This is a genomic window from Clavibacter sp. VKM Ac-2873 (assembly GCF_015351075.1).
GTDB lineage: Bacteria > Actinomycetota > Actinomycetes > Actinomycetales > Microbacteriaceae > Clavibacter.
The window spans coordinates 1-56146 of sequence record NZ_JADKRS010000006.1; the positions used below are offsets into that span (position 1 = coordinate 1).

The following is a 56146-nucleotide window of genomic DNA, read 5'->3' on the forward strand; positions in this document are numbered from 1 at the left end:
CACCGCCGGACTTAACTTGAGAATGATCGGGGAGGCCCGTCGCACATCGTGCGGCGGGCCTTCCTGCGTTAACGGCCGAGTCGTCCCGGGCGATCCTCCACGGCGGGGTGTTCGGGCTCGGTCGGCGTCTCCGCCATCGTGGCGGGGACGGGCGGGCCGCACCTCGCGCGGCGTCGCGTGCGGCTATGCGTCCATGCCCTGACATGGCGGTGGCCGCCCGGCCCGCCGATGAGCGGTGCGCGACCAGGACCATCCCGGAAGCCGGTCGGCTGCGCACGGAGGACGGCACCGGTTAGCCTGGGACCTGACTTCGGCGACACCCACAACACCACAGACATCATCTGGCCTTCGCGGCCGACAGGAGCACAGTGAGCGACTCATCCGACCGAGACAGCCGGCCCGAGGGCCAGGACCGCGGATCGTCGCACTCGCCGGGTGGACGTGAGGTCGGCAAGCCGCCGTACGAGCGCGGTTCCGCGGGTGCGCCTCGGGGGCCCCGTGAAGGCGGGCGCTCCTCCGGTGCGCGTGCCGCCGGGGGCGACCGCCCGGCTCGTGATGGTGAGCGCAAGCCCTGGTCCAAGGACGCGGGTGCTTCCGCCGGTCGGCCGCAGCGGGATGGAGAGCGCAAGCCCTGGTCGCGTGATGGTTCCGGACAGGCTCGTCCCGCTCGGGATGGGGAGCGCAAGCCCTGGTCGCGTGATGGTTCCGGACAGGCTCGTCCCGCTCGGGATGGGGAGCGCAAGCCCTGGTCCAAGGACGGTGGCGGTGCCGGCCCGGCTCGTCCGGCTCGAGATGGAGAGCGCAAGCCCTGGTCGAAGGACGGCGGTGCGACTTCCCGGCCGCAGCGTGACGGGGAACGCAAGCCCTGGTCGCGAGATGGCGGGTCGGGCGCGCCGCGGCCGGCCAGGGACGGGGAGCGGAAGCCGTGGTCCAAGGACGGTGGCCGGGATTCCGGTGGCCGGGATTCCGGTGGCCGTGATGCCGGACGTGGAGGCGCTCGACCGCCGCGTGACGGGGACAAGCTCTGGACCCGGGACGGCCGACCGGCACGGAACGATCGAGATGCCCCGCGCTACGAGGAGGCCCTGACGGAGGAGCAGCTGCGTGCGCGCGAGCTGCGCTCGGTCCGTCCCCGTCACGAGGATCCCGAGATCCCCGAGGACGTGACACCGGGTGACCTCGACCGCGTCGCCCGCAACGAGCTGAAGACGCTGAGCAAGGACAACGCCGAGGGCGTCGCGCAGCACCTCGTGATGGCCGCCCGACTGATCGAGGAGGATCCCGAGCTCGCGCACCGGCACGCCACCTCGGCGGCGCGTCGGGCAGGGCGCATCGCCGTGGTCCGGGAGTCCCTCGCCATCACCGCGTATGCCGTGGGCGACTACGCGCTCGCGCTGCGCGAGCTGCGGACCTACCGGCGCATCTCCGGAAAGGACGACCAGCTGGCCCTCATGGTCGACAGCGAGCGCGGTCAGGGGCGCCCGGACAAGGCGCTGGAGCTGGGCCGCTCCGTGCCGAAGGAGACCCTCCCGGCCGCGGAGCAGGTCGCGCTCGCGATCGCCATGTCCGGCGCCCGGCTCGACCTGGGCCAGACCGAGGCGGCCCTCGACGAGCTGTCGATCGCCCAGCTGAACCGGGACATCGCCTACTCCTACAGCGCTGACCTCTTCCACGCCTACGCGGAGGTGCTCGAGGAGCTCGGCCGCGCGGGGGAGGCGGAGGCCTGGCGTCAGCGCGCCGACGCGGCCGAGGCGGCCTTCGCGGATCCCGATGAGGGCTGGGACGACATGGTCGAGGTCGTCGAAGAGGAGCTCGAGGTGGAGGACGGGGAGGCGGACGGCCCGTCCCCCGCATCCGACGCTCCTGAGGCAGTCGGCGAGCCGAGCCCGCCGAGCGAGGACGGGGACAGCGCGGACATCGCCATCGACGTCGACGAAGAGCTCGACGTCGACGAGGAGCTCGACGTCGACGAGGAGCTCCCCGCCGACCGGAGCGGCGCCGCGGCCGAGGCATTCGCCGAGACGCCCGCCGCAGCGGACGCGATCGACGCCGGGGATGCGGACCGCGATGTTCGCTAGGGCTTCGAAGGGGAGCGCCCCGCTGGACGGCGTCGACGTGATCCTCGCGGACCTCGACGGCGTCGTGTACGCCGGGCCCGACAGCATCCCCCACGCCGTCGACGCGCTGAACCGCGCGGCCGGCGCGGGGATCCGGCTGGGCTACATCACCAACAACGCCTCGCGCACGGACGCGTCGGTGGCCGAGCACCTCAGCTCCCTCGGGTTGACGGTCGCGCCGGATGACGTCGTCACGTCGCCGCAGGCCGCCCTGCGCCTGCTCGCGGACCGCGTGCCCGCCGGATCCACCGTGCTCGTGGTCGGCGGCGACGGCCTCGTCCACGAGCTCGAGAAGGCCGGCTACGTCGTCACGCGCTCGACGGAGGACAGCCCGGCGGCGGTCGTGCAGGGCTTCGCGCCGGAGGTGGGCTGGACCCAGCTCGCCGAGGCGGCGTTCGCGCTGGCCGATCCGGACGTCGTGTGGGTCGCGACCAACACCGACTGGACCATCCCCGTCGCGCGCGGCATCGCGCCCGGCAACGGCACGCTCGTCTCGGCCGTGCACACGGCCGTCGGGCGCCTGCCCGTGGTCGCGGGCAAGCCGGAGACGCCGATCTTCGACGTGGCCCGCGAGCGCTTCGGCGCGCAGCGCCCCGTGTTCCTCGGCGACCGGCTGGACACCGACATCCTCGGGGCGACGCGCGCCGGCATGGCGTCCGTCCACGTGCTGACCGGGATCGACCGGGCGAAGCAGCTCCTCGCCGCCGAGGAGGACCAGCGGCCGACGTTCATCCTCGAGCACCTCGGGCAGCTGCACGAGCCGTATCCGGAGACGCGGTTCTCGCAGGAGGGTCGCGTGGCGACGGTCGGGAAGTCGTCCGTGCGCATCGCGGGCGACCGCGTGGAGGTCGTCAAGGACGGCGGATCCACCATCGACACGCTCCGCGCCGCGTGCGCCGTCATCTGGAACTCGGGCCGGCCGATCTACGGCCTGGACGTGCAGGAGTCGCTCTACGTCGCGGCCGGCGCCGGCGACGCCGGGCGGGCGTAGCGTGACGGCGTGAGCGACGACCCGGACGACACCGCTCGAGCGGCACCCGCTTCGGGGATGGCGCCCGATGCGGACCGCGACGTCGCCGAGGAGCTGGTCTCCCGGCTGCAGCTCATCGAGGAGCAGCCGCTCGGCGACCGCGCGGCCGCGTTCGCGCTGCTGCACGACGAGCTGCGCACGCGGCTCGAAGGCGGCGACGGGGCCGCGGCGCGTGGCTGACCGCGTGGACGGATCCGCGTCTGCGTCCGCGTCCACGTCAGCGCCCGCCGACGCGCCCGAGCCGGCGCCCGAGGCGGTGCTCGGCGGGGACCTGCGCCTCGACGCCGCCCTCCCCGCCCTCGGCCTCGCGCGCTCGCGCACGCACGCGGCCCGGCTCATCGCCGACGGTCTCGTCACGGTCGACGGGCGCGGGGTCGTCAAGGCGTCCTTCCGCGTGATGCCCGGATCCGTCGTCGAGGTCGCCGGCACCGACTCCTACGTGAGCCGCGGCGCCCACAAGCTCATCGGCGCGCTCGACGCGTTCTGCGAGGTCGAGGTGGCCGGGCGGCTGGCGCTCGACGTCGGCGCGTCCACCGGCGGCTTCACGCAGGTGCTGCTGGAGCGGGGTGCGCGCCGCGTCGTCGCCCTCGACGTGGGCCACGGGCAGCTGGATCCGCTCATCCGGGAGGACCCGCGCGTGGACGTCGTCGAGGGGTTCAACGTGCGCGACCTGACGCCGGAGTCGCTCGCCGGCGTGACGCCCGACGGGCTCGCGGGGGAGCGGCCGGCGCTCGTGGTCGGCGACCTCTCGTTCATCTCGCTGGGGCTCGTGCTGCCGGCGATCGCGCGCACCGCCGCGGACGGGGCGGACGTCGTGCTGCTGATCAAGCCGCAGTTCGAGGTGGGGCGCACGGGGATCCGCGAGGGCATCGTGCACGACCCCGGCCTCCGGGACGACGCCGTCATGCGCGTGCTCTGGGCCGCGTGGGACGCAGGGCTCGGCACGGCCGGCCTCGTCTCCTCCCCGATCGTCGGCGGCGCCGGGAACCACGAGTACCTCGCCTGGTTCAGCGGTCGCGCGGGGAGCAATCCGACACAATGGAGATCGACGTCGAACGAGATCACAGGAGCGTGAGCGAAGTGGCTGGACCCGCGAGGCACATCCTGGTCGTGTCCCACACGGGACGGCGCGACTCCATCGACGCGGCGCTCAGCGTGTGCGCGCAGCTGGCCGAGGCCGACGTGCACCTGGTGCTCACGGCCGACGAGAAGGCCGACATCCTGCCCTTCGCGCCCGACATGCACGGTGTCGCCGTGCTCGGCGAGGACGTGCAGACGGCGGACCTCGAGATCGTCATCGTCTTGGGCGGCGACGGCACGATCCTGCGCTCGGCCGAGATCGTGCGGGGCACCTCCGTCCCGCTCCTCGGCGTGAACCTCGGGCACGTGGGCTTCCTGGCCGAGAGCGAGCGGGAGGACCTCACGGCCACCGTGCGCCGCGTGCTCGACCGCGACTACACGGTCGAGGAGCGCATGACGCTCGACGTCACGCTCAAGGTCGGCGCCGACATCGTCTACCGCACCTGGGCCCTCAACGAGGCGACCGTCGAGAAGGCCAGCCGCGAGCGCATGCTCGAGGTCGTCGTCGAGATCGACGGGCGCCCGCTCGCCTCCTACGGGTGCGACGGCATGGTCGTCTCGACGCCCACGGGATCCACCGCGTACGCGTTCTCGGCGGGCGGCCCCATCGTGTGGCCGAGCCTCGAGGCCATGCTCGTGGTGCCGCTCAGCCCGCACACGCTCTTCGCCCGCTCGCTCGTCGTCGGCCCGGAGTCCACGGTCGCCGTCGAGGTGCTCAGCCGCACCTCCGGTTCCGGCGTGCTCTGGTGCGACGGACGCCGCACGCGCGACATGCCGCCGGGCGCCCGCGTCGAGGCGCGACGCTCCGCCATCCCGGTGCGCCTCGCGCGCCTCAAGCAGTCGCCGTTCACCGACCGCCTGGTGAACAAGTTCGAGCTGCCGGTCACCGGCTGGAGGGGGCCCGTCGACCGTGATTGAGGAGATCACCATCCGCGACCTCGGGGTGATCGGCCACGCCACGCTGCCGCTCGGGCCGGGCTTCACGGCCGTCACCGGCGAGACCGGCGCGGGCAAGACCATGGTCGTCACCGCCCTCGGGCTCCTGCTCGGCGCGCGCGCCGACTCGGGCGCCGTGCGGCAGGGGAGCGAGCGCGCGGTCGTCGAGGGCCGCTGGATCATCGCGGCCGACGGCCCCGTGCCCGAGCGGGTGCGCGACGCCGGGGGAGACGTCGACCCGTTCGGCGACGGCACGCGGGGCGAGCTCATCGTCACCCGGCAGCTCTCGTCGGAGGGCCGCAGCCGCGCGTCGGTCGGAGGCCGCGGCGCGCCGGCTGCGCTGCTCACGGAGATCGGCGAGCAGCTCGTCGTCGTGCACGGGCAGTCCGATCAGATGCGGCTGCGGTCCTCCACGGCGCAGCGGCAGGCGCTCGACCGGTTCGCCGGATCCGCGCTCGCGCCCGTGCTCGGCGAGTACCAGGAGGTGTTCCGCCGCTGGCAGGCCGCGCGCGCGGAGCTCGACCGCCTGGTCGCCGAGCAGGACGCCCGCACGCGCGAGGCCGAGGAGCTGCGCGCAGCCATCGACGCGATCGAGGCCGTGGCCCCGCAGCCCGGCGAGGACGAGGAGCTGCGCGAGCGCATCAACCGCCTCACCAACCTGGAGGACCTGCGCGCCGCCGCGTCCGCCGCCCACGAGCTCATGTCGTCCGAGGACGCGTCCGGCGAGATGGCCGACGCCGCGTCCGTGCTTGACACCGCGCACCGCCGCCTCGACCGGGTCGCCGCGCACGATCCCGGCCTCGCCGAGATCATCGAGTCGCTGGACAGCGCGCGGATCCTCGTGTCGGAGATCGCCGTCCAGCTGTCCGGCTACCTCGCGGGCCTCGACGCCGACGGCGCCCGCGAGCTCGAGACGCTCCAGGACCGCCGCGCCGAGCTCGCGGCCCTCACGCGCGCCCACGGGCCCACGGTGGAGGACGCGCTCGCGTTCCTCGACACGGGCAGCGCGCGCCTGCTGGAGCTCGACGGCGACACCGACCGCATCGACCTGCTGCGCGTCGAGGTGGAGCGGGACGAGCAGCTCGTCGGGGAGCTGGGCGCCCGCGTCACCGCGGTGCGCGAGGAGGCCGGTGCGCGGCTGGCCGCGGCGGTCACGACCGAGCTCGGCGCCCTGGCCATGGCCGACGCGTCCCTCGATGTGCGGGTGTCGCCACGCGAGGAGCCCGCGCTGTCCGGCGCCGACCGGGTCGAGATCCTGCTGCGTCCGCACGCGGGCGCCGAGGCGCGCCCGCTCGGCCGCGGGGCGTCCGGCGGCGAGCTGTCGCGCGTCATGCTCGCCATCGAGGTCGTGGTGGCGGGCGACGACCCCGTTCCCACGTTCGTGTTCGACGAGGTCGACGCGGGCGTCGGCGGCGCGGCGGCGATCGAGATCGGGCGGCGGCTGGCGCGGCTGGCCGAGCGCGCGCAGGTCATCGTCGTCACGCACCTCGCGCAGGTCGCGGCCTTCTCGACCAACCACCTGCGCGTGGTGAAGGGCGGCGACGGGCAGGTCACCGCGTCGAGCGTTACGCAGCTCGAGGGCGACGCCCGGATCCAGGAGATGGCGCGCCTGCTCTCCGGCCTGCCGGACAGCGAGAGCGGCCTGGCGCACGCGCGCGAGCTCGTGGAGACCGCGGCCTCCCTGCGCTGAGCGCAGCGACCGCGGCCGACGCGGCGCGCCGTGGCTGTCGCGGCGTCCCGTTTCCCGCGTAGGATGGAAGCCCGTGGCGGACATCAATTCAGCGGACACGGACCCGAGCTCGACGGACAGCATCACCAGCACGACAGGCGCGGCGAAGACGACCAGGCACATCTTCGTGACCGGCGGCGTCGTCTCCTCGCTCGGCAAGGGCCTCACGGCAGCCAGCCTCGGCAACCTCCTCACGGCGCGCGGCGTGCGCGTCGTCATGCAGAAGCTCGATCCCTACCTCAACGTGGATCCGGGCACCATGAACCCCTTCCAGCACGGCGAGGTCTTCGTGACCGACGACGGCGCGGAGACCGACCTCGACATCGGGCACTACGAGCGCTTCCTCGACATCGAGCTGGACCAGGCGGCCAACGTGACCACCGGGCAGATCTACTCCGAGGTCATCGCCAAGGAGCGTCGCGGCGAGTACCTCGGCGACACGGTGCAGGTCATCCCGCACATCACGGACGAGATCAAGCGCCGCATGCGCCTCCAGTCCTCCGATGAGCCGCAGCCCGACGTGATCATCACCGAGATCGGCGGCACGGTCGGCGACATCGAGAGCCAGCCCTTCATCGAGGCGGCGCGCCAGGTGCGCCACGAGCTCGGCCGGAACAACGTCTTCTTCGTGCACGTCTCGCTCGTGCCGTACATGGGCGCGTCCGGCGAGCAGAAGACCAAGCCCACGCAGCACTCCGTGGCGGCGCTGCGCTCCATCGGGATCCAGCCGGACGCCCTCGTGCTCCGCAGCGACCGGCCCGTCTCCGACTCGAACAAGAAGAAGATCGCGCTCATGTGCGACGTGGACGAGCGGGCCGTCGTGAACGCGGTCGACGTGCCGAGCATCTACGACATCCCCGAGATGCTGCACGGGCAGGGCCTCGACAGCTACATCATCGACCACCTCGGCCTCCCGGCCGCGGATGCGGTCGACTGGTCCGGCTGGAGCGACCTCCTCGACGCCGTGCACGACCCGAAGCACGAGGTCACGGTGGGTCTCGTCGGCAAGTACATCGACCTCCCCGACGCGTACCTCTCGGTGACCGAGGCCCTGCGGGCCGGCGGGTTCGCCCACTCCGCGCGCGTGAAGCTGCGCTGGGTCGCGTCCGACGAGTGCGAGACGCCCGAGGGCGCCGCGAAGAAGCTCGGCGACCTCGACGCGCTGTGCGTGCCGGGCGGGTTCGGGATCCGCGGCATCGAGGGCAAGCTCGGCGCGCTCAAGTTCGCGCGCGACAACATGATCCCCGTGCTGGGCCTCTGCCTCGGCCTGCAGTGCATGGTCATCGAGTACGCGCGCAACGAGGCGGGCCTCGCCGGCGCGTCCTCCAGCGAGTTCGACCCCGAGAGCGAGTTCCCGGTCGTCGCGACGATGGCGGAGCAGGTCGACATCATCGCGGGCGGCGACCTCGGCGGCACCATGCGCCTCGGCCTCTACGAGGCGGCGCTCGCGCCCGGATCCCTCGCCGCCGAGCTGTACGGCGCGCCCGTGTCGCACGAGCGCCACCGCCACCGCTACGAGGTCAACAACCAGTACCGCGACAGGATCCAGGACGCGGGCCTCGTGTTCTCCGGCACCTCGCCCGACGGCACGCTCGTCGAGTACGTGGAGCTGCCGCGCGAGGTGCACCCGTTCTACATCGGCACGCAGGCCCACCCGGAGCTCCGGTCGCGGCCGAACCGCGCGCACCCGCTGTTCGCGGGCCTGATCCGCGCCGCGCTCGACCGCCAGGCCGCCAGCACGCTGTTCGTCGAGGACGACGCCGAGGCGGTCGCGTGACGCACGCCGTCCCGGGCTCGCCGGCCGACGGCCTGCACGACGACGCGGTCTCGTACGACGTCACGTCGAGCGAGCGGGTGTTCCAGGGCAAGATCTGGGACATCCGCCGCGAGACGTTCCGCTACGGCGGCGGCGAGATCACGCGGGAGTTCGTCGACCACACGGGCGCCGTCGCGGTGCTCGCCATCGACGAGCGCGATCGCGTGCTCCTCATCAAGCAGTACCGGCACCCCGTGCGCATGCGGGAGTGGGAGATCCCGGCGGGGCTCCTCGACATCACGGGCGAGCCGCCGCTCCAGGCCGTGCAGCGCGAGCTCGCGGAGGAGGCCGACCTCGTGGCCGCCGAGTGGAGCGTGCTGGCCGAGTTCTACACGACGCCCGGCGGCAGCGACGAGGCGATCCGCGTGTACCTCGCGCGCGGCCTGACCCCCACGGCGGAGGCGTTCGCGCGCACCGACGAGGAGGCCGACATCGAGGTGCGCTGGGTGGACCTCGACGAGGTCGTCACCGCGGTGCTCGAGCGGCGGATCCAGAACCCGTCGACCGTGATCGCGGTGCTGCAGGCGCACGTCGCGCGCTCGCGCGGCTGGACGACGCTCGGTGCCGCCGACGCGCCGTGGCCGCGCCACCCGAAGCTGCGCGACGGCGACGGCGACCGCGACCGCGGAGCCGCGTCCGGCTCGTGACCGACGCGGCCGACGGACCCGGGGGAGCGGCGCCCGACGCCGCCCCCGAGATCCCGGTCGCCCTGCGGCGCGCCGTGGACCGCTGGCTCCGGCACGTCGAGGTGGAGCGCGGCCTGTCCCGCAACACCATCCAGGCCTACCGCCGCGACCTCGCGCGCTACGCGGCGCACCTCCAGGCGGAGGGCGTCACGGATCCGGCCGGCGCCACCCCCGCGCACATCGCCGGCTTCGCGCAGGGCCTCCGCGACCCGGCGCGCGGCGGCCTCACGGCGTCGTCGCTCGCGCGCATGCTGTCGAGCGTGCGGAGCTTCCACCGCTTCCTGGTCGAGGAGGGCATCGTCGACGTCGACGTGTCCGCCGACCAGAAGCCGCCCAAGCTGCCGAGCCGCCTGCCGAAGGCCGTCTCGATCGAGACGATGGGCCGGATCCTCGACGCCACCGACGGCGACGAGCCGCTGCGGGTGCGCGACAAGGCCCTGCTCGAGCTGCTCTACGCGACGGGGGCGCGCGTGAGCGAGATCACGGCGCTCACCGTCGACGACGTGCTGGGGCCCGACGGCGCCGCGGCCGAGCTCGTGCGGGTGCTCGGCAAGGGCGGCAAGCAGCGCATCGTGCCCGTGGGATCCTTCGCCCGACGGGCCGTCGACGCGTACCTCGTGCGCGTCCGCCCGATCCTCGCCGCCCGCGGCACCGCGACCCCGGCGCTCTTCCTCGGGCTCCGCGGCCACGCGCTCTCCCGGCAGAACGCGTGGCTCGTGATCAAGGCGGCCGCCGAGCGCGCCGGCGTGACGGAGGAGATCTCGCCCCACACGTTCCGGCACTCGTTCGCGACCCACCTCATCGCGGGCGGCGCGGACGTGCGCGTGGTGCAGGAGCTGCTCGGCCACTCGTCGGTGGCGACCACGCAGATCTACACGCGCGTGACCGTCGACACCCTGCGCGACGTCTACACGACCGCGCACCCGCGTGCCCGCCGGGCGTGAGCGACCCTCCCCGGTAGACTCGCAGGATCCGGCGGGATCCCGCGTCGGACGAGCGGCAGAGAGAGATCCACGTGACGCGCAAGCCAGATGTGACCGAGCTCCCGGGAATGGACGTCCCCGTGCTCGGACCCACCGGTCGCGAGCTGCGCGAGTTCGCCGAGCCGGAGCCGCTCCAGGGGCACGGTCCCGCGAAGATCATCTCCCTCTGCAACCAGAAGGGCGGCGTCGGCAAGACGACCACCGCCATCAACCTGGGCGCCTCGCTCGCGAGCTACGGCCGGCGCGTGCTGGCCGTCGACTTCGACCCGCAGGGCGCGCTGTCCGCCGGGCTCGGCGTGCAGACGCACGACGCGATCACCATCTACGACCTCCTGCTCGGCACCGTGAAGGACCCGCGCGAGGCCATCCAGACCACGGGCTTCGACGGCCTCGACGTGATCCCCGCCAACATCGACCTGTCGGCCGCGGAGGTGCACCTCGTCAACGAGGTCGCGCGCGAGCAGATCCTCGCGAGCGTGCTGCGCAAGGTCAGCGCCGACTACGACGTGATCCTCATCGACTGCCAGCCGTCGCTCGGGCTCCTCACCGTCAACGCGCTCACGGCGAGCCACGGCGTGCTGATCCCGCTCGAGTGCGAGTTCTTCGCCCTCCGCGGCGTCGCGCTCCTCGTGGAGACGATCGAGAAGGTGAAGGACCGGCTGAACCCGGGGCTCGCGCTCGACGGGATCCTCGCGACCATGTACGACTCGCGCACGCTGCACTCCCGCGAGGTCCTGCAGCGCGTGGTCGAGGCGTTCGACGACAGCGTGCTCGAGACCGTCATCGGCCGCACGGTGAAGTTCCCGGACGCGTCGGTGGCGGGCAAGCCCATCATCCAGTTCGCGCCCGAGCACCCGGCCGCGCTCGCGTACCGCAAGGTGGCGCGGGAGCTCATCGCGCGTGGCGCCGTCGCGTAGGGGCGCACCCCTGGCCGAGCGCGAGCTCGCCGCCGACGCGGACGCCGCAGGAGTCGTCCGGGCGGATCCGGAGCGCGCCTTCCGCGTCAGCATCGGCAACTTCGAGGGCCCGTTCGACCTGCTGCTGTCGCTCATCGGCAGCCACGAGATGGACATCACCGAGGTGAGCCTCAGCCTCGTCACGAACGAGTTCATCGCGCACATCCGCGGCCTCGACGGGCCGGAGGACCTCGACGAGGCGAGCTCGTTCCTCGTGGTCGCGGCGACGCTGCTCGACCTCAAGCTCGTGGGGCTCCTGCCGCAGGGCGAGCTCGTGGACGCGGAGGACGTCGCGCTCCTCGAGGCGCGCGACCTGCTGTTCGCGCGGCTGCTGCAGTACCGCGCGTTCAAGCAGGCGGCGAGCTGGTTCCAGGAGCGGCTGGCCGCGGAGTCCGGCCGCGCGTTCCGCGACGTGCCGCTCGAGGAGCGGTTCCGCGCGCAGGTGCCGGAGCTGGTGTGGACCACGTCGCCCGCGGACCTCGCGGCCATCGCGCTCCTCGCGCTCGCGCCGCGCGAGATCCCGACCGTGGGGCTCGACCACCTGCACGCGCCGCTCGTGAGCATCCGCGAGCAGGCGGCCGTCGTCGTCGCGCGGCTGCGGGGCGGGGCGCCCGTGACGTTCCGGGAGCTCGTCGCGGACGCCGGGGTCACGGGCGTCGTCATCGCGCGCTTCCTCGCGGTGCTGGAGCTCTACCGCGTGGCCGCGATCGAGTTCGACCAGCCGGAGGCGCTCGGCGAGCTCACGCTCACGTGGACCGCGGAGAGCTGGACCGACGACGCGCTCGCGAGCCTGGGGGCCGGATATGACAGCTGAGCCGACGGATCCGGCGCCCGACGCCGACGCCCCGCTCGACCTCGATCGCGCGCTCGAGGCGCTGCTCATGGTCGCCGACGAGCCGCAGAGCGTCACGACGCTCGCGACCGCCACCTCCACGCCCGTGAAGGAGGTGCGCCGCGCCATCCAGCGACTCGTCGACGACTTCGACGGGAGGACAGGGGGAGTGCGGCGCGGCTTCGAGCTGCGCGAGGTCGGCGGCGGCTGGCGCGTGTACGTGCGGCCCGAGTACGACACCGTGATCCGCGACCACGTGCTCACGCAGAACCCCACGCGCCTCTCGCAGGCGGCCCTGGAGACGCTCGCGGTGATCGCGTACAAGCAGCCGATCAGCCGCAGCCAGGTCGCCGCGATCCGCGCCGTGAACGTCGACTCGGTGGTGCGGACGCTGCTCGCGCGGGGCCTCGTGACGGAGGCCTTCACCGACGGCGAGACCGGCGCGATCCATTACGGTACGACAGACCACCTGCTCACGCAGCTCGGCATCAACTCGCTCGACGAGCTCCCCCCGATCTCCCCGTTGCTCCCCGACGGGGCGGAAGGCTTCCATGACCCCCTCCTCTGAGCCCGACGACCGCGCGCCTGCGCACTCCTGGAACCCGGATGAGCCCGTCGCCGGCATCCGCCTGCAGAAGGTGATGGCCGCCGCCGGCGTCGCCAGCCGCCGCGTCTGCGAGGACATGATCGCCGCGGGCCGCGTGACCGTGAACGGCGAGGTCGTCACCGAGCCCGGCCGCCGCATCGACCCCGACGTGGACGAGGTCGCGGTCGACGACCAGGCCGTGCAGCTCGACACCTCCAAGCGCTACCTCATGCTCAACAAGCCGGTCGGCATCTACTCCTCGCTGCGCGACGAGCGCGGCCGCCCCGACCTCCGCGAGTTCACGGAGGAGTTCGAGGAGCGCCTCTTCAACGTCGGCCGCCTCGACGCGGAGACGAGCGGCCTGCTGATCCTCACCAACGACGGCGACCTCGCGCACGTGCTCGCGCACCCGTCGTTCGGCGTGCTGAAGACGTACATCGCGAAGGTCACCGGCCGCGTCACGCCGCAGACGATCCAGCGCCTCACGCAGGGGGTCGACCTCGAGGACGGGCCGATCCAGGCGGATCGCGCGCGCATCCTCTCGGGCGGCGGCGACCAGACGCTCGTGGAGATCACGCTGCACTCGGGCCGCAACCGCATCGTGCGCCGCATGCTTGACGAGGTCGGCCACCCGGTCGAGGAGCTCGTGCGCCGCCAGTTCGGGCCGCTGCACCTCGGATCCCTCGGCGTCGGCCGCGTGCGCGACCTCACCTCCGACGAGCTGGGCCAGCTGCTCACCATCTCGCGCGAGGCCCGCGCGCAGGCCGGCCCCGCGACCCCGCAGGGCGCCGGCGCGGACGCCGAGTCGCAGGGGGACGTGGACCGCGAGGACGGCGAGTGAGCGAGGCCGCGGGCGCGGCCGCCGCGACCGACACGCGCGTGCAGGGCACCGTCCGCATCGTCGGCACGGGCCTGCTCGGCACGAGCATCGGCCTCGGGCTCTCCGCGCGCGGGGTCGACGTGGTGCTGGCCGACGCGTCGCCCACCACGCTCCGCCTCGCCGCGGACATGGGCGCCGGCCGCGTCGCCGACGTCGCCGTCGTGCCCGACCGGCCGTCCCTCGTCGTGGTCTGCGTGCCGCCGGACGTGACCGCGCGCGTGGTCGCGGCCGAGCTCGCCGCGCATCCCGACGCCCTCGTCACCGACGTGGCGAGCGTGAAGGCCGCGCCTCTCCACGAGCTGCGCGCGCTCGGCGCCGACCTCTCCCGCTACCTGGGCTCCCACCCGCTCGCCGGGCGCGAGCGCGGCGGACCCGTCTCCGCGACGGGCGACCTCTTCCTCGGCCGGCCGTGGGTCATCGCGGGCCACGACGGCATCACGTACGCCGCGGGCGCGCTCGTCGAGCAGATGGTGCTCGACCTCGGTGCCGTGCCGATCGAGATGACCGCGGAGGAGCACGACGCCTCGGTGGCGCTCGTCTCGCACGTGCCGCAGGTCGTCGCGAGCCTGCTGGCGTCCCGGCTGGCGGACGGCGACGCGAGCGCGCTCGGCCTCTCCGGGCAGGGGCTCCGCGACACCACGCGCATCGCCTCGAGCGACGCCGCGCTGTGGGTGCAGATCCTCGGCGCCAACGCCGCCCGCGTCGTGCCGATCCTCAAGGCGCTCCGCACCGACCTCGACGACGTCATCGACGCGCTCGACGACGTCGACGCGCAGGGGGCGAGGCTCCGGGTCGCCGAGCGGATCCATGCGGGCAACGCGGGCGTCGCGCGGATCCCCGGCAAGCACGGCCAGGACCGCCGCTTCGCCGCCATCACAGTGATGATCGACGACCGGCCTGGCCAGCTGGCCGCGCTGATCAGCGACGTCGGCGCCGCCGACGTCAGCATCGAGGACCTGCGCCTCGAGCACTCGCAGGGCGCGCAGGTGGGTCTCGTCGAGATCGCCGTGCTGCCCGAGGCCCGCGACCGCCTGGTCGCGCGGCTCGAAGAACGTGACTGGAGGATCGCCGGATGACCGGAGACGCTGTGAACGCCCCCGACCCGACCGCACCCGACCCGCTGGAGGACGTGCTCCTCGTGGACGCCACGCTCAACCGCACGGTCGTCGCCGTCGACGGCCCCGCCGGCAGCGGCAAGTCGAGCGTGAGCCGCGCCGCCGCGCGCGCCCTCGGCTTCGACTACCAGGACACGGGCGCCGCGTACCGCGCGCTCAGCTGGTTCGCCCTGGAGAGCGGCGTCGACACCGAGGATCCCGCCACCGTCACGAGCCTCATCGAGGGGTTCGACTACGACATCGGCATCGACCCCGAGGACACGCGCGTGAGCGTCCGCGGCACCGACGTCACCGAGGCGATCCGCGAGCCCCGCGTCTCCGCCGTCGTGAGCCACGTGGCGCGCGTGCCCGAGGTGCGGCACTACATGGTGGAGCTGTTCCGCTCGCTCATGGCGTCGAGCGACAAGCCGGGCATCGTGGTCGAGGGCCGCGACATCACGACCGTCGTCGCGCCCGACGCCCAGGTGCGCATTCTGCTGACGGCCTCCCCGGAAGCTAGGATGAGCAGGCGTTCCGCGGAGACGTCGACCCAGTCGGCAGCCGCGGTCGGCGAATCACTCGCCTCCCGGGATCGGGCCGACTCGCAGGTCGTCGATTTCATGAACGCCGCAGATGGTGTGACCACCATCGACTCCACGGACATCGACTTCGACCAGACCGTCCAGGCGGTGGTCGATCTCGTTCACGCACGAACAGATTGAGGCGCGGCCCGGCGACGGGCCGACACGCCAGAGGAACAACATGGCTGATCACGACGACGACTTCCCCGAGCTCGACAGCGGGCTCCACGAGCGCCTGTCGAGCATCGACGAGGAGCTCGCCGCCCAGCGCGCGCAGACGCTCCGCGCCGGGCTCGAGGACTACGAGCTGGACGACGAGGACCTCGAGGTCCTCGAGTCCGCCACGGACGACCCCGACCAGGTCACGTACCTGCCGGCGCTGCCCGTGCTCGCGGTCGTCGGCCGCCCCAACGTCGGCAAGTCGGCGCTCATCAACCGCATCCTCGGCCGCCGCGAGGCCGTCGTCGAGGACACCCCCGGCGTCACGCGCGACCGGGTCTCCTACAAGGCCGAGTACGGCGGACGCTGGTTCACGCTGGTCGACACCGGCGGCTGGGAGCCCGACGCGAAGGGCATCAACGCGTCCGTGGCCATGCAGGCCGAGATCGCGATGGACCTCGCCGACGCCGTGCTCTTCGTCGTCGACGCCAACGTGGGCGCCACGAGCACGGACGAGCACGTCGTCCGCCTGCTCCGCAAGACCAAGAAGACGGTGATCCTCGCGGCCAACAAGGTCGACGACGCGCGCCAAGAGCCGAACGCCGCCTCGCTGTGGTCGCTCGGCCTCGGCGAGCCGCACCCCGTCTCCGCGCTGCACGGCCGCGGCGTGGCCGACCTGCTCGACCTCGTGCTGACGACCCTGCCGCTCGTCTCCAAGGTCGCCAAGGAGGAGGTCGGCGGACCCCGTCGCGTCGCCATCCTCGGCCGCCCGAACGTCGGCAAGTCGAGCCTGCTCAACAAGGCCGCGGGCGAGGAGCGCGTGGTCGTCAACGAGCTCGCGGGCACCACGCGCGATCCGGTCGACGAGCAGGTCGAGATCGCCGGCAAGGTGTGGCGCTTCGTCGACACCGCCGGCATCCGCCGCCGCATGCACCTCGCCCAGGGCGCCGACTTCTACGCGTCGCTCCGCACGAGCGCGGCGCTGGAGAAGGCGGAGGTCGCGGTCGTCATGATCGACGTCTCCGAGGTCATCAGCGAGCAGGACATCCGCATCATCGAGCTGGTGCTCGAGTCGGGCCGCGCGCTCGTGCTGGCGTTCAACAAGTGGGACCTCCTCGACGACGAGCGCCGCCGCTACCTCGAGCGCGAGATCGAGACCGACCTCGCGCACGTGTCGTGGGCGCCGCGCGTCAACATCTCGGCGCGGACCGGTCGCCACATGGAGAAGCTGGTGCCGGCGCTCGAGACGGCGCTGGAGTCGTGGGACACCCGCATCGCGACGGGCAAGTTCAACGCGTTCCTCGCCGAGCTCACCGCCGCCCACCCGCACCCCGTGCGCGGCGGCAAGCAGCCGCGCATCCTGTTCGGCACGCAGGCCTCGAGCAGGCCGCCGACATTCGTGCTCTTCACGACCGGGTACCTCGACCCGCAGTACCGCCGCTACATCCAGCGTCGCCTGCGGGAGATCTACGGCTTCGAGGGCAGCCCGATCATCGTCAACATGCGCGTGCGGGAGAAGCGGAAGCGCTAGCTGGCACAGCGCGGAAGCGCTAGCTGGCACAGCGCGGAAGCGTTAGCGCTCCCTTCCCGCTCGCGGCACGACGGACGGCGTCGATCCCTTCTCGGGGTCGGCGCCGTCCGTCGTCGGGGCTGGATGCGGATCACGTGTACCAGGTCGGCTCCGGGATCTCGCCGAGCAGCACGTGCCGGCCCACCTCGCGGCGCTTGTAGGGGATCGGGTCGTGCAGCGTGTGCGTGCGCAGGTTCCGCCAGAAGATGTCGAGCCCGGCCTTCGACGAGGAGGCGCGGGCGCCCGTGAGCTCCAGGATCCGCGTGCCGACCTCCAGCCCGTCCTCCGCGATGCGCGCCTTGGCCGCCGCGACGCGTACCGCGATCTCGCCGCGCTTCCGCTCCGTGAGCTTCTCGCGCGGCGCGTGCAGCACGGCGCTGATCTCGGCGCCCACCCGATCCAGCAGCGCCTCCGACGCCCAGAGCTTCGACTGCAGCTGCCCGTAGCCCTCGAGCACGTACCACTCGTCGGTCGCGCGCTCCTTGTCGTCGCCGCCGTACGGCCAGGCGCGCGTGGTGCTGCGCGTGTAGGCGGCGGCCGTCTCGAGCGCGCCCTCGGCGATCCCCTGGTAGAAGTTCGCGAACACCAACTGGATCGCCGGCACGTTGAGCGTGCCGTAGACGAGCGGCTGGAACACCTTGTCGACGAACCCGGCGGCGTCCGTCCACGGAACCCGCACGTCGCGGATCTCGACCGACCCCGACTCCGTGAGCCGCTGCCCGAGGCTGTCCCAGTCGTGGCCGAACACGATGCCCGGCTGCTCCGTCGGCACGATCGCGAACACATGCGTGTCCGTGCCCTCGATCACGCCCTCGAGCACCGTGAGGTCGGAGACGACGCCGCCCGTGGAGAAGGACTTCCGTCCGGAGAAGACCAGGTCGTCGCCGTCCTCGCGGATGACGAGGTCGGAGTCGCGCGGGTTCACGGCGCCGCCGAAGAGCAGGTTCCCGGTGGTCGCGAGCTTCTCCACGGCCTCGATCTGCGCGTCGGTCGCCACGAGCCGGGCCGCCCACGCCCAGAGGTAGTGGTAGCCGAGGAGCTGGCCGATGGATCCGTCGCCGCGGGCGACCGCGCGGATCACCTGGTACGCGGTCTCCCAGGTCTGGCCGCCGCCGCCGTGCTCTGCCGGCCCGAGCAGCGTCACGAGGCCGGCGTGCTTGAGGAGCGCCATCTCCTGGTGCGGGCTCGCGCCGGCGCGGTCGCGCTCGACCTGGTCGACGGCGAGGATGTCGGCGACCTCGCGGGCGCGGGCGATCCACGCGGCCGGCGTCGTGGGGCGGGGTGCGCCCTTCCAGCGGTCGACGGGCGCGTCGCCCAGGGGAGCGGGGCGCGGGCGGTCTGTCTTCGCGTCGGCGGTGCCGGGGGCGGTCGTGGCGGAGCCGGATGCGGGTCGGGGCTCGCGGTCGATCAGGGTCATGTCCTGTCCTCTCGTGAAGGGGCGCGACCGGTGCCGCGCCTCGCGGTGGGGCCACGGTAGGGGCGGCCCCGCGGGCTGGCGAGGGGTGTGACGCGGGGTTGCGGGGTGTGACGACGCGGGGCGTCACGGGGTGTCATGCGGAGAGCCTGAAGAGGCGAGCATCGAGGACTTGGCCCGAGCCGGTCATCGAGAACTGTGCGTAGGTTCGAGACATGGAAACCAAGAAGGTCGCCCGCGAGCAACACATAGCGGTATTCGGAGAATCGGGCAGCGGTAAGACGGTGCTGGTGTCCTCGTTCTACGGTTCAGCGCTCGAGCCGGCCTTCGCGGATTCGAGCCTCTTTAACATCGTTGCCGACGACGTGGGGGACGGTCGCCGTCTGCACCAGAACTACCTCGGGATGAAGAACTCGTCGACCCTGCCCCAATCGACGCGGCAGACCACCTCATACGCGTTCTCCATCAAGCGACGGCCGGGTGCGGAAGCCGCCGCCAAGAAGCCCGCGGAGGATCTGCGACTGGTGTGGCACGACTACCCGGGGGAGTGGTTCGAGTCCGAGCCGCAGGGCGCGACCGAGCGTCAGCGTCGACTAGAGGCGTTCCGAGCGCTGCTCGGCTCGGATGTCGCTCTCGTCCTGGTCGATGCGCAGCGGTTGATCGACAACGCGGGCGAGGAGGAGCGCTACCTGAAGGCCTTGCTCTCCGGCTTCAGCACGCACCTGATCCGGCTCCGTGACGAGCTCCTGCCGGATGGGAAGCCGCTGGTGCAGTTCCCGCGGATCTGGTTGATCGCGCTGTCGAAGTCCGACCTCCTCCCCGCGATGGACATCGACGGCTTCCGCGACCTGATGACCGAGAAGGCCGCTGCGGAGATGACCGCGCTCGGCAAGGAGATAGCCACCTTCGTCCAGGGATCGGACGCGCTGTCGGTCGGCGAGGACTTCGTCCTGCTGTCATCGGCGAAGTTCGAGCCCGGGAGGATCGAAGTGGGCAAGCGGACCGGGCTCGATCTCATCCTCCCCATGGCGGCGATGCTGCCCTTCGCGCGCTTCGTGGTCTGGGCGCAGCGGCAGAAGGCAGGTGGACGGGTGGCGAAACAGCTGCTCGACGGCGCGGGGCCGCTGCTGGTCCTGCTGAGCGCGAAGATCAAGCTCCCGGGTCGCATCGGTGCTGTCGCAGCGCTCGTGCTCCCTAAGCCTGTCGAGGCGGTGGCCAAGTTGGCAGGCACTCAGCTCCAGGCGTTTCACGACCGGGCGGTGGCCAAGCACGACTTCCTGACCGCTGTCCTCACGCAGTTCCAGCTCGACCTGCACCGCGGCGTGAAGAAGAAGGTCCTCATCCGGAGCAACCGGTGAGCTTCATCTGGGTCACCCGCGGCAGGACCTGGGGGTTCCGAGTGCTGCGCACGGCCGGGCTGTCGGACGCCTTCGAGTCGTATGAGACAGCCTTCGCGGGTGTGGCAGAGGGGCCGGAGGCGTTGATGCGAGTCGGCGATCGCCTCGCCGTCAGGTTCCCCGACCCCGAGGGACGGCGTGACAGGGCGGGTCGCGTCATCTCCCATGAGTTCGTGTTGCTGCCGCCGTGCGAGGGCACTGTCGTTTCCGTCGAGGCAGCTCGGGACCTCGTCTGGCCGCAGGTCGAGGCCGTCTTCCGGGGTGCCTGGGACGCGTCTCAAGCACCCGCGGCCGCTCCCTGAGCGAACGACTGCCAGCACAGCGAGCCGGTCCGCAGCCCCACGAGGTACCGTGTTCCGGGCGCACCCGACGCCCGCTCACGAGACACGGAGGATCGCCCCGGTGGACCAGCTGCTCAGCCGTCTCGATCGGATCGCCGCCGGGCGCCAGGCGGGCCACGTCATCGCCGAGGACATGCGCGACCACCCGTGGACGGCGCGGGCGTTCCGCTGGATCCGGTGGATCCTCATCGCCGAGACCCTCGTGGGCGCCACCGCCGTGGCCATCGCCCTGACCCTCGCGGAGGACGGCGTCGCGATCGCCCCGGCCGTCTGGTTCCGCTCCTTCGTGGTGCTCGCGATGACCATCACGCTCTACTACTTCGCCTGGCGCGCGTCGGCCGGCTACTGGTGGGCGTACTCGCGCCTGCGCCTCTTCAGCCAGATCTTCCCCATCGTGACCCTGGTGATCGCCGCGATCCCGGGCCTCTACCCGCTCTGGATGGTCATCGAGCAGATCGTCTTCTCGCTGCTGCTCATCGGGGTCGCCGACATCCTCCGCAGCGACCACATGCGGGACGCGTTCCCGAAGCCGGGGCGGGTGGCTGCTGCGGGTGAGCCGGACCCCTCCGCCCCTGGCCAACCGGGCGGTGCGCCGGCCTGATCCGGGTCCGGTTCGCCTCGCCACGCGTGCCGGAGCAGTGCCGCCGATGCGGTAGGCTCTACGAGTTGCCCAGCGATGGGTCAGCGGGCTGTGGCGCAGCTTGGTAGCGCACTTGACTGGGGGTCAAGGGGTCGCAGGTTCAAATCCTGTCAGCCCGACGGACATGCCTCGGAAGGACCTTCGGGTCCGGCCGGGGCATTCGTCGTATCAGGAAGATCTCCTGGATCTCCGCCCCTCTTCCACCGGCCGGACGCCCTCAGATGCCAGCCCGTCTCCGCGTCGCCGCTCGTCGAAGGACGTCATCCGCGAAAGCCTGGTTGTGGTGTCGCTGATAGGGCGATGAGCGGCGCCGCATCTGAATGGTGTTGAGCTTGTAGGCGGCTTCCGCGAAATACGAGCGAGAGAGCAGCCGCTCGAGGGCGGACCACCTGCGCACGACGCTCCGGTGGACGGCCTCATCCCCGTACGAGAGCGGCTCGAGGCGCGTCATCAACAGGCGGATCAACCGAGGAGACGATGCCGACAGCACTTCGCGCGCGCGACCACCGTCGACGTTCACGCAGATGTCCAGACGCGTGCTCCTTCCGTCCGCGTGTTCCAATGCGAAGAGCGTCTCGCGACCACCGCAGGAGAGCGTGAAGAGCCTGCGGTGGTCCCGTGTCCGCGAGGTCCTCGGCAGCGCCACCAGTGTCCAGAGGACACGCTGCGTGCCGAAGGGGTCGGGAATGCATTCGTCGACATACCTGGCCAGGGCATCGGCCATCTCCTCGTAGTCGGGCCGTGCAGCCAGGTCCCAGAACCTCCGCTGCATGGTCGTGTCGCTCCCGTCGTCCGTGTCTCCCACGCGCACTCGGCGCTCGCGTTCCCACGGCAGGAAGATGCTCGTCCCGTCCTCGAACGTGACGTCGAGATCGCCTCGGCCAGCCGGCGATCCCGTCAGGTTCAGGTTGCGAAGGCTGTGCGCGGCTTCCTGTCTACGGATCTCGCGTCGTTCGCATTCATCGAGATCCGCGATCGGGCACGGCGCGAAGCTCAGAGCGACGATGTCCCCATGGCGGCGTCGATGGGTGGCATATCGCGCGACGATCTGACGTGTCTGGCCCACGTATCGCATCCCGTCCTCGAATTCGAGCACGTAGATCCCACAGACCTCCGTCGACTCCGCGAAGAGGCCCGCGGCTGATCCGGCCTCGGTCATTTCGTAGCGGGTGAACGCGAGCGGGCTGGGCGAGGAGGACATGCGTCCAAGTTAGGGAAGAAGCACGAGAGCGCCGTACGCGGATGTCGGACGCTCGTGGTGTCCTCCCGGCATGTCCTGGGCCTCGTCCGATTCCGCGCGCAGCATCATGCGCGCGAACAAGCGTCGGGATACGCGGCCCGAGCTCCTCGTGCGGCGGATCCTGCATGCCAGGGGTCTGAGATATCGCGTCGACCACCGCGTGGTGCCTGAGTCGCGCAGCCGCGCCGACATCGCGTTCACCCGGCAGCGCATCGCCGTGTTCATAGACGGGTGCTTCTGGCACAGCTGCTCGCATCACCTGCACCTGCCGAAGGCCAACGCCGACTACTGGGTGGTGAAGCTCGCCCGCAACGTCGAGCGCGATGGCGAGGTGACCGCGCGGCTCCGGGACCTGGGATGGACCGTGCTGCGGTTCTGGGAGCACGTGCCCGCGGCGACGGCCGCGGGGGAGATCGTCGACGCGGTGGAACGTCGTCGGGGAGCTTGATGATCGGGGGCAGTCGTCGGCATCCTGGAAGTGGGCCGCGTGCCCGACCTGTGACATGAACTTCGACGGGTTGAGGAGACATGGTGACGCGCGCGAACACCGACAGCGACCCGAGCAGCAGGAGTCCGAGTTCGGCGCTGGCCGGCGAGCTCATCGGGATCACCTCCATCAAGGAGGAGTGCTTCTCATGACCGGCTCGAACGTGCTCCGCACCATCGCGATCGTCGCCGCTGCCGTCGGGGGCATCGCGTTCTGGCTGGCCGGACAGGCGGGCCTCGGCACGCTGCTCCTCCTCGCGGCGCTCGCCGCGACCTTCCTCGTGGGGCCCGCGATCCTCGGCGACCCCGCGGGCATCGGTCGGCTTCCCGAAGGTGTCACCGCCGCGGACGTGAAGGAGCACCGGAAGCGGCACGGCGGATCCATCTCGGACGCCGTGCGCGCTGTCGGCGAGCGCGAGGGCTGAGCGTCGGCGACGCCCGCGGTCCGTGCCGCGGGCGTCGCCTCTCCTCCAGGCGCAGGATCCCAGTGGTGCCGGGCGCTTTTCACCCCCACACGAGGGCTTACGCCCGCGAGAGCGCGCTCATAGCCTCAGGCGTCGTCACTCGACGGCGCCACCTGCCGCCTACCCCTTCGTCGCGGCACGCACCCGAGGAGCACCATGCCCGACGTCCCCTCCGCCGCTCCCGCCGGCTGGTTCCCCGACGGATCCGGGCAGCTCCGGTACTGGGACGGATCCGCGTGGACGCAGCACGTCGCGCCGATGGTGCAGCCCGCCGCAGCGCAGGCTCCCGCTCCGAGCACAGCCGCGACGCCGGCGGTCGCCGCGTCGCAACAGGCCGACGTCGTGCGGAACGCGCAGGCCGCCGAGGCCGCGCACGTCAAGGCGACGCGGGCAGCCGAGGCCGCGCAGGCGAAGGCCGTGCGCGCCGCGGCGGCCCAGCAGCAGCGCGCGGCGAAGGCCGCCCAGCGCGAGACAGCGATGCAGGCGAAGGCCGCGGAGCGCGAGGCGGCAGCTCGGGACACGAGCGCGCGGGCGGCAGCGGCGACCGTCGCCGTACCGGTGGCGCCGCGGAAGCGCGCGAGCGCGGCCCCGGTCGCTCCCGCGGCTCCGACATCCGTGATCACCGACACCCGGCCGAGCCGCCACCCGGCGACCACGTGGGTCATCGCATCCGTCGTGGCGCTGGCCGTGCTGATCATCACGGCCCTCGGGGGCTTCGGCGGCATGTTCGTCTCCCTCGGCCTCGTCGCCCTCGCGACGGGCCTGTACCCGCTGCTCACCGGCCGACGCAGCTGGATCCCCGCCCTCGCCACCCGGCCGCGCAGCAGCGCGACGGCCGCAGGCGCGATCCTCCTGCTGGTCATGGGCGCGGTCGTCCCGGTCGCCGCAGCCGGTTCCGGTCCGCGCCAGGCGGAGGCGATCTCCGCCACCGCGAGCCCGACGCCGAGCGCCACCCCGACCCCCACAGGGTCGCCGACCCCCGTGGTCCACGTCGTCGAGGACGTCAACACCAAGTCCGCGACCGACGCCCGCACGCTCCTCCGCGAGGCCGGCTACGTCGTCCAGTACGTGCTCGAGTCCGGTGAGGTGCCGAGCGTCACCGACGGCATGACGGTGAAGTCGCAGAGCCCGGCCGCGGGATCTCGCATCGACGCCGGATCCACCGTGACGCTCACGCTGCTGGCGCCCGCGCCTACTCCGACGCCCGAGCCGACGGTGGCGCCGACCGTGGCGCCCGCGCCGCAGCCGGCGGCTCCCGCAGCACCGGCACCGCAGCCCGCCGCGCCCGCTCCGGTGGCCCCCGCTCCTGCTGCTCCGGCGCCTGCTCCCGCATCAGGCCGCGTCATCACGCCCGGCGCCTTCTGCAAGAAGACCGAGGTCGGCAGCGTAGAGAAGTCCGACACGGGCAAGAGCTACCGATGCGCCCCGGACGGCGACGGTAAGCGCAACCGTTGGTACCCGATGTGATCCACCCCCGGGCGGCCCCACGAACGCCGCCCGGCCACGCTCACCGCACCATCCGCACCGTGACCATCTCCGCCCCCTGGTACATCTGCCGCTCCACGCCGCCGTCCCGCGTGAAGCCGTTGCGGCGGTAGAACGCCGCCGCGCGGGGGTTGTCGTCGGCGGCCCAGAGGTAGGCGGGGGAGTCGCCGACGGCCGCGTCGAAGAGGGCCTGGCCGGCGCCGGTGCCATGGGCGGAGGCGACCATGTTGATCGCGTAGAGCTGGAACGGGCGGGGCGGGTCCTCGTCGCGCGCCGGACCCGAGAGGGCGAACCCGACGATGCGGTCGCCGTCGAGCGCGACCCAGGTCGGCGTTGTGGACGAGCCGGTCAGCGTCACGCGCCACTGCTCGGCGCGCGCCGCGACGTCGAGCCCGTCGAGGTACGCGGCCGGCAGCAGGTGCGCGTACGTCTCCTGCCAGGTGCGGATGTGGACCTCGGCGATCCCGTCGGCGTCGTCGGGCACGGCGGGGCGGACGGTGGGCGCGGCGGTCATCCCGCCACGGTAGCGCCCGGCCCGGCCCGCCCTGGGGCGCCGGACCGTGCCCGCGAGCCCGACATGCGGCGAGGCGGCGGCCGGGCTCACCCGGTCGCCGCCTCGTGGAGCGCGGAGGGTTCAGCCCTGCGCAGGCACCGCGGGGGCGGACGCCGCCTGGTCGTAGGCCGCGTGCTCCGTGGTCTTCCAGAGCGTGCCCACGACGTGGGAGGAGTCCTGGAAGCGGGCGGCGGCGTTGCCGAACTCGGCGCCGTCGGATCCGTCGCCCGCGAAGATCGGACCGCCGGAGACGCCCTCGTTCATGTCGCACGCCACGTCGATCCGCTCCGGGTCGAAGGTCTCGAAGACGCCACGGCAGCGCTGGAGCGTGCGCGCGTCGAAGCGGCCGGATCCCGGGTAGCCGTAGACCGTGCCGAGCTCGGCGGGATCCTGGTCGAACAGCACGGGGGACGCGCCGACGACGCTCGCGATGTCGGCCCCGTCCTCGTTCGGCGCGGCCACGGCGAACGCCGTGTCGTCGCCCTGGTCGCTCTCGTCCTGCGCGTAGCCCGCGGCGGCGACCGCGCCGCTCAGAGCCCACGTCCCGTAGGGGTCCTGGCCGTTCGCGTAGGCGGGGGCGAAGATCAGGCGCGAGGCGTACTGCCCGCCGCGGAGGACGCAGTGCGCGGCCGTGGCGACCACCGAGTGGTTGCCGGAGACGACGACGTTCGCGCTGCAGGTCTCGATGGAGCTGCCGAAGATGCCGAAGAGCTTGCCGATGTGGGGGACGGAGGGGACCTGCTCGGCGGTGGAGATCGGCGCGGGAGCGGTGGCGTCGGACGCGGCGATCGAGGCGTCGTCGTCTGCTGCCGGCGCGGCGGCGTCGAGGGCGTCGACGGTGGTGGCCGCGTCGTCGCTCCGGGTGGCGGCGGCCATCCGGGCGGGCGTCCAGAAGGCGACCGCGTCGGCGGTCTCCGCGGCCGAGGCGTGCAGCTCGAGCGGGCGGGCGGACGTCGCGGGATCCGCGACGGTCCGGTCGCCCGCGAACGCGGCGGGCGCCCCGCCGAGCAGGGCGGCGACGGCCACGGCGGACGCGGCGGCGAGCCCCGCCGTCCGCGTCCGTCGGCGGGGGGAGTGCGGGGACAGGGGCATGGCGGGTCCTCTCGGAGCGGAGCGGGACGGAGCGTGATCGCGGCGAGCGCCGCGCGCGCTCAACCTAGTGAGCGGCCGCGCCGTCGGGTGCGCGCACCGCACACGCGTCGACCGCCCCTGCCGCCTGCCGCCGGCCGCCGGCCGCCGTGCGGCGATACGCCGCGCGGCGACCCGGCGACCCGGCGAGCGTCAGCCGAACATCCCCGGATCCGCCGCCTCGGCGCTGTCGTACGCGGCGTGCACCCGGCTCTGCCACATCGGGCCGATGACGCGCGAGCCGGTCGTCGGTCGGGCGTCCTCCACGGCGAACTGGGCCCCGTCCGGACCGTCGCCCTCGAAGACCGGTCCGCCGGAGACGCCGCCGTTCATGTCGCAGTCCATCTGGAACTGCGTCGAGAAGTAGAAGGCGACCCGACCCACGCAGCGCTGCAGCGTCTGGCCGTCGAAGCGGCCGGCCGCGGGGTAGCCGTAGACGGAACCCGTCTCGTCGTACGGCCGATCGAAGGCGACCGGGCTCCCGCCGACGACGCTCTGGAGGGTGCGGCCCGACGCGTCCGGCTTGGTGATGACGAAGGCGGCGTCCGCGGCCTGGTCGGCGTTGTTCCCCTCCCAGCCGGCCGTGATCGACTCCGCGACGATGGGCCACACGCCGTACGGGCCGGTGCCGTCCTCGTAGGCGGGGGTGAAGGCCAGGTCGTGCGTGGAGACGCCGTCGAGGCTCAGGCAGTGCGCGGCCGTGGAGATGGTGGATCCGTTCGTGGCCTGCACGACGTTGGCGCTGCACCAGAACGACACCCCGCCGTTCGTGAAGTACAGCCGGCCGATGTGCGGGACGGGCGCGACCTGCTGGGCGACGGAGATCGTCGTCGCAGCGGAGGCCGCGACGGGATCGGCGGATCCGGATCCGGATGCGCTGCCGAACGGCCGCGCGGCGGCCATGCGCTCCGGCGTCCAGAACGCGGCGGCCTGGTCGGGGGAGTCGACGGCCTGGACCTTGGCGGCGGGGGCGGAGGCCGCCGACGCCGGCGCGTCCGTGCGGTCGGCGGCCCAGGCGGCGGGAGCTGCGCAGACGGCGACGGCGGCGATGCCGGCGGCGGCGACCGCGCCGAACCGGATCGTGCGGGTGGTGCGGGCATGCAGCGGCATGGCTGTTCCTCTCGGAGCGGGATGGGGGCACGGCCGGAGCCGTGGGCGTTCACGATAGGGACCCGGCCGGTTCCCCCATGCGGGAACCGCACAGCGGACCGACTGCGTCGCCGCCCCCTCCCGGTACCCGCTGCCCGCCGCAGGGGAAGCGGGTGCCGAGGCGGGGATCAGCCCTCGCGTCGCCGCGCCGCGATCGCCTCCCGCGCCGGGTCCTCCGCGGCGAGCGCCGCCGCGATCGTCAGCACCGCGTACAGGCCGATGTACGCGCAGAGGATCCACGGGGATCCGCCGCCCCACTGCAGGAACAGCACCGCGAGCAGCGGCGTGAGCCCGACGGAGAAGATGCTGCCGACTTGGTAGCCCAGCGAGACGCCGCTGTAGCGGACGCCCGTCGGGAACTGCTCGGCGAACCACGCGGCCTGCGGTCCGTAGATCGAGTCGTGGAACACGTTCATGCCGAGCCCGAAGACGAGCGGCAGGAGCAGCAGCGGGCCGGAGTCGAGGAACGCGAAGAAGGGCCAGATGAGGATCCCGATGCCGGCGGCGCTCGCGATGGTGAGGCGGCGGCGGCCGACGCGGTCGGAGATCCAGCCCCACAGGGGAGTCGTCAGCACGCTCAGCGCCGAGACGAGGAGGACCGCCGTGAGCGCGCTGCCCGAGTCGCCGCGCTTCTGGGCGAGGTAGGAGAGCGTGTAGACGGTGAGGATCGAGTAGAGCGCGGGCTGCACGAGGCGGAGCCCGGCGGTGATCAGCACGGCGCGCGGGTGCCTCCGCAGCACGACGCCGAGCGGGAAGCGCTCCACCTGTCCCGCGGCCGTGATGTCGCGGAACTCGGCGGCGTCCTCCACGCGGAGGCGGATCACGAGGCCGACGCCCACGAGCACGGCGCTGAGCAGGAACGGCAGGCGCCAGCCCCAGGCGAGGAACGCGTCCTCGCCGAGGCCGAACCGGGTCGCGGCGAAGACGCCGGTGGCGAGGAGCATGCCGCCCGCGGATCCCATCTGCGTGAACGCGCCGAAGAGGCCGCGGCGGTGCGCGGGGGCGTGCTCGACCGACAGCAGCGCGGATCCGCCCCACTCGGCGCCCGCCGCGATGCCCTGCACGAGCCGCAGGAACACCAGGCCCACGACGCTCGCGAGGCCGATGGTCGCGTAGGTCGGGAGGACGCCGATGAGGGTCGAGGCGATGCCCATGAGCACGAGCGAGTACACGAGCATGCGCTTCCGGCCGACGCGGTCGCCGAGGTGCCCGGCGACGATCCCGCCGATGGGCCGCGCGAGGAAGCCGACCCCGTACGCGGCGAACGACGACAGCAGGCCGACGGCGGGCGTCTGGTTCGGGAAGAACTGGCTGCCGAACACGAGCGCGGACGCCGTGGCGTAGAGGTAGAAGTCGTAGTACTCGACGGTGGTGCCGATGAAGGACGCCGTGAGGACGCGGCGACGGCGGCGGGCGACCTCGGACGGGGCCTCGGCGGCGGGGGCCTCGGCGGCGGGGGCCTCGGCGGCCGGATCCGACGCGGGTCCGTCGGGCAGCGGGGCGGGCGGGGCGGCGGATGCGGCGGGCGGGGCGGTGGTCATGGGGTCTCCAGCGGTGCGGCTGCGGTGCAGGGGAGCGGTCGCGAGCGGGGATCCGCTCGGGTGCCGCCTACCGTGCCCCGTGTTCCCCCGACCGGGGAAGGGCCGCGGTCACGGCGCGTAACGCACCGTGACCGCGGCCCGGGGATGGATCAGCCGACGATGGACGCTGTCGTGTCGTACGCGGACCGCTGCGTGTCACCCCACAGGGGGCCGGCGTTGTGCGTGTGGTCGTAGTCCAGCGTGGCGATGTTCGCGAACTGCGACCCGTTCGCGGATCCGCCCGTGAAGATGGGACCGCCCGAGGCTCCGCCGGTCATGGCGCAGGGGAAGACGACCTGGTTGGGTGCGGTCGCCGCCGCCGTCGCGATGCACCGCTGGAGGTGGTGACCATCGAACCGGCCCTCGACGGGGTAGCCGAACGCGGCGACGAGCTGTGCCGCCGACTGGCCGAAGAGCACCGGAGAGGAGCCGACGACGCTCGCGACCCCCGCACCGGATGCGTCCTTCCTCAGGGCGAAGAACGAGGTGTCGTCGGCGGCGTCGGTGTCCCCGCTCTCGAACCACCCGCTCGCGATGCTGCCCTGTTGGATCGGCCACGCCCCGTAGGGGGTCTGATCGCCCTCGACGCCGGGGTAGAACACGAGCTTCGTCGAGAACACCTTCTTCGACGAGGCGCAGTGGCCGGCGGTCGCGATGGTCGAGGCGTTCGGCGCGTCGACGACGTTGGCCGTGCAGTAGTACGAGAAGCCGTTGCGCTCGAAGTACATGCGTCCGATGTGCGGCACGGCGGGCACCTGCTCGACGGGATCCGCGGCATCGGCCGTGGGACCGCTCGACGCGCCGTCCGCGGGGCGGGCGGCGTCCGCCGGGCTGCCGTCGGCGTCCCGGGCAGCGGCACGGCGCTCCGGCGTCCAGAAGGCGACGGCCGCGTCCGCGTCGGCGTCCGTCACGGTGAGGGTGACCACGGACGGCGTCCCGGGTGTCCCGGTCCGAGGCGCGGCGTCGGCCGATTGCGTTCCGGCCAGCGCAGCGCCCATGGCGACGAGCGTGCTGAGGGTCAGGAGCCTCCGGCGGAGGGAAGGTGCAGGTGGACGGATCATGGGATCTCTTTCCTCTGATGCTCTGATGCCACCGGGTGGCGTTCGCCACCTGATGGCGGTGTCCCCCCGGCCGGTGCCGGGGGTGGGGATGGCGTCGGATGTCCGACGCCGGATGTTCGTCGGCCTGCTCGCGCGAGGTCAGGTCGCGATGGCCGCGGTGAGGTCGTAGGCCGAGTGCGCCGATGCCTGCCAGAGCGGACCGATGTTGTGGGTGCCCGAGTCGTCGCGTTCGGCCACGTTCGCGAACTGGGCGCCGTCGCTGCCGTCGCCGAGGAGGATCGGACCGCCGGAGACGCCGCCTGTCATGTCGCACGCCAGGACGATCTGCGCGGTGCCCTGCGCCGTCCCCGGATCCGTGCACCGGTCGAGGTGCTCGCCGTCGAAGCGCCCGACGGCGGGGTAGCCGAAGGCCGAGACGAGCTGCGCGGCGGGCTGGTCGAAGAGCACGGGCGATGCGCCGACCACGCTGGCGACGGTCTCGCCGTCGCTGTCGCGCGCGACCGCCATGAAGGCCGTGTCCTCCGCCTGGTCGGCGTCGTTCCCCTGGTACCAGCCGGTCGTGACGTTCCCGCCGACGATGGGCCAGGCTCCATAGACCGAGCCCCCCGACTCGTACTGCGGGTAGAACACCATGTCGGTCGAGAAGACCTGGTGCATGGTCGTGCAGTGCCCGGCCGTCGAGATGGTCGACCCGTTCGCGGAGGCGACCACGTTCGCCGAGCAGTAGTGGCCGAAGCCCTCCTGCACGTAGTAGATGCGGCCCATGTGCGGCACGGTGGCGACCTGCACGGCGTGGCCGCCGGTGCCCGTCGCGTCGGGGGTCACGGCGGCGGGGGCCGCGGCGTCTGACGCGGCGACGTCGGGACCGGCCGGCGAGGCGTCGGAGCCGTCGCCCGCGGTCGCGGCGGCGCGACGCTCGGGCGTCCAGTAGGCCACCGCAGCGGAGGCCTGGCCGGCCGGCACGGTGACGGAGACGAGCGACGAATCGGCGGAGGCCGACGGTGCGCCGCGGTCGAGGGCCGATGCGGGAGCGGCCACGCCGATGAGGGCGGCTCCGAGGCAGACGGCGGAGACGACGGCGGTCCGCCGTCGGGGGGAGCGGGCAGGGCGATGGGTCATGGTGCGCCTTCCAGGAGTGCCACGTCGTGGCGTCGGAGCGCCGGCGCTCGCCGGCGAGGAGGTGGGGCCATGTGCGTCGCGGCGGGAGCGGGTGATCACCAGCGGCCCCCGACGCGGTGGGCCGACGGTATCGGGGCCGCGCACCCGCCTGTGCGTCGCCTGCACAGACGACCGTCTGCTCGGCATGTGACGGTCGGCTACGTCCCCCCGACCCGCATTTCCCCACCCGTGCGACGCTGGGATCCCGACGAGAGGATCCCCATGCCCGACGCCCGGCCCCCGCTCCGCTTCGCCGCCTTCGTGATGAACACCGCCAGCCACATCCAGCACGGGCTGTGGCGGCACCCGTCCGCGCGGCAGCACGAGTTCGACGACGTCCAGCTGTGGGTCGACCTCGCGAAGACCCTGGAGCGCGGCCGCTTCGACGCCATGTTCTTCGCCGACGTCGTCGGGCTCTACGGTCCCGGCGACGGCGCCTACGAAGTCAACGCGCGCGAGGGCCTGCAGTTCCCGAGCAACGACCCCTCGGTGCTGATCTCCGCGCTCGCCGTGAGCACCGAGCACCTCGGCTTCGCGTTCACGAGCTCCGTCCTCCAGGCGCACCCGTTCGACTTCGCGCGCAAGGTGTCGACGCTCGACCACATCACGAAGGGGCGCATCGCCTGGAACGTCGTGACGAGCGCCCTCGACGGCGCCGCCCGCAACTTCGGGCACGACGGCCTCGAGGACCACGACGCCCGCTACGCCTGGGCCGACGAGTACCTCGACGTGGTCTACAAGCTGTGGGAGGGGTCGTGGGACGACGACGCGCTGCAGCGCGACAAGGAGCGCGGGGTGTTCTCGGACGCGTCGCGCATCCACCGCATCGACCACGAGGGGCCGCGCTACAGGGTCGCCGGCCCCCACCTGTCGTCGCCGTCGCCGCAGCGCACGCCCGTGCTGTTCCAGGCCGGGTCCTCGCCCGTCGGCCGGCGCTTCGCCGCCCGGAACGCGGAGGCGCAGTTCATCCTGTCGTCGACGCCGGAGAAGACGCGCGCCCTCATCGCGGACACCCGGGCGCTCGCCGTGGACGCCGGCCGGCGCGCGGACGACCTGTCCTTCTGGCTCGGGCTCTCCTTCATCACGGGCAGCACGGAGGAGGAGGCGAAGCGCAACGAGGCCGAGATCGACGAGTACCTCTCCGCCGACGGGTTCCTGCTGCACTCCAACCTCGGCTTCGACCCGAAGACGGGCCAGCAGCTGGACCCGGCGACCCCGCTCTCCGAGGTCGAGACGCAGGCCGGGCAGAGCCACCTGAACTGGCTGCGCGAGGCGTCGCCCGACCGCGAGCCGACGATCGCCGACCTCGCGCGCCTCTCCGCGAAGCTGCGCGGCCGCGTCGTCGGCACGCCGGAGCAGATCGCCGACGTGCTCGCGGGCTGGCAGGAGGCGGGCGTCGACGGGATCAACGTCATCAACTGGACCCTGCCCGGCAGCTACGAGGACTTCGTCGACCACGTCACGCCCGTGCTCCAGGAGCGCGGACTCCAGCAGCGCGAGTACGCCCCGGGCACGCTCCGGCACAAGCTCACCGGGCGTGACCGGCTGCCCGCGTCGCACCCGGCGGCGGCGTACCGGGGCGCGTTCTCGTGATGGCCGCGCCGGTGGCGACGGGCGCCTCCACCGCCGAGCTGCGGGCCGAGTTCCTGCCGCTGTTCGACCGGATCCGGGAGGGCGCCGTCGCCCGCGAGCGCGACCGGGAGCTCGCGTTCGATGCGGTGGCGCTGCTCCGCGAGGCACGGTTCGGCGCCCTGCGGCTGCCCGTCGCCGACGGCGGGCGCGGCGCGTCCCTGGCGCAGCTCGTCGAGCTGGTGATCGAGCTGTCGGCCGCCGACGCCAACGTCGGGCACCTGCTGCGCGGCCACTTCGGCTACGTCGAGCTCGTGCTGCGCCGGCCGCCCGGGCCCGCGCGCGAGGAGTGGATCCGCCGGATCGCCGACGGCGAGATCGTCGGCAACGCCACGAGCGAGCAGACCGGCACCACGCTGGCCGACATCTCCACGACGCTCACCGAGCGCGACGGCCGCTGGATCCTCGACGGCACCAAGTACTACTCCACGGGCACGCTCTACTCCGACTGGATCTACCTCGCCGCGGGTCGCGCGGCCGCCGACGGCGTCGAGCGCGTGACGTTCGCGATCCCCGCCGACGCGCCGGGCGTCACCGCGGTCGACGACTGGGACGCGTTCGGCCAGACCCTCACCGCGAGCGGCACGACCACCTTCGAGGGCGTGGAGGTGGATCCGGCGACCGTCACCGCCTACCGGGAGGCGCCGCTGAGCCACATCCAGGCCTTCTACCAGCTCTACCTCGTGGCGGTGCTGGCGGGGATCGCCGCGGAGGTGGAGCGCGACGCCGTCGCGTACGTGCGCAGCCGCACGCGCACCTACATCCACGCGAACGCCGCCCTGCCGCAGGACGACCCGCAGGTGCTGGAGGTCGTCGGCCGGATCTCCACGGCCGCCTTCGCCGTGCGCGCCACGACCCTCGCGGCCGCCGCGCGCCTCGACGAGGCCGTCGCGACCGCCCCTCCCGGCGAGGCCCTCGACCGCCCGACGCTCGACGCCGCCGAGAACGCCGTCTACCAGGCGCAGGTGCACGCGGTCGACCAGGTGCCCGCCGCCGCGACCCTGCTGTTCGAGGTCGGGGGAGCGTCCGCCACGTTCCGCGAGCGCGCGCTCGACCGGCACTGGCGGAACGCCCGCGTCGTCGCGAGCCACAACCCGGCCATCTACAAGGCGCGCGCGATCGGGGAGTTCGCCGTCGCCGGCCGCGGCCCCGTCGACGCGTGGGCCGCCTACGAGAAGGTGGGCGCGACAGTGTTCCCGCGGTGAGGGCCGCGGTCTTCAGCTACTGAGGGAGTCCGTACTCTGCCGTGCAGTCGCAGTAGGACTTCCAAGTGGACCCCCGAGCATTCATCCAACGAGAACCAATCGACCTTCTCCTTCTCCGCTCGACAATTATCGCTCTATTCGCGAGCCACAGGCGCCAGCTTGGGTGAGAGAGCCACTGACCTGTTGCCCAAATCGACAGGTCGCTCTGAAGCTTATTCACTTTGCGCTCATACCGCGTTGACTCTCGATCCCACGTCTCGTCCAAGTACACGCCATTGTGTCGATTTTCATGCATCTTGTCGTGCAATACCTGTGCATTCTGCTGCATCACGAAGTGCCAATTATAGAGCCATTCACGAGCCCAAGAGCTTCGCTTGGGTTGAAGCATCATAAGATCGATGGACTCTTCCACGGCCCAATTGATGGTGTGCATATCGTAGGCGTGAAGGATATAGGCATTGGGCGGTATGAGACGCATAAACGGGTGAAGCGGCCCATCCGAAGGCATCCTCTCGTCACCTGTTCCGAAGACATATTGCAACTTTTGCTTGGCCCAAGACTGGCGAGCCTCTAGTCCCTTGTCGTTGCGAGCAAACGTTCTTTGAATGATTGGACCAATAATTGCCCCAATTACGCCGGACAAGGCGCCCACAAGAATGACTAGCTCAATAGGCTGGCCCGCTTGCTCGTCCATGTGCGACTCATCCTTTGATTGCGGGTGTTGCGAGTGCCGCTATTCGGCAATGGGGGCCGAAGGGTAGTCGCGTCTCGTTGGTGAAGCGAATAGATTCACGTACTGGAATCATGGTCCGCCGGTATACTCGAGGGTACATCGTCATAGCGGAGGTCGCGGTCGTGCGCTGTGCCTCGAAATGGTGTCAAAGTCACCGTGGGACGCAATTTGCCTCGGTACGGTGGACGGGCGGCCACGACGCCGCGAGGACGAGGGGATCCATGACGACGCACGCGCCCAGCCGGCCGCAGCTGGACACGACGCCGCTGACCGGCCGGATCGACCACGACGACCTCCGCCGCTTCCGGCGCCGGTTCACGGCGAGCTTCCCGATCCTGACGTCGCCGCTGCTCCTGCTCGGCCGCATCGTGCTCGCCATCGTTCCCGTGTTCGCGATCCCGCTCGGCGGCGTCCTCCTGCTCGCCGGCGGCGTCGGCGCGATCGCCACCGACGACCCCGAGATCCGCGGAGACGCCCTCGGCATGGCGGTGTTCGGCCTGCCGCTGTTCAGCGTGGGCATCTTCTTCGCCTGGTGGGCCATCCGCACCCATCGCCGCCGCAGCACGATCCGCGCCCATTACCGTCTGATCCGCTTCGGCGAGGCCAACGGGCTGAGCTACGTGCCTGGCCCGATCTCCGACGCGCACATGGGGGAGATCGCCGCGCGCGACATGCACCTGACGCGCGTCATGCGCCCGCGCACGGCCCGGCCGGTCGAGTTCGGCAACCACGAGCTCCACCAGCGCTCGTCCTTCGCGGGCATCACGCAGTACGGCGGCTACGCGATGATCGGCCTGCGGCGGGAGCTCCCGCACATCCAGGTGATCTCGACCCGAACACGCCTCCGGCGCGCCATGACGCCGACCATCGACGTCGTGCGCTCCCAGCGGCTCGAGCTCGAGGGGGACTTCGACCGGAATGCCGCGCTGTACTGCCCGGACGGATACGAGCGCGACGCCCTCTACCTCTTCACGCCCGACGTCATGGCCGTGCTCGTCGACCGCGTGCGCGGCTTCGACCTGGAGATCCGCGGCGACCGCCTGCTGCTGCGCTCGCCCGCCGACATGGTGACGCTCGATCCCGACCGCTGGCGCGACGTGATCGACGCGACCGCCGCGCTCATGGCCCAGGTCGACCGCTGGGAGCGCTGGCGCGACGACCGTCTCGCCTCGCTCGAGGGCGAGGAGGCGTCGGCGCTCACGGCGTCCGACGACACGCTCGCCGTGCCGCCGCCCGGGCGGGCGCGACGCCGGAGCCGGCGGAGGCGGCGCGTGGCCGCGGCCGGCCGACGGCTCCGGACCCGGCCCACCGTCGGCCTGCTCCTGCTCCTCCTGCTGGCCGCGGTGTTCTTCGGCCTCGGCTTCCTGATCACGACGCTGCCGTGACGGGCGACCGGGCGCTCACGCGGGCGCGGCTCGACACGGATCCGCTCACCGACCGGATCCGGTGGCGCGAGCTCCGCGCCTTCCGCCGCGGGTTCCGGCGTGCGCACCCCGAGGCGGAGGGTCTCGGCGTGAAGGCGCGCACCGCGCTCATGGTGTTCCTCGCGGGGACGAGCGCCCTCATGGTCGTGCTGCTCGCGTGGATCATGGCCGACACCCTGCGGGAGGCCGCGCCCGACGCGGTCAGCGAGGCGTCGTGGCAGGCGCTGTTCGGCACGCTGCCCGCGATCCTGCTGGTCGTCTTCGGCAGCTGGGTGATCCGCTCGCGCGAGCGCCGCGGCGGCTACCGCGCCCACCTCCGCCTGGTGCGCTTCGCCGAGGCCAACGGCATGACCTACCTGCCGGGGCCGATGTCGGACGGGCACTTCGGATCCGCGCGCCGCTACTTCGACCTCACGCGCGTGATGCGGCCGACGGCGGCACCCGGCGTCGAGTTCGGCAACCACGAGATCGTCACGGCCGGCCGGCGCGAGGGGGCCCCGCGCTTCGGCGGGTACGCGATGATCCGGCTCGCGCACGAGATGCCGCACATCCGGGTGATCGCCCGGCGGGGTGCGTGGCGACGCGCGCTGACGATGATGTCGCGGCCGGAGCGGGAGCAGCGGCTCTCGCTCGAGGGCGACGTCGACCGCCACTACGCGCTGTACTGCCCGGCCGGCAGCGAGCGCGACGCGCTGTACCTCTTCACGCCCGACATCCTCGCCCTGCTCCTCGACCGGGTGCGGGGCCTCGACGTGGAGGTCGTCGGGGACCGGCTGCTCCTCACCTCGTCCGACGACGTCGTGACGCGCGACCCCGGACGCTGGCGCGACGTCATCGAGGCGACGACGGCGCTCGTGGCGAAGGTCGAGCGGTGGGAGCGGTGGCGCGCCGACCCGATCGAGCGACCGGAGGATCCGTCGGCGCTCGACGCCGTCCTCCACGCGGTGGGCCTGCCCGACCCGGGCCGCGCGTCCCGCCCGCGGCCGGTGCGCCGCCTGCGCATGACGCCGACGCTCGGCGCCGTCATCGCGGTGGGCGTGCCGCTCCTGCTGTTCGTGGCGGGCTGGATCGCCGTGCTCGTCGGGTGGTGAGGCGGATCACTCGCCCGTGACGCCGTCGACCAGCTCCCGCACCACGTCGACGTGGCCCGCGTGGCGCGCGGTCTCCTCGATCAGGTGCGCGAGGATCCAGCGCAGCGACGGCATCTCGTCGGGCGGGCCGGCGGCGGCGATGTCGTCGAGGTCGTGCCGGGCGATCACGGCGTCGCTCTCGGCGCAGGCGCGCTCGTAGTCCGCGACGATCTCGGCGAGGGAGTCGGTCGGGCCCACGCGCCACTCGCCGTCCGGGTCGTCGTCGCCCCCGAAGCGCCGGTCGTAGTCGCCGGCCTCCATCAGCTCGACCGTCCACGACCGCTCGACGTCGGCGAGGTGTCGGAGCGCGCCCGCGACCGAGGTGAGGCTGGGGAGGACGCGGCGCGCGGCGTCGGCGTCGGAGAGGCCGCGGGCCTTGCGGATCACGGTGGCGCGGGTGAGGGCGAGGAAGCCGGTGAGGCAGGCGCGCTCGTCGGCGCGCGGCGGGCGAGGGCGGTGGTCGGGGCCGAGGACGTCGGTGTCCGCGCCGGTCGCGATGTCGGGGAGGTCGGTCATGGCGGGATCCTAGGAGGGTTTCGGCGCGTGGGGAAGGTTCGTTACCACGGGGATCCGCGTGGAGGGGCCGCGCATCCGGCCCGCGTCAGACTGGGCGCATGACCACGAGCCCCGCGACCCACCCCACCGCCGACCCGCGCATCGCCCCGGACGGCGGACGCCGCTCGGTCCCGCGCACGCTCGGCCGGATCCTGCTCGGCCTCGTGCTCATCCTCGCCGGCACCGGGCACCTCACGGTCGCGCGCGCGTCGTTCCAGGCGCAGGTGCCCACGTGGCTGCCGATGGATCCCGACTTCGTGGTGCTCGCGTCGGGCGTCGTGGAGATCACGCTCGGCCTGTCGCTCGTGCTCCTCGGGCGCTGGCGCGTGTGGGTGGGCCTCGTGGTCGCGCTGTTCTTCATCGCGATCTTCCCCGGCAACATCTCGCAGCTCGTCACCCGCACCCCGGCGTTCGGCCTCGAGACCGATGCGGCGCGGGCGATCCGGCTGGTGTTCCAGCCGCTCCTCGTGCTCTGGGCCCTGTGGGCGACGGGCGCCTGGTCGGCGTGGCGGAACCGGCGCGCCCGCCGCTGACCGGGGTCGAGCGGCGGGCGCGGACGCTCCGAGAGGGGGCAGGCAGGCGGGGCGCTAGAGACCGAGGCGCACGCGTTGGACGGCGCGCTGCGCGTCGACCGTGCGGTGCCCCGCGCCGAACCAGACGATCGCGCCCAGGATGGGCACGATCACGAGCGCCGCGATCCAGAGGTCGCGGGAGAGCCCGGCGAGCGTGCGATCGCGGACGACCTGCACGAGGGCCGTCACGACGAGCGCGACGTGGGCGATGACGAGCGGGGCGACGACGACCCCGACGACGAGTGAATCGGACATGGTGGTGCCTCCTGTCGTGTGCGTGTCCGCTCGACCCTACGCGCGGCCCACCCCGACGCGCGAGAGCAGGGCGGCCGTCGCGGCCTTCACGCCCGTCTCGATCGTGCCCTCCATGGTCGGCGCGAACTGCGGCGTGTGGTTGCCGGGCGGCGGGGTCGCGCCGCCGAACGCCGACGCCTCGACGCCGCCGAAGGCCCAGTAGACGGTCGGCACGCCGATGGCCTCGCCGAGGATCCCGAAGTCCTCGCTGCCCATGATCGGCGGCGACTCGACGACCCGGTCGGCCCCGAGCTGCGCCGTGAGCGCGGCGACGACGCCGCGCGTCGCCTCCGGGTCGTTGCGGTTGAGCGGGAACGAGACGATCTCCTCGATCTCGGGCTCGGGCGCCCCGCTCGCGGCCGCCTCGGCCCGGATGATCCGCCGCACCGACGCCAGCACGCGCTCGCGGACGGCCGGGTCGAAGGTGCGGATGCTGAGGCCGAGCACCGCGTGCTCGGGGATGATGTTCTCCTTCGTGCCCGCCTGGAACGTGCCGACGGTCACGACGGCCGCGGCCTGCGGATCCAGCTCGCGCGCGACCACGGTCTGCAGGCGCAGCACGATGGCGCTGGCCGCGACGATCGGGTCGATGGAGTTCTGCGGCTGCGATCCGTGCGCGCCGCGGCCCTTCACGGTCACCCTCCACGAGTCGCTCATGCTCATGAACGCGCCCTCGCGCGTGGCGACCACGCCGACGGGGAGCGGGAAGACGTGCTGGCCGAGGATCACCTCGGGGCGGGGCGCGCGCTCCCAGAGGCCGTCGGCGAGCATGGCGCGGGCGCCCTCGCCGGTCTCCTCGCCTGGCTGGAACACGAAGACGATCGTGCCCGCCCACGCGTCGCGGTTCGCGGCGAGCGCCTGCGCGGTGGTGAGGGCCGCGGCGATGTGGAAGTCGTGCCCGCAGCCGTGCATGGTGGGCACCTCCCTGCCCGACGGGTCGATGCCCGTATCGCGGCTGGCGTGCGCGAGGCCCGTCTCCTCGAGGATGGGGAGGCCGTCGGTGTCGGCGCGGAACGCGACCACCGGGCCGTCGCCGTTGCGGAGGATCCCGACGACGCCGGTGCCGCCGCAGCGGCTCGTCTCGGCGCCGATCGCCTCCAGGTACGCCTCGATCGCGGCGGCGGTCGCGTGCTCCTGCATCGAGAGCTCGGGATGCGCGTGCAGCGAGCGGAACAGCTCGTGCGCGTCGCGCACGTCGTCGTCCAGCAGGGTGACACCGGGGTGCACGTCCATGGGGATCCTCCTCGCGGGTGGGTGGCGTCCCTCGGGGGGACTCGTGCATCCAGGCTAGGCCCGGCCTCCGCGACCCCCGTCGCGCGCGCGGTCAGCCGAGGTCCACGCCGCCGCCCGCCGGTCGCTGCGGCGGATCGAGCAGCGACGGGTCGCGGATGATGCCGATGGGCGTCGTGTCGAGGCGCACCGACTGCACGACCACGCGCTTCGCCCGGCGGCGGAGGTGGCGACGCGCCTGCGGCGTCGCGAGCAGGCTGCCGAGCACGAGGCCCGCGCCGATCGCGAGGGTCGTCGCCATCGCCCCGACGAACGCGCCCGTGGCTCCCGACGTGCCGGCCATCGAGTTGAGGAGCGCCGAGGCGACCGCGAGCGACGGCAGGAGGGACCCGCAGAACGCGGGCACCGCGATCGCCGTGGCGGAGACCCGCACGCGCGCCGCGACCACCGTGCCGAGCGCCCCCAGCAGCGTCGCCACCAGGAACGTCGCCGCGAGGAGCGGGACGCCGGCCGACTTGAGGATCCAGAGCGAGACCGTGCCGACGAGCGCCATGCCGATCGCGACCGGCATCACGCGCGCGTTGGCGCCCTGCGTGATCCCGGTGGCGCCGGCGGCGAAGAACGTGGTGATGAGCAGCATCCAGAGGGGGAGCGCCCGCAGCGTGATGTCGGTGGGATCCACCTCGATGTCCACGCCCGCGGTGAGTGCGAGGCCGCCCGGGATGCCGACGGCGATGCCCGCGACGATGAGCACGATGATCATGGCGCGCGACAGCGCCATGGCCCGGAAGCCGGAGATGGCGTCCTGCGCCCAGGTCACGATGGTGACGTGGGGGAGGATCAGCACCACGACGGCCGCGACCATCGCGGCGGCGCTCCCCGCGGGCATGACGCCCGACCAGATCGCGAGCGTGCCGACGGCCGCGACGATCGCCGACTGCACCGCCACCACGAAGAACGGCGGGATGCCGCGGCGCGAGAGCTGCCGGCCGAGCACCATGGCGCCGATCATCAGCAGGAACGCGCCGACGGCCCCCGGGAGGGAGCCGCCCGCCTGCAGCGAGACGGAGACGCCGAACAGGCCCATGGCGGCGTCGGTGATCCACGACGGCCAGCGCGGCGGCGACTTGAGCACCTCGACGAGGCCCTCGACGGCGCTCGTCATGTCGAGGTCGTCGTGGAGGAGCTCGTCGACGATCTGGTACACGAGCGACAGCCGGTGCAGGTCGCTGCCCTCGGCCGTGACGACGCGCAGCTTCACGAGCGGCGGGCCCTCGAGCGGCGCGTACTGGATGGTGATGGCCGTGCCCGTGATGTCGAGCTCCAGCGGCGCGAGGTTCCACTTCGTGCTCACGGCGACGATCGCGATCTCGACCGCGCGCACGTCGGCGCCGGAGGCGAGCATCACCTCGCCGAGGTCGAGGCAGAAGTCGACGATCTGGCGCGGCGAGTAGAGGTCGCCGAGGCGGCCGTGCGCGGGCTCGGTGCCCTCGTAGATGGTGCCGCGGAGGCGCGCGCGGACGTCGCGCATCTCCTGCGGGTTGACGCGGCGGCGGCGCTGGCGCGGCGGACGCGCGGCTCCGGGATCCCGGCGGAGGCGCCGCGGGTCGCCGGGCGGCGGGGTGGTGCTCAGCGCGATCAGCGCTCCGTTCGGTGGCCGGCCCGCGTCGAGCGGGGGCGGATGGTGGATCGTCCCCACCCTAGGCGCCTGCCCGGGGGACACGCCCGCGCGGCGCCCGACCGGATGGTCGGACGCCGCGCAGGACGAGCGGAGCGGATCAGCCCTTCGGGCAGGAGCTGGTCGACGCGCTGATGGGACCGCCGACCTTCGGGGCCGGGCAGATGTACTTCGCGTAGGCGCTGTTGCCGTCGAGGTAGCGCTTGAGGAACGCCGTGACCGCGGTGCGGATCGTGGCGACCGGCACGTGCTCGCCGGCCGCGTGACCGAGGCCCTTCAGCTCCAGGTACTGCTTCGGGGTGCCGGCGGGGATGGAGTCGTACGCCGGCTTGCCGAACTCCGCGGGGACGGCGAGGTCGTCCTTCTGGCCCGTGATCACCAGGGTGGGGGTCGTGAGCTTCGGGTACGCCGGGTACTGCGCGTCCGGCTGGTCCGCGGGCGGGAAGTCGTACGGCATGAGCCCGATCGCGGCCTTGATGGAGGGGCGCGCCTGCGCGGCCTGCATCGTGCCGCCGCCGCCGAACGAGTAGCCGATGAGGCCGACGTCCTTCGCGGAGACCTCGGACCTCACCGCGCTCTGGCCGGTGAGGTAGTCCGCCGCGGCGAGGATCTCGGTGGCGCGCTGGTCGGGCAGGTCGCCCGTGTCGAGGGTGTCGATGGCGAACGCGACGAAGCCCTGGGAGGCGACGAGCTCGGCCATCTCCTTCTCGTCGGCGCTCGTGTCCGTGAACCCGGGGGTGATGACGACGGCGCCGAGGACGGCCTTGCCGGTGTCCTGCGGCGTGTAGATGACGCCGCCGCCGAACGCCTTCACGGCCGTCTTCGGGACGACCGTGGCGCGCACCGCGAACGGCGCGTGGTGGTGGGCCGCGGTGCGCGCGGCCGCGTGATGGGCGGGCGTGGACGCCTGCGCGGCGGTGGGGATCGCGAGGGTGGCGACGAGCGCGAGCGCGGCGACGGCCGCGGGGCGGGAGCGGAGCGCGGAGATCATGGCGGGCATGGGCGTCTCTCTGTTCGATGGAGGGGAGTCCGCGGCGCTCGCCGCGGACAGGGTGCTGCATGACGCTAGGGGCCCGCGATCGGAACGCCGTCCCACCGTCCCCAGCCGTGCGGCCTGGGGACGATCCGCTCGCGGGACGGGCGGATCAGCCCGCGGGGCAGGAGCTGGTCGACGCGCTGATGGGGCCGCCGACCTCCGGGGCCGGGCAGATGTCCTTCGCGTAGGCGGTGTCGCCGTCGAGGTAGCGCTCGAGGAACGCGGTGATGGCGGCCCGGATCGTGGCGGTCGGCTTCCCCATGCCGGCCGCGTGGCCGAGCCCGGTGAGCTGGAGGTACTGCTTCGGGGTGCCGGCCGGGATGGAGTCGTAGGCGGGCTTGCCGAACTTCGCCGGGATCGCGGTCGCGTCCTTCTGCCCCGTGATGATGAGCGTCGGCACCGTCAGCTCCGGGTACGCGGGGTGGACCGCCTTCGGGTCGCCGGCGGGCGGGTAGTCGTACGGCATGAGGGTCAGCGCGGCCTTGATCGACGGGCGCTCCTGCGCGGCCTCGAGCGTCCCGCCGCCGCCCATGGAGTAGCCGAGGAGGGCGACGCGGTCCGGGGAGACCTCGCCCTTCACGGCGCTCCGGCCGGTGAGGTAGTCCGCGGCCGCGAGCATCTCGGTGGCGCGCTGGGCGGGGAGGTCGGCGCGTTCCCGCGTGTCGATGGTGAAGACCACGAAGCCCTCCGCGGCGAGCTCGGTGCCGTAGACGGCCATGTCCGACTTCCTGCCGTGGAACCCGGGGGTGACGATGACCGATCCGAGGACCTTCTGCCCGGCGCCGTGCGGAGCGAAGATCGTGCCGCCGCCGAAGCGCGCATCCGCCGTCGCGGGGACGACGATCTGGTCGACGGTGGACGGCGGGGGAGCGTGGCCGGCGACGGGTCGGGTGACGGGGTGGTGCGCGGCGACGGGCCGGGTCACGGCATGGTGCACGGGCGCCGCGGCCTGGGCGGCCGTGGGGACGGCGAGGGTGGCGACGAGGGCCAGCGCGGCGACGGCCGCGGCGCGGGAGCGGGAGGGGGGTGTTGCGGGCATCGGGCGTCTCTCGGATCGGGTCGGGGACGTCCGCGGCGACGGCCGCCGGACGCGGAGGACGCTACGGCGGTCGATGCGCGCGCCGGACCCCGTCGTCCCCAGCCCCCGCGCGGGGGCGCGCCCGAACGCCCGTCCGCACCCCCGCGTCAGCGCAGCAGCCGACCCGCCCCGAGCGCGATCTCCCGTCCGAGCCCCACGTCGACGACCACCGGCACGTCGGCCGCGATCTGCGTGCCCTCGGGTACCCACGCGCGGTCGCGGGCCACGAGGATCAGGAGCCCCTCGACGTCGCCGACCGCCGCGAACCCGTCCGTCGCGAAGCCGCCGTATGGGTGGAGGCCGGCCTCCTCGAGCAGCGCGACCGCGGCGGGCACGTCGTCGACCACGATGCCGACCTCGCTCACGGCGACGACGTCGGATGCGCGGAACGGGCCGGTCACGCGGCCGCCGGGCGCGAGCGCGCGGCGCTCGATCAGCTCCAGCACCTGCGCGTCGGGACCGCGGAAGTAGACGGAGCGGGAGTCCCAGGTGCCCGGCCCCGCGAACTCGTCGCGGCCGTCGGGCGCGATGACCTCCGCCCGCTCGCCGATCCACGCCCGCGCGGCCGCGAAGGAGCCCGTCGGGATGGTGAAGGCCAGGTGGTGCGCGCCGCTGTAGGCGGGGTCGTGCGCGAAGCGGAGGCGGGTCGGGCCGATCTCCACCTCGGCGGCGTCGTCGGTGATGCGCACCGGGAAGCCGAGCGCCCGGTAGGCGGCGGCGACCTCGGCGGTGTCGCGGGCGGGCAGGTTCACGGCGTGGATGATCATGCGCAGATCACAACACCTCACGCGACCTTGAGGTCAAGCGCGTGCGACTCTTCAGCCGAGGAGGTCCCGCACGTGCGCGAGCGACAGGCGGGCGGCGACCGCGATCCGGTGCTCGTCGAGCCCGGCCGCGTGGGCCGCGCGCACCGCCCTCTCGAGTTCGGCGATGGATGCGCCCGGGTCGCCCGACGCCTCCGCGAGCAGGGCCGCGTGCCGGTCGTGCTCCGGATCCGCGACGCGCGGCGACGCACCCACGTCGATCACCCAGTTGGCGTCCGGGTGCCGGGCCTCGAGCACCAGTCGGCGCACGGCGGGCAGATCGGGCGCCGACCAGGCGAGCTCGCCGAGGTCGGCGAGCGGAATCCAGCGCAGCTCGTCGTGGTCGGTGCTCGACGTGGGGAGCGGGCCGACGGGGTCCGCGCGATAGCAGGCGAGGTCGATGAGCCGCGCGCCGACGGCGACCTCCGAGCGGTCGACGAGCGGGCCGACCGTCACATCGACGCCCAGCTCCTCGCGGATCTCCCGGGCGAGCGCCGCCTCCGGCGTCTCGCCCGGCTCGACCTTGCCGCCCGGGAACTCCCACGTGCCGGCGCCCGACGTGTGCGGCGCACGGCGGCAGGCGAGCGCCCGTCCGTCGCGGATCAGCACCGCCGCCACGACCTCGAGTCCCGCCATGCCGTGCCTCCCCGTGGGCGCCGTCCGCCGCCTCGACGCTACCGGCCCGCCCGGTGGCGGCCGACCCGCCCTGTACCGTGGGTCCTCCGGCATCCGCCGCGACGAGAGGCACCACGCGTGAAGATCAGCCACCAGCGACACTTCGTGGTCGCGGCCGAGGTGCTGCACCTGCCGAAGGCGGCGGATCAGCTCGGCATCTCGCGCGCGAAGCTCGCCTCCTCCATCCGCGCCATCGAGGAGCACTACGGCCGCGCGGTCTTCGACCCGCAGAGCACCGAGACGCGCCTGACGAAGACCGGCCGCCTCGCCTACGAGGAGGCCGTCGAGGAGCTGGCGAAGCCGTCCACCCCGCCCGAGGCGCCGAAGCCGCCGGCCGGCGGGAAGGCGAAGGCCTCCAAGGGCCAGGGCCGCGCGCCCGTGGTCAAGGGCCAGCCCAAGCCCTACAAGCGCACGCAGGGGCGCTGACCCGATCGGATCAGCGCCCCTACGGGTGGTGCGTCCTACTTCTTGAGGAACTCCAGCACGGCCTGGTTCCACTCCTCGGGGTGGCTGACCGTGACGCCGTGCGGGGCGTCCTTCACGACGTGCAGCTCGGAGCCGGCGATGGCCTGGTGCGTGCGCGCCCCGGATCCCTCGAAGGGCACGGTGCCGTCGCTGTCGCCGTGGATGACGAGCGTCGGCACCGTGACCTTGGTGAGGTCGTCGCGGAAGTCCGTGGTCGCGAACGCGGCCATCGACGCCAGCGCCGCGTGCTTCTTCGACTGGTGCGCGAGCGCGATGGCCTCCTGGCGCTCGGCCTCGGTGACCTTGAGCACCCCGTTCGCGGAGTAGAAGCCGGTCGTGAACTCGTCGTAGAACGCGTCCTCGTCCTTGGTGAGGCCGGCCGTCATCTCGGCGGCGGCGTCCTTCGTGAGCGGGCCGTCCGGGTTGTCGTCGGTCTTCTCCAGGTACGGCGGCACGGCGGAGGCGAAGACCACGCTGTGCAAGCGCTCCTCGCCGCGGGTGCCGATGTAGCGGGCGATCTCGCCGCCGCCCATCGAGAAGCCGACGAGGGTGACGTCGCGGAGGTCGAGCTCGGTGAGCACGGCGTCGAGGTCGGACGCGAAGGTGTCGTAGTCGTAGCCGGTGAGCGGCTTGTCGCTGCGGCCGAAGCCGCGGCGGTCGTAGGTGATGACGCGGTAGCCGGCGGCCTCGAACGCGGGCACCTGCTTGCTCCACGACTCGCCGGAGAGCGGCCAGCCGTGGATCAGGACCACGGGGCGGCCCGAGCCCCCGGTGTCGTCGACGTGCAGGTTCGTGTCCTTCAGGAGCCCGTGGTGGGCGGTGATCTCGGTCATGCGATCGTCCTTCCCTCATTCATGAGTTCGTGCACTACTGGATTGCTGCGGAGCCGTCCGCCAGGCGGTGCGCTCTTTCGGATCCCCTGTGCGGGCAGCGCGCCGCGGGCAGCAGGATGGACCCATGCCCCGAGCCAACTCCTCCTACCGCGCCGCCCGTGACCTCTTGCAGGAGATGCGCACCGACCGGACATCCGCGGTCGCCCGCTTCGCGTGGCCCGACGTCGGGGACTCCTTCAACTGGGCGGTGGACTGGTTCGACCAGATCGCGCACGGGAACGACCGGGCCGCGCTCCGCGTGGTGTCGGGCGACGGATCCGAGCGCAGCCTCACCTTCGACGAGATGGCGACGCGCTCCGACCGCGTCGCGACCTGGCTCGTCGGCCGCGGCGTGCGGAAGGGCGACCACGTCATGCTCATGCTCGGCAACCGGGTGGAGCTCTGGGAGACGATGCTCGCGATCATGAAGGCGGGAGCCGTGATCCTGCCCACCTCCACCGTGCTGGGATCCGCGGACCTCGCCGACCGCGTCGCGCGCGCGGGCGTGCGCCACGTCATCGCCGACCTCGCGCACACGGCCGTCTTCGACGACGTGCCGGGGGAGTACGCGCGGGTCGCGATCGGCGCCACGGGCGAGACGTCCGTGCCCGGCGGCTGGGCCGACTACCGCGACGCCGACGACGCGCCGGCCGACCGGGTGGGCGTCGAGGTCGCGTCCACGGATCCCGCGCTCGTCTACTTCACGTCCGGCACCACGAGCAAGCCGAAGATGGTCGTGCACACGCACGTCTCCTATCCGGTCGGGCACCTCACGACCGCCTACTGGCTCGGCCTCCAGCCCGGCGACGTGCACCTCGCCATCAGCTCGCCCGGCTGGGGCAAGCACGCGTGGAGCTGCTTCTTCGCGCCGTGGATCGCCGAGGCTACCGTCTTCGTGCACGACTACGCGCGCTTCGACGCGCACGCGCTCGTCGAGCAGCTCGACCGGGCCGAGGTGACGACCTTCTGCGCGCCGCCCACCGTGTGGCGCATGCTCATCCAGGCCGGGATCCGCGAGCGGCCGGGCAGGCTGCGGGAGATCATGTCCGCGGGCGAGCCGCTCAACCCCGAGGTCATCGCGCGGATCGAGGAGTGGTGGGGGCTCGTGATCCGCGACGGCTACGGCCAGACCGAGACCACGGCCATCGTCGCGAACGCGCCCGGCGACCCCGTCGTGCCGGGCTCGATGGGCGCGCCGCTGCCGGGCGTCGACCTCGTGCTCGTGGACCCCGTCACGGGCGCGCGCGCCGACGAGGGGGAGATCTGCCTCGACCTCGCGACGCGGCCCGTGAACCTCATGGCCAGGTACCTCGGCGACGAGGAGCGCACCGCCGAGGCGATGCGCGACGGCCTGTTCCACACGGGCGACGTCGCGCGCCGCGACGCCGACGGGACCATCACGTTCATCGGCCGCACCGACGACATCTTCAAGTCCTCGGACTACAAGATCTCGCCGTTCGAGGTCGAGAGCGTGCTCATCGAGCACCCGGCCGTCGCGGAGGCCGCGGTCGTGGGCGCTCCGGACGCCGTGCGGCTGAACGTCGCGAAGGCGTACGTGCACCTCGCGGCCGGATGGGAGCCCGACGAGGCGACCGCGCTCGCCGTGCTGAAGCACGCGCGCGAGCGGTGCCCCGCGTTCATGCGCGTGCGCCGCGTGGAGTTCGGCGAGCTGCCGAAGACCGCGTCGGGGAAGATCCGCCGGGTCGAGCTGCGGCAGCGCGAGGTCGCGGCGTCCGACGCCGGCGAGCGGCTCGACGGCGAGTGGCGCGACGACCAGTTCCCGGGGCTCCGCGGGCGCTGACCGCACGTCGCGGGCGCGCTCCCGCACAGCCATCGCGGGGTGACGGGAGCGGAGCTCGGCGGCCGGTAGCATCCCGTCATGCCCCTCGCGTCCCCGCCCGCCCCCGAGCCGCGGCGGGCCGCCCGGTGAGGGAGAACCCGTCGTACGCGCTCGAGGACGTCGCCGAGGTCCGCCGCCTCGTGGACGAGAACCCGTGGGCCACCATCGTCAGCGGCACGGGCGCCGGGCTCGTCGCCTCGCACTACCCGGTGCTGCTGGATCCCGCGCGCGACGACCTCACGCTGCTCACCCACGTGGGCCGCCCCGACGAGCGGATCCACGAGCTCGGCCGGCGCGAGGGCGCGGCCGCCGAGGTCCTCGTCATCGTCCAGGGCCCGCACGGCTACATCTCGCCCGGCTGGTACGACGCCGACCCGGCCGTGCCCACCTGGAACCACGTCAGCGCGCACCTGACCTGCCGCGTCGAGATCCTGTCTCCCGAGGAGAACCTGCGGGTGCTCGGCCAGCTGGTGGACCGCTTCGAGGACCGCATGCCGGAGCCGCGCCGCATGGAGGGCACGGCAGCGGACGCCGCGTACGCCGCCCGCATCGGCGCCGGCACCGTCGGCCTGCGGCTCGTCGCCACGCGGTTCGTCGCCAAGGCCAAGCTCAGCCAGGACAAGCCGCAGCATGTCGTCGAGCGCGTGCTGCACGAGCTGGAGCACGGCGCCGAGTACGCGAACGCGGCGCTCGCCGCGGAGATGCGGCATGCCAGGGCCCGGGCCGAGGGCGGATCCGCCGGGGCCGACGCGTGAGCGGCCTGCTCCTCGCGGGCGGTCGCCTGCCCGGATCCGACGCGCCCGTCGACGTGCTCGTGCGCGACGGCGTCATCGTCTCCGTCGGGCCGGCCGGATCCGCGGACGCCGCGGGCGTCGAGACCCGCGCGCTCGACGGCCGCTTCGTGATCCCGGGGCTCTGGGACAACCACGTGCACTTCACGCAGTGGACGAAGGTGTCGCGCCGCCTCGACGTCTCGCGGGCGTCGTCCGCCGCGGAGGCCGTCGACCTCGTGCGCGACGCGCTCGCCGCCCGCGCGGCATCGACGGGAACCGGCCGGGTCACCGTCGCCGGCGCCCCCGAGGCGCTCGTCGGCTACGGCTTCCGCGACGGCCTCTGGCCCGACCTCCCGACGAAGGACCTGCTCGACGCGGTCGCCGGCGACACGCCCGTGCTCCTCGTCAGCGGCGACCTGCACTGCTGCTGGGCGAGCTCGGCCGCGCTCGCGCCGCACGGCTACGGCGACCACCCCACCGGCCTCCTCCGCGAGGACGACTGCTTCGACTTCATGTACCGCGTGGAGGAGGGCGATGCGTCGTCGCTCGACGCGCAGGCCGTGCAGGTGGCCCGCGAGGCCGCCCGCCGCGGCGTGGTCGGCGTCGTCGACCTCGAGATCGACTGGAACGCCGACCGCTGGCGCCGCCTGGCTGCGCTCGGCCACGACGCGCTCCGCGTGGAGGCCGGCATCTGGCCGCAGGACCTCGACCGGGCGCGCGACGAGGGCCTGCGCACGGGCGAGCCGCTCGCGGGCACCGGCGGTCTCGTGCGCGTGGGCCCCGCCAAGGTCGTCACCGACGGATCCCTCAACACCCGCACCGCGTACTGCTTCGACCCGTACCCCGACCTCGACGGCCAGGGCGGCGACGCGCACGGCGGCGCGTGCGGTCAGCTCTCCGTGCCGCCCGAGGAGCTGCGCGGGCTGATGGAGCGCGCCGCGCGGCAGGGGCTCCGGCCCGCGATCCACGCCATCGGCGACCACGCCAACCGGCTCGCGCTCGACGCGTTCGCGCACCTCGACCGGGTGCTCGGCGGCGCGCACCGCGCCGCCGACGGCACGGCCGGATCCATCGAGCACGCCCAGCTGCTGACGCACGAGGACGTGGCGCGCTTCGCCGCGCTCGGCGTCGTCGCGAGCGTGCAGCCCGAGCACGCCATGGACGACCGCGACATCGCCGACGTCTACTGGGCCGGGCGCACGGCCCGGGCCTTCGCGCTCGCCGACCTCCGCGCCGCGGGCACGCGCCTCGCGCTCGGCTCGGACGCGCCCGTCGCGCCGCTGGATCCGTGGGCCACGATGAGCGCCGCCGTCGGCCGGTCCCGCGACGGCCGCGCGCCCTGGCACCCCGAGCAGGCCATCGACCGCGCGGCCGCGCTCGACGCCTCCGTGCGCACGCGCGTCGCGGCGGGGGAGCGGGCCGACCTCGCGGTCGTCGACCGGGATCCGCTCGCGGACTCCACCTCGGCCGACGACCTGCGCGCGATGCGCGTGTCCGCCACCCTCCTCGACGGCCGGTTCACGCACGACACGCTCGGCGGCTGAACGGCAGGAACACCGCACGCGCGCCGGACGTTGGGCCCTGCATGAGAGCGATCACCTACACCCGCACGGGTGCCCCCGAAGTCCTGCAGCCCGTCGACCGCGACGAGGCCGCGCCCGGATCCGGCGAGGTGCGCGTCCGCGTCGTCGTCTCCGGCGTCAACCCCACCGACTGGAAGTCCCGCGACGGCGGATCTCCCGGCCAGGAGCTCCCGTTCCCCGAGGTCGTCCCGAACCAGGACGGCGCCGGGATCGTCGACGCCGTCGGCCCGGACGTCACCGACCTCGCCGTCGGCGACCGCGTCTGGATCATGCTGGCCGCCCACGGCCGCCCGACCGGCACCGCGCAGGAGAAGACGGTCCTCCCCGTCGACCGCGTCGCGCCCCTGCCCGACGGCCTCTCCTTCGACCTCGGCGCGAGCCTCGGCGTGCCCGCCGTCACCGCGCACCGCGCCCTCACCGTCTCCGAGGACGGCCCGTCGCGGCTCGCGCCCGGCGCCCTCGCCGGGACGCACGTGCTCGTCGCCGGCGGCGCGGGAGCGGTCGGCCACGCGGCCATCCAGCTCGCCCGCTGGGCCGGCGCGACCGTGATCACCACGGTGAGCTCGCCCGAGAAGGCCGCGCTCGCGACGTCCGCCGGCGCGCACCACGTCGTGGACTACACGCACGGTGATGCGGTCGCGGAGATCCAGGCCGTCGCGCCCGACGGCGTCGACCTGATCGTCGAGGTGGCGCCCGCGCAGAACGCCGAGCTCAACCAGGCCGTCGCGAAGAACCGGGCGTCGGTCGCCGTGTACGCGAACAACGGCGGCGACACCGTCACCCTGCCCGTGGTCGACAGCTTCGTGAAGAACCTGCGCTACCAGTTCCTGCTGCTGTACACGGTGGGCCAGGAGGCGCTCGACGCCGCCCGCGCGGACATCCACCTCGCCCTCATCGACGGCGCGCTGCCGGTGGGCGAGGAGGCCGGCCTGCCCCTCACCCGCTTCGCGCTCGACGCCACGGCCGACGCACACCGCGCGGTCGAGGACGGCGTGACCGGCAAGGTGCTCATCGACGTGACGCCCGCCTGATCCATCGGGCCCGGACGACGGATGGCCGCACCGCCCTCGGGCGATGCGGCCATCCGCCTGCGGTCCGCCGGTCGGCGGCGGATGCGGCTACTCGGTGCCCGCGACGCGGCCCCGGGAGCGCGGCCGGGCGAGCAGCCGCTGCATGACGAGCGGCGCCAGGGCGCTCGCGTTGAGGCAGGTGGAGATCAGGAACGTGATGGCGAGCAGGTTCGTCGGGATGTCCCACGCGTCCCCGAGGAGGTGCAGCGCGAGCACCCCCAGCGAGACCGCGAGCAGCAGCCACGACGATCCGCGGAGCCACCGCGGGGTGCGCGCCCCCGCGAGGGCGACGACCGCCATGACGGCGGCGTTGGCGATGGCGAGGGCGAGCGGGCCGGTCATGCCGGCCCTCCGCCTGGAGCGCGGTGCGTGATGGCGTGATCGTGCATGGTGTCGTCCCCCTTCGACGGGCCGGATGGCCTGCGTCGACTCTTCCGCAGCGGGAGCCCGGGGTGAAGTCGGCGCTATCGGGGACATGGGGCCGCCCGGGCGCGTCGTCATGGCGCGGCGTCAGGGTGCGGCGCGCACCCGCGGCGTCGTCCCGGAGAGGTCGAGCCCCACGTCGACCAGCTCCACGCGGCCGGCGAGCGCGCGGCCGTCCCCGCGCATCAGCCCGGGCTTGCCCGCGCCGAACGTGACCGTGACGTCGGCGGGCAGCACGGTCGGATCCGGCACCCGGCCGTCGTCGCAGCCGACGCCGCTCGGGATGTCGCACGCCACGACGACGGGGCCGCCTGGGGCGCGGACGACGGGCAGGATCGCGGCCACGACCCGGCGCGCCTCGTCGCGGAGGGCGGGGCTCGCGGTGGTGCCGATGCCGAGGATCCCGTCGACGACCAGCGCGGAGGCCTGGCCGAGCGCCGCGAGCCCGGCGTCGTCGAGCGCGTCGGACGACGTGATCGGCACGCCCGCATGAGCCGCCTGCGCGGCCCCGCCCTCGTGGATCCGCGCGGCCGTGCGGATCACCCGCACCTCGCGGCCGTCCCGGGCGAGCTCGGCCGCGGCGAGCAGGGCGTCGCCGCCGTTGTTCCCCGCGCCGACCAGCACGAGCACGGCCCCGGTGGGCGCCTCGGCGCGGCAGACGCGCGCGAGGCCCGCGGCCGCGACCCGCATGAGCTGCGCCCCGGCCGCCAGCAGCGGCGCCTCGGCGGCGCGGATGTCCGCGGCCGCGTAGCCGTCGGCGATCGTGGCGGGGTCGATCGTGGCGGGGTCGCTCACGACGACACGATCCGCTCCACCAGGAGCTCGGCCCACGCCCGGTAGACGCGGCCGTACAGGGTGTCCTCCGGGTTCGGCGCCGTGAACTCCGGGATCCGCCAGGCCGGGAACGGCACGCTCTCGACCCGCTCGTGCCGCGCGACGACCCGGCGGGTGCTGCGGTTCAGCGTATCGGCGTGGCGTCCCACCGCACCCGCGATGAGCGGCGGCGTCACGGGGGAGGTCTCGAGCGGCGGCACCTCCGTCACGAGCACGAGCGCGCCATCGGGCATGCGCGCCTGCATGGCCGTGATGCACGCGTCGAGCAGCGACTCCCACAGCGGCGTCGGGGTGAAGCGGATGGCGTCGCCGATGCCGAGCGCCACGACGGCCACGTCGGTGCTCGCCCACGCGGGGAACGCGTCGAGGCCCGCGCGCCAGGAGCGCACGGTGAAGTCGGGGAAGGACTGCACCGACCAGAAGACGCCGCGGCCGGTGCGGACGGCGAGCTTGTGCGCGACCTGGCCGGCGACGCCGAGGTCGTGCGACACGGTCTGGTAGCCGACCGCGGTGCCCTCGCCCACGACGGCCAGGCCGTACGGATCCGGGCCCGGCAGCGAGCCCGTGGGGGAGTCGCGCGGGAAGGTGGCGCGCCGCATCTCGCGGTAGAGCACGCGGTACTGGAGGAGTCCCACGGTGGCCGATCGGAGCGACGCGAGCGGCCCGGCCGCGAGCGCCCGCGAGCCCGCTGGCGCATCGGCTGCCCGGGCGTCGTGCGGTGCGTCGTCGTCGTCGCGACCCGGCTCGGCATCGGGGGGCGGTGCGCCGGTCATCGCAGCCCGTCCCGTCCGTCGCGACGCCCCCGGAATGGGGACGATCGCAGGATATCCCGTGCGCGGGCGCCCCCTCCACCGCGAAGGGGGTGGCGGGGGCGCCGGGCAGGCGGGATCAGGCCAGGATGTCGCGCACCATGGGCGCGACGATCGTGCCGTAGCGCTCGATCCCGCCCATCATGCGCTCGTGCGAGAACGGGCCCGCGCTGTACTTGAGGTCGAAGCGCGTGGCGCCCACGGCCTTCAGCGTCGCGGCGATCTTGCGGGCGACGGTCTCGGGGGATCCGACGTAGAGCGAGCCGTGCTCGATCTCCTGCTCGTAGGAGGCGCGGGCGAGCGGCGGCCAGCCGCGGTCCTTGCCGATGCGGGCGTGCATGACCTGGTAGTCGGGGAAGAACGCCTCGCGGGCCTCGGCGTCGGTCTCGCCGACGTAGCCGGGCGAGTGGATCCCGACGGGCAGGCGCGGCTGCTCGAGCTGGTCGAGGGCGCGCGCGAACAGGTCGGCGTAGGGCGCGAAGCGGTGCGGCTCTCCGCCGATGATCGCGAGCATGAGGGGGAAGCCGTGGCGCGCGGCGCGCACGACGGACTCGGGGCTGCCGCCGACGCCGACCCAGGTCCTGATGCCGTTCGCCGTCTTCGGGAAGACGTCGTGCTCGGTGAGGCTGGCGCGCGTCGAGCCGCTCCAGGTGACGGGCGTCTCCTTCACGAGCTCGGCGAAGAGGCCGAGCTTCTCCTCGAACAGGCGCTCGTAGTCGCTCAGCTCGTAGCCGAACAGCGGGAACGACTCGGTGAAGGACCCGCGGCCGAGGATGACCTCCGCGCGGCCGTCCGACACGGCGTCGAGCGTGGCGAAGCGCTGGAAGACGCGCACGGGGTCGTCCGAGCTGAGGACGGTGACGGCGGATCCCAGGCGGATGCGGGAGGTCGTCGCGGCGATGGCCGCGAGCGCGACCTCGGGGGAGGAGATCGCGTAGTCGTCGCGGTGGTGCTCGCCGAGGCCGATGAAGTCGATGCCGACCTGGTCGGCCAGCACGCCCTCGGCGACGACGTTGCGGATCACCTCGGCGTAGGGCAGCTCGCGGCCGTCCGGTCCGACCGTGACGTCGCCGAACGTGTCCAGTCCGAGCTCGATCTCCTGCGCCATGCTGCCCTGCTTCCTTATCTATGCGAACGTATGCATCTGGGTCAACTGTAGGGGCGGGGTCGGCATTCCCGCGAATCGGGCGGGCGCTGCGGCGGGTCAGTCCACGATCGGCTCGGCGCGGGCGATCTCGGTGTCCTCGACGCGCGACTCCGGCATGAGGAGTCCCGCGACCACCGTCGCGAGCGCGCACACGCCGACCGCGAGGAAGACCGCGCCGGACGCGGCGATCACGGCGTCCGGATCCCGCTGGCCGCCCGCCGACGCGGCGAAGATCGCGTTGGCGATCGCGCCGAACACGGCGACGCCCACGGCGCTGCCGATCGACCGGGCGAAGAGGTTCGCGCCCGTGACGACGCCGCGTTCGCCCCAGCCGACGCTCGACTGCGCGCCGATGAGGCTGGGCGTGGCGACCAGGCCGAGCCCGAGGCCCACCACGAAGCAGCCGGCCGCGATGCCGACGAGCGTGGGCGTGGCGGCGAGCAGCGCGATGGATCCGGTGCCGACGATCGTGAGCGCCATCCCGATGAGCACGGTGCGGCGGAACCCGATGCGGAGGTACAGGCGGCCCGAGAGCGAGGCGGAGATCGGCCAGCCGATCGTGAGCGCCGCGAGCGCGAGCCCGGAGACGAGCGGCGTGACGCGCAGCGACCCCTCGAGGTAGGTGGGCACGTAGGAGGTGAGGCCGATGAGGATCGCGCCGACGCCGAGCGAGACGAGCGTCGTCGTGAGGAGCAGGCGCCGCGAGAACACCCAGAGCGGCAGAACGGGCTCGGCCGCGCGGCGCTCCACGAGCAGGAACGCGACGATCAGCACGGCGCCGACCGCGAACGCGCCGATGCTCGGCACGGAGTCCCACGCCCAGGCCTGGCCGCCCTCGAGCACCGCGAGGATCAGGAGGCTGAGGCCGACCGTGAGGAGCGCGGCGCCCGCGTAGTCGACGCGGTGCTTCGTGCGCTCGATGGACTCGTGGAAGCGACGGACGATCATCCACCCGGCGAGGACGCACAGCGGGACGTTGACGAAGAAGATCCAGCGCCAGGTCGTGAACTCGGAGAACACGCCGCCGAGGGTGGGGCCGACGACGCTCGAGACCGCCCAGACGCTCGCGAGGTAGCCCTGCGTCTTCGCGCGCTCGGCGACCGTGTAGATGTCGCCCGCGATCGTGATCGCCATGGGCGCCACGGCGCCGGCGCCGA

General features: G+C 73.2%; 54 protein-coding genes and 1 tRNA gene (1 of these 55 cut by a window edge). 32 read left to right on the forward strand and 23 right to left on the reverse strand.

Annotated elements, in window-relative coordinates; all coding sequences use genetic code 11:
• Nucleotides 1–1163: 1163 nt before the first annotated feature.
• The 16 genes from ITJ44_RS14715 to der all read left to right on the forward strand — a co-directional run bounded on the left by ITJ44_RS14715 (nucleotide 1164) and on the right by der (nucleotide 16996).
• Nucleotides 1164–2078 carry a hypothetical protein gene (locus tag ITJ44_RS14715; protein WP_370551708.1) on the forward strand — a complete coding sequence of 305 codons (915 nt, stop codon included), beginning with the start codon at nucleotides 1164–1166 and terminating at the stop codon, nucleotides 2076–2078.
• The gene (locus ITJ44_RS14720) at nucleotides 2068–3108 is read left to right on the forward strand and encodes an HAD-IIA family hydrolase (RefSeq protein WP_194636298.1); all 1041 of its coding nucleotides are present in this window, start codon (nucleotides 2068–2070) and stop codon (nucleotides 3106–3108) included. The genes ITJ44_RS14715 and ITJ44_RS14720 overlap by 11 nt, the downstream gene beginning before the upstream one ends.
• A gap of 9 nt (nucleotides 3109–3117) precedes the next feature.
• Complete coding sequence (locus tag ITJ44_RS14725; protein WP_194636416.1) at nucleotides 3118–3327, forward strand: hypothetical protein; 210 nt, start codon at nucleotides 3118–3120, stop codon at nucleotides 3325–3327.
• Nucleotides 3328–3403: 76 nt separating this feature from the next.
• The gene (locus ITJ44_RS14730; protein WP_194636407.1) at nucleotides 3404–4222 is read left to right on the forward strand and encodes a TlyA family RNA methyltransferase; all 819 of its coding nucleotides are present in this window, start codon (nucleotides 3404–3406) and stop codon (nucleotides 4220–4222) included.
• Nucleotides 4223–4227: 5 nt separating this feature from the next.
• Nucleotides 4228–5145: an NAD kinase gene (locus tag ITJ44_RS14735; RefSeq protein ID WP_370551709.1), complete on the forward strand. Its 918-nt coding sequence runs from the start codon at nucleotides 4228–4230 to the stop codon at nucleotides 5143–5145.
• On the forward strand, nucleotides 5138–6853 hold the full coding sequence (gene recN, locus ITJ44_RS14740; protein ID WP_194636300.1) for a DNA repair protein RecN: 1716 nt from the start codon (nucleotides 5138–5140) through the stop codon (nucleotides 6851–6853). The genes ITJ44_RS14735 and recN overlap by 8 nt, the downstream gene beginning before the upstream one ends.
• A gap of 121 nt (nucleotides 6854–6974) precedes the next feature.
• Nucleotides 6975–8669 carry a CTP synthase gene (locus tag ITJ44_RS14745; RefSeq protein ID WP_194636408.1) on the forward strand — a complete coding sequence of 565 codons (1695 nt, stop codon included), beginning with the start codon at nucleotides 6975–6977 and terminating at the stop codon, nucleotides 8667–8669.
• On the forward strand, nucleotides 8666–9355 hold the full coding sequence (locus ITJ44_RS14750) for an NUDIX hydrolase (protein WP_194636301.1): 690 nt from the start codon (nucleotides 8666–8668) through the stop codon (nucleotides 9353–9355). The genes ITJ44_RS14745 and ITJ44_RS14750 overlap by 4 nt, the downstream gene beginning before the upstream one ends.
• Nucleotides 9352–10338, forward strand: a complete 987-nt coding sequence (xerD, locus tag ITJ44_RS14755) for a site-specific tyrosine recombinase XerD (RefSeq protein ID WP_194636302.1) — start codon at nucleotides 9352–9354, stop codon at nucleotides 10336–10338. The genes ITJ44_RS14750 and xerD overlap by 4 nt, the downstream gene beginning before the upstream one ends.
• Nucleotides 10339–10445: 107 nt before the next feature.
• Entirely contained in the window at nucleotides 10446–11294 is an 849-nt protein-coding gene (locus tag ITJ44_RS14760) for a ParA family protein (protein ID WP_228495205.1), read from the forward strand.
• Nucleotides 11278–12147 carry a ScpA family protein gene (locus ITJ44_RS14765; protein WP_194636304.1) on the forward strand — a complete coding sequence of 290 codons (870 nt, stop codon included), beginning with the start codon at nucleotides 11278–11280 and terminating at the stop codon, nucleotides 12145–12147. Before ITJ44_RS14760 ends, ITJ44_RS14765 begins: the two co-directional genes overlap by 17 nt.
• Nucleotides 12137–12733, forward strand: coding sequence for an SMC-Scp complex subunit ScpB (gene scpB / locus ITJ44_RS14770; protein WP_194636305.1), 597 nt, complete (start codon nucleotides 12137–12139; stop codon nucleotides 12731–12733). The genes ITJ44_RS14765 and scpB overlap by 11 nt, the downstream gene beginning before the upstream one ends.
• Complete coding sequence (locus ITJ44_RS14775; protein ID WP_194636306.1) at nucleotides 12717–13592, forward strand: pseudouridine synthase; 876 nt, start codon at nucleotides 12717–12719, stop codon at nucleotides 13590–13592. The genes scpB and ITJ44_RS14775 overlap by 17 nt, the downstream gene beginning before the upstream one ends.
• Nucleotides 13589–14707: a prephenate dehydrogenase gene (locus ITJ44_RS14780; RefSeq protein WP_194636307.1), complete on the forward strand. Its 1119-nt coding sequence runs from the start codon at nucleotides 13589–13591 to the stop codon at nucleotides 14705–14707. The genes ITJ44_RS14775 and ITJ44_RS14780 overlap by 4 nt, the downstream gene beginning before the upstream one ends.
• Nucleotides 14704–15447, forward strand: a complete 744-nt coding sequence (cmk, locus tag ITJ44_RS14785) for a (d)CMP kinase (RefSeq protein WP_228495188.1) — start codon at nucleotides 14704–14706, stop codon at nucleotides 15445–15447. The genes ITJ44_RS14780 and cmk overlap by 4 nt, the downstream gene beginning before the upstream one ends.
• A gap of 40 nt (nucleotides 15448–15487) precedes the next feature.
• Complete coding sequence (gene der, locus ITJ44_RS14790; RefSeq protein WP_194636308.1) at nucleotides 15488–16996, forward strand: ribosome biogenesis GTPase Der; 1509 nt, start codon at nucleotides 15488–15490, stop codon at nucleotides 16994–16996.
• A gap of 130 nt (nucleotides 16997–17126) precedes the next feature.
• Here der and ITJ44_RS14795 read toward each other — a convergent pair whose 3' ends face one another.
• Nucleotides 17127–18452, reverse strand: coding sequence for an acyl-CoA dehydrogenase family protein (locus ITJ44_RS14795; RefSeq protein WP_228495189.1), 1326 nt, complete (start codon nucleotides 18450–18452; stop codon nucleotides 17127–17129).
• A gap of 212 nt (nucleotides 18453–18664) precedes the next feature.
• On the opposite strand from ITJ44_RS14795, the gene ITJ44_RS14800 reads away from it, so the two are divergent.
• From ITJ44_RS14800 to ITJ44_RS14810, 3 genes are all read left to right on the forward strand, one after another.
• Nucleotides 18665–19807, forward strand: a complete 1143-nt coding sequence (locus tag ITJ44_RS14800; protein ID WP_194636309.1) for an ATP/GTP-binding protein — start codon at nucleotides 18665–18667, stop codon at nucleotides 19805–19807.
• Nucleotides 19808–20248: 441 nt separating this feature from the next.
• Nucleotides 20249–20788, forward strand: a complete 540-nt coding sequence (locus ITJ44_RS14805) for a hypothetical protein (RefSeq protein WP_194636310.1) — start codon at nucleotides 20249–20251, stop codon at nucleotides 20786–20788.
• A gap of 84 nt (nucleotides 20789–20872) precedes the next feature.
• Nucleotides 20873–20946, forward strand: a tRNA-Pro gene (locus tag ITJ44_RS14810).
• A gap of 98 nt (nucleotides 20947–21044) precedes the next feature.
• Here the strand turns inward: ITJ44_RS14810 and ITJ44_RS14815 are convergent.
• A complete protein-coding gene (locus ITJ44_RS14815) occupies nucleotides 21045–22028 on the reverse strand; it encodes a GIY-YIG nuclease family protein (RefSeq protein ID WP_194636311.1) in 984 nt (327 codons plus the stop codon).
• 70 nt (nucleotides 22029–22098) lie between these two features.
• Here ITJ44_RS14815 and ITJ44_RS14820 point away from each other — a divergent pair, with 70 nt between their 5' ends.
• From ITJ44_RS14820 to ITJ44_RS14830, 3 genes are all read left to right on the forward strand, one after another.
• Nucleotides 22099–22515: a very short patch repair endonuclease gene (locus ITJ44_RS14820; protein WP_194636312.1), complete on the forward strand. Its 417-nt coding sequence runs from the start codon at nucleotides 22099–22101 to the stop codon at nucleotides 22513–22515.
• A 187-nt stretch (nucleotides 22516–22702) separates the two neighbouring features.
• A complete protein-coding gene (locus tag ITJ44_RS14825) occupies nucleotides 22703–22978 on the forward strand; it encodes a hypothetical protein (RefSeq protein WP_194636313.1) in 276 nt (91 codons plus the stop codon).
• Between the two features lie 195 nt (nucleotides 22979–23173).
• Entirely contained in the window at nucleotides 23174–24484 is a 1311-nt protein-coding gene (locus ITJ44_RS14830) for a PASTA domain-containing protein (protein WP_194636314.1), read from the forward strand.
• A 40-nt stretch (nucleotides 24485–24524) separates the two neighbouring features.
• Here the strand turns inward: ITJ44_RS14830 and ITJ44_RS14835 are convergent, their stop codons facing one another.
• The 6 genes from ITJ44_RS14835 to ITJ44_RS14860 all read right to left on the reverse strand — a co-directional run bounded on the left by ITJ44_RS14835 (nucleotide 24525) and on the right by ITJ44_RS14860 (nucleotide 31092).
• Nucleotides 24525–25016, reverse strand: coding sequence for a GNAT family N-acetyltransferase (locus ITJ44_RS14835; protein ID WP_194636315.1), 492 nt, complete (start codon nucleotides 25014–25016; stop codon nucleotides 24525–24527).
• A 120-nt stretch (nucleotides 25017–25136) separates the two neighbouring features.
• On the reverse strand, nucleotides 25137–26147 hold the full coding sequence (locus tag ITJ44_RS14840) for a serine protease (protein ID WP_194636316.1): 1011 nt from the start codon (nucleotides 26145–26147) through the stop codon (nucleotides 25137–25139).
• A gap of 189 nt (nucleotides 26148–26336) precedes the next feature.
• Nucleotides 26337–27293, reverse strand: coding sequence for a serine protease (locus ITJ44_RS14845; RefSeq protein WP_194636317.1), 957 nt, complete (start codon nucleotides 27291–27293; stop codon nucleotides 26337–26339).
• Nucleotides 27294–27460: 167 nt separating this feature from the next.
• Nucleotides 27461–28873, reverse strand: coding sequence for an MFS transporter (locus ITJ44_RS14850; RefSeq protein ID WP_194636318.1), 1413 nt, complete (start codon nucleotides 28871–28873; stop codon nucleotides 27461–27463).
• Nucleotides 28874–29022: 149 nt separating this feature from the next.
• A complete protein-coding gene (locus ITJ44_RS14855; protein WP_194636319.1) occupies nucleotides 29023–29838 on the reverse strand; it encodes a serine protease in 816 nt (271 codons plus the stop codon).
• A 273-nt stretch (nucleotides 29839–30111) separates the two neighbouring features.
• Entirely contained in the window at nucleotides 30112–31092 is a 981-nt protein-coding gene (locus ITJ44_RS14860) for a serine protease (RefSeq protein ID WP_194636320.1), read from the reverse strand.
• 261 nt (nucleotides 31093–31353) lie between these two features.
• Between ITJ44_RS14860 and ITJ44_RS14865 the strand changes: the two genes are divergently transcribed.
• Complete coding sequence (locus ITJ44_RS14865; RefSeq protein ID WP_194636321.1) at nucleotides 31354–32724, forward strand: LLM class flavin-dependent oxidoreductase; 1371 nt, start codon at nucleotides 31354–31356, stop codon at nucleotides 32722–32724.
• A complete protein-coding gene (locus tag ITJ44_RS14870) occupies nucleotides 32724–33965 on the forward strand; it encodes an acyl-CoA dehydrogenase family protein (RefSeq protein WP_194636322.1) in 1242 nt (413 codons plus the stop codon). The genes ITJ44_RS14865 and ITJ44_RS14870 overlap by 1 nt, the downstream gene beginning before the upstream one ends.
• 16 nt (nucleotides 33966–33981) lie before the next feature.
• Here the strand turns inward: ITJ44_RS14870 and ITJ44_RS14875 are convergent, their stop codons facing one another.
• Entirely contained in the window at nucleotides 33982–34659 is a 678-nt protein-coding gene (locus tag ITJ44_RS14875) for a hypothetical protein (protein WP_194636323.1), read from the reverse strand.
• A 260-nt stretch (nucleotides 34660–34919) separates the two neighbouring features.
• On the opposite strand from ITJ44_RS14875, the gene ITJ44_RS14880 reads away from it, so the two are divergent.
• Nucleotides 34920–36083 (forward strand): hypothetical protein, encoded by a 1164-nt coding sequence (locus ITJ44_RS14880; protein ID WP_194636324.1) that lies wholly within the window; start codon nucleotides 34920–34922, stop codon nucleotides 36081–36083.
• Nucleotides 36080–37213, forward strand: coding sequence for a hypothetical protein (locus ITJ44_RS14885; RefSeq protein WP_194636325.1), 1134 nt, complete (start codon nucleotides 36080–36082; stop codon nucleotides 37211–37213). The genes ITJ44_RS14880 and ITJ44_RS14885 overlap by 4 nt, the downstream gene beginning before the upstream one ends.
• A gap of 6 nt (nucleotides 37214–37219) precedes the next feature.
• Here the strand turns inward: ITJ44_RS14885 and ITJ44_RS14890 are convergent, their stop codons facing one another.
• Entirely contained in the window at nucleotides 37220–37768 is a 549-nt protein-coding gene (locus tag ITJ44_RS14890) for a DinB family protein (protein ID WP_194636326.1), read from the reverse strand.
• Between the two features lie 98 nt (nucleotides 37769–37866).
• Here ITJ44_RS14890 and ITJ44_RS14895 point away from each other — a divergent pair, with 98 nt between their 5' ends.
• Nucleotides 37867–38340, forward strand: a complete 474-nt coding sequence (locus ITJ44_RS14895) for a DoxX family membrane protein (protein WP_194636327.1) — start codon at nucleotides 37867–37869, stop codon at nucleotides 38338–38340.
• Nucleotides 38341–38394: 54 nt separating this feature from the next.
• Here the strand turns inward: ITJ44_RS14895 and ITJ44_RS14900 are convergent, their stop codons facing one another.
• The 7 genes from ITJ44_RS14900 to ITJ44_RS14930 all read right to left on the reverse strand — a co-directional run bounded on the left by ITJ44_RS14900 (nucleotide 38395) and on the right by ITJ44_RS14930 (nucleotide 45134).
• Nucleotides 38395–38634, reverse strand: coding sequence for a PLDc N-terminal domain-containing protein (locus tag ITJ44_RS14900; RefSeq protein ID WP_194636328.1), 240 nt, complete (start codon nucleotides 38632–38634; stop codon nucleotides 38395–38397).
• Nucleotides 38635–38670: 36 nt separating this feature from the next.
• Complete coding sequence (locus ITJ44_RS14905; protein ID WP_194636329.1) at nucleotides 38671–39906, reverse strand: amidohydrolase; 1236 nt, start codon at nucleotides 39904–39906, stop codon at nucleotides 38671–38673.
• A 91-nt stretch (nucleotides 39907–39997) separates the two neighbouring features.
• A complete protein-coding gene (locus ITJ44_RS14910; protein WP_228495190.1) occupies nucleotides 39998–41434 on the reverse strand; it encodes a threonine/serine exporter ThrE family protein in 1437 nt (478 codons plus the stop codon).
• 247 nt (nucleotides 41435–41681) lie between these two features.
• Nucleotides 41682–42581, reverse strand: a complete 900-nt coding sequence (locus ITJ44_RS14915; RefSeq protein WP_194636331.1) for an alpha/beta hydrolase — start codon at nucleotides 42579–42581, stop codon at nucleotides 41682–41684.
• 145 nt (nucleotides 42582–42726) lie between these two features.
• On the reverse strand, nucleotides 42727–43656 hold the full coding sequence (locus tag ITJ44_RS14920) for an alpha/beta hydrolase (protein WP_194636332.1): 930 nt from the start codon (nucleotides 43654–43656) through the stop codon (nucleotides 42727–42729).
• Between the two features lie 146 nt (nucleotides 43657–43802).
• The gene (locus ITJ44_RS14925) at nucleotides 43803–44462 is read right to left on the reverse strand and encodes a hypothetical protein (protein WP_194636333.1); all 660 of its coding nucleotides are present in this window, start codon (nucleotides 44460–44462) and stop codon (nucleotides 43803–43805) included.
• A 51-nt stretch (nucleotides 44463–44513) separates the two neighbouring features.
• Complete coding sequence (locus tag ITJ44_RS14930; RefSeq protein ID WP_194636334.1) at nucleotides 44514–45134, reverse strand: (deoxy)nucleoside triphosphate pyrophosphohydrolase; 621 nt, start codon at nucleotides 45132–45134, stop codon at nucleotides 44514–44516.
• Between the two features lie 117 nt (nucleotides 45135–45251).
• Here ITJ44_RS14930 and ITJ44_RS14935 point away from each other — a divergent pair, with 117 nt between their 5' ends.
• Nucleotides 45252–45599, forward strand: coding sequence for a LysR family transcriptional regulator (locus ITJ44_RS14935; protein ID WP_194636335.1), 348 nt, complete (start codon nucleotides 45252–45254; stop codon nucleotides 45597–45599).
• A gap of 35 nt (nucleotides 45600–45634) precedes the next feature.
• Here ITJ44_RS14935 and ITJ44_RS14940 read toward each other — a convergent pair whose 3' ends face one another.
• Complete coding sequence (locus ITJ44_RS14940) at nucleotides 45635–46471, reverse strand: alpha/beta fold hydrolase (protein WP_194636336.1); 837 nt, start codon at nucleotides 46469–46471, stop codon at nucleotides 45635–45637.
• Nucleotides 46472–46595: 124 nt separating this feature from the next.
• Here ITJ44_RS14940 and ITJ44_RS14945 point away from each other — a divergent pair, with 124 nt between their 5' ends.
• The 4 genes from ITJ44_RS14945 to ITJ44_RS14960 all read left to right on the forward strand — a co-directional run bounded on the left by ITJ44_RS14945 (nucleotide 46596) and on the right by ITJ44_RS14960 (nucleotide 51737).
• A complete protein-coding gene (locus ITJ44_RS14945; RefSeq protein WP_194636337.1) occupies nucleotides 46596–48311 on the forward strand; it encodes an AMP-binding protein in 1716 nt (571 codons plus the stop codon).
• 125 nt (nucleotides 48312–48436) lie between these two features.
• A complete protein-coding gene (locus ITJ44_RS14950) occupies nucleotides 48437–49105 on the forward strand; it encodes an FMN-binding negative transcriptional regulator (protein WP_194636338.1) in 669 nt (222 codons plus the stop codon).
• Nucleotides 49102–50667, forward strand: coding sequence for an amidohydrolase (locus ITJ44_RS14955; protein WP_194636339.1), 1566 nt, complete (start codon nucleotides 49102–49104; stop codon nucleotides 50665–50667). Before ITJ44_RS14950 ends, ITJ44_RS14955 begins: the two co-directional genes overlap by 4 nt.
• A gap of 41 nt (nucleotides 50668–50708) precedes the next feature.
• Nucleotides 50709–51737, forward strand: a complete 1029-nt coding sequence (locus tag ITJ44_RS14960) for an NADPH:quinone reductase (RefSeq protein WP_194636340.1) — start codon at nucleotides 50709–50711, stop codon at nucleotides 51735–51737.
• A gap of 87 nt (nucleotides 51738–51824) precedes the next feature.
• Here ITJ44_RS14960 and ITJ44_RS14965 read toward each other — a convergent pair whose 3' ends face one another.
• From ITJ44_RS14965 to ITJ44_RS14985, 5 genes are all read right to left on the reverse strand, one after another.
• On the reverse strand, nucleotides 51825–52118 hold the full coding sequence (locus tag ITJ44_RS14965) for a hypothetical protein (RefSeq protein ID WP_194636341.1): 294 nt from the start codon (nucleotides 52116–52118) through the stop codon (nucleotides 51825–51827).
• Between the two features lie 168 nt (nucleotides 52119–52286).
• On the reverse strand, nucleotides 52287–52994 hold the full coding sequence (locus ITJ44_RS14970) for an NAD(P)H-hydrate epimerase (protein WP_370551710.1): 708 nt from the start codon (nucleotides 52992–52994) through the stop codon (nucleotides 52287–52289).
• Nucleotides 52991–53668, reverse strand: coding sequence for an esterase (locus ITJ44_RS14975; protein WP_370551711.1), 678 nt, complete (start codon nucleotides 53666–53668; stop codon nucleotides 52991–52993). The genes ITJ44_RS14970 and ITJ44_RS14975 overlap by 4 nt, the downstream gene beginning before the upstream one ends.
• 253 nt (nucleotides 53669–53921) lie before the next feature.
• Nucleotides 53922–54950, reverse strand: a complete 1029-nt coding sequence (locus ITJ44_RS14980) for an LLM class flavin-dependent oxidoreductase (protein WP_194636343.1) — start codon at nucleotides 54948–54950, stop codon at nucleotides 53922–53924.
• Nucleotides 54951–55046: 96 nt separating this feature from the next.
• Nucleotides 55047–56146: the 3' portion of an MFS transporter gene (locus tag ITJ44_RS14985; protein ID WP_194636344.1), read on the reverse strand. Its footprint extends 340 nt past the window's final position; only the last 1100 of its 1440 coding nucleotides appear in the window; its start codon lies off the right edge, out of view — the gene reads right to left on this strand; the stop codon is at nucleotides 55047–55049.

Excerpts from the sequence above, each read along its gene's own strand:
- ITJ44_RS14875 (WP_194636323.1), bottom strand. The coding sequence starts at position 34,659 with ATGGACGAGCAAGCGGGCCAGCCTATTGAGCTAGTCATTCTTGTGGGC.
- ITJ44_RS14945 (WP_194636337.1), top strand. The coding sequence starts at position 46,596 with ATGCCCCGAGCCAACTCCTCCTACCGCGCCGCCCGTGACCTCTTGCAG.
- ITJ44_RS14795 (WP_228495189.1), bottom strand. The coding sequence starts at position 18,452 with ATGACCCTGATCGACCGCGAGCCCCGACCCGCATCCGGCTCCGCCACG.
- ITJ44_RS14835 (WP_194636315.1), bottom strand. The coding sequence starts at position 25,016 with ATGACCGCCGCGCCCACCGTCCGCCCCGCCGTGCCCGACGACGCCGAC.
- ITJ44_RS14910 (WP_228495190.1), bottom strand. The coding sequence starts at position 41,434 with ATGCGCGACGTCCGCGCGCGCCTCCGCGGCACCATCTACGAGGGCACC.
- scpB (WP_194636305.1), top strand. The coding sequence starts at position 12,137 with ATGACAGCTGAGCCGACGGATCCGGCGCCCGACGCCGACGCCCCGCTC.
- ITJ44_RS14900 (WP_194636328.1), bottom strand. The coding sequence starts at position 38,634 with ATGTCCGATTCACTCGTCGTCGGGGTCGTCGTCGCCCCGCTCGTCATC.
- ITJ44_RS14820 (WP_194636312.1), top strand. The coding sequence starts at position 22,099 with ATGTCCTGGGCCTCGTCCGATTCCGCGCGCAGCATCATGCGCGCGAAC.
- ITJ44_RS14800 (WP_194636309.1), top strand. The coding sequence starts at position 18,665 with ATGGAAACCAAGAAGGTCGCCCGCGAGCAACACATAGCGGTATTCGGA.
- ITJ44_RS14720 (WP_194636298.1), top strand. The coding sequence starts at position 2,068 with ATGTTCGCTAGGGCTTCGAAGGGGAGCGCCCCGCTGGACGGCGTCGAC.
- ITJ44_RS14845 (WP_194636317.1), bottom strand. The coding sequence starts at position 27,293 with ATGCCGCTGCATGCCCGCACCACCCGCACGATCCGGTTCGGCGCGGTC.
- ITJ44_RS14925 (WP_194636333.1), bottom strand. The coding sequence starts at position 44,462 with ATGATCATCCACGCCGTGAACCTGCCCGCCCGCGACACCGCCGAGGTC.
- ITJ44_RS14960 (WP_194636340.1), top strand. The coding sequence starts at position 50,709 with ATGAGAGCGATCACCTACACCCGCACGGGTGCCCCCGAAGTCCTGCAG.
- ITJ44_RS14930 (WP_194636334.1), bottom strand. The coding sequence starts at position 45,134 with ATGGCGGGACTCGAGGTCGTGGCGGCGGTGCTGATCCGCGACGGACGG.
- ITJ44_RS14830 (WP_194636314.1), top strand. The coding sequence starts at position 23,174 with ATGCCCGACGTCCCCTCCGCCGCTCCCGCCGGCTGGTTCCCCGACGGA.
- der (WP_194636308.1), top strand. The coding sequence starts at position 15,488 with ATGGCTGATCACGACGACGACTTCCCCGAGCTCGACAGCGGGCTCCAC.
- ITJ44_RS14980 (WP_194636343.1), bottom strand. The coding sequence starts at position 54,950 with ATGGCGCAGGAGATCGAGCTCGGACTGGACACGTTCGGCGACGTCACG.
- ITJ44_RS14850 (WP_194636318.1), bottom strand. The coding sequence starts at position 28,873 with ATGACCACCGCCCCGCCCGCCGCATCCGCCGCCCCGCCCGCCCCGCTG.
- ITJ44_RS14760 (WP_228495205.1), top strand. The coding sequence starts at position 10,446 with ATGGACGTCCCCGTGCTCGGACCCACCGGTCGCGAGCTGCGCGAGTTC.
- ITJ44_RS14965 (WP_194636341.1), bottom strand. The coding sequence starts at position 52,118 with ATGACCGGCCCGCTCGCCCTCGCCATCGCCAACGCCGCCGTCATGGCG.
- ITJ44_RS14905 (WP_194636329.1), bottom strand. The coding sequence starts at position 39,906 with ATGGACGTGCACCCCGGTGTCACCCTGCTGGACGACGACGTGCGCGAC.
- ITJ44_RS14895 (WP_194636327.1), top strand. The coding sequence starts at position 37,867 with ATGACCACGAGCCCCGCGACCCACCCCACCGCCGACCCGCGCATCGCC.
- ITJ44_RS14860 (WP_194636320.1), bottom strand. The coding sequence starts at position 31,092 with ATGACCCATCGCCCTGCCCGCTCCCCCCGACGGCGGACCGCCGTCGTC.
- ITJ44_RS14915 (WP_194636331.1), bottom strand. The coding sequence starts at position 42,581 with ATGCCCGCCATGATCTCCGCGCTCCGCTCCCGCCCCGCGGCCGTCGCC.
- ITJ44_RS14840 (WP_194636316.1), bottom strand. The coding sequence starts at position 26,147 with ATGCCCCTGTCCCCGCACTCCCCCCGCCGACGGACGCGGACGGCGGGG.
- cmk (WP_228495188.1), top strand. The coding sequence starts at position 14,704 with ATGACCGGAGACGCTGTGAACGCCCCCGACCCGACCGCACCCGACCCG.
- ITJ44_RS14880 (WP_194636324.1), top strand. The coding sequence starts at position 34,920 with ATGACGACGCACGCGCCCAGCCGGCCGCAGCTGGACACGACGCCGCTG.
- ITJ44_RS14920 (WP_194636332.1), bottom strand. The coding sequence starts at position 43,656 with ATGCCCGCAACACCCCCCTCCCGCTCCCGCGCCGCGGCCGTCGCCGCG.
- ITJ44_RS14940 (WP_194636336.1), bottom strand. The coding sequence starts at position 46,471 with ATGACCGAGATCACCGCCCACCACGGGCTCCTGAAGGACACGAACCTG.
- ITJ44_RS14865 (WP_194636321.1), top strand. The coding sequence starts at position 31,354 with ATGCCCGACGCCCGGCCCCCGCTCCGCTTCGCCGCCTTCGTGATGAAC.
- ITJ44_RS14825 (WP_194636313.1), top strand. The coding sequence starts at position 22,703 with ATGACCGGCTCGAACGTGCTCCGCACCATCGCGATCGTCGCCGCTGCC.
- ITJ44_RS14890 (WP_194636326.1), bottom strand. The coding sequence starts at position 37,768 with ATGACCGACCTCCCCGACATCGCGACCGGCGCGGACACCGACGTCCTC.
- ITJ44_RS14775 (WP_194636306.1), top strand. The coding sequence starts at position 12,717 with ATGACCCCCTCCTCTGAGCCCGACGACCGCGCGCCTGCGCACTCCTGG.
- ITJ44_RS14870 (WP_194636322.1), top strand. The coding sequence starts at position 32,724 with ATGGCCGCGCCGGTGGCGACGGGCGCCTCCACCGCCGAGCTGCGGGCC.
- ITJ44_RS14815 (WP_194636311.1), bottom strand. The coding sequence starts at position 22,028 with ATGTCCTCCTCGCCCAGCCCGCTCGCGTTCACCCGCTACGAAATGACC.